This is a genomic window from Kitasatospora sp. NPDC051984, from assembly GCF_044593455.1.
In the GTDB taxonomy this organism is placed as follows: Bacteria; Actinomycetota; Actinomycetes; order Streptomycetales; family Streptomycetaceae; genus Kitasatospora.
On record NZ_JBIUCB010000004.1, the window covers coordinates 313,424 to 369,553 of the forward strand.

A 56,130-nucleotide genomic window follows, 5' to 3' on the forward strand; every position below is an offset into this window, starting at 1 on the left:
AAGCCGCGGCCGCGCAGGAAACGCACCAGGTGCTCCCAGCCGACCGGGGCGTAACCCACCCCGAAGTGCTTGGCAGCGGCCTCGTCGAAGCCGCGCTCGGCGAGGAAACGACGGCCGATCTCCGCCTCGGGAGTGGCCAGCTGCTCCTGGAACCAGGCGGCGGCGACCTTGTGCGCCTCGATCAGCCTGGTCCGCTCGCCCTGCTGGTGCCGGGGGCTGTAGCCGCCCTCCTCGTAGCGCAGGGTGACGCCCGCCTGGGCGGCCATACGCTCGACCGCCTCCGCGAACGAGCAGTGCTCGATCTTCATCAGGAAGGTGATCGTGTCGCCGGACTCACCGCAGCCGAAGCAGTGGAAGACGCCCTTGCCCGGGTGCACGTAGAACGACGCGGACTTCTCGTCGTGGAACGGGCACACGCCCTTCAGCTGGGCGCCGCCACCATTGGCCAACTGCACGTAGTCGCCGACCACGGCGTCGATCGGCAGGGCGGCACGCACCGCCTGCACATCCTCGTCCCTGATCCTCCCGGCCACTGGGAAAGTCTACGGGAGCGGCGTTCGTTCCAGCGGTCGCACGAAGCGGTCGCACCGGCTCCGGGCTCAGCCGGTCAGCTTGGCGTGCAGGGCCAGGGCGGAGGCGTCGGTCAGGGTGGCGATCTGGTCGATCACGGTGCGCAGCGCGGCGCGGTCGTCCTCGGCCTCCGCGTACTGGGCGGCGAAGACCGGGTCCAGCCCGTCCGGGGCGGTGCGCAGCAGGGCGTCGGCGAGTTCGGCGATCACCACGCGCTGGCGGGAGCGCAGCTGGGCCTGCTCGTCGCGCTGCATCACGTACCGGACGGCGACGGCCTTGAGCACCGCGCACTCCAGCCGGACGTCGCGCGGGACGACCAGCTCGGCGGCGTACCGGGTGAGCCGGCCCGGGCCGTAGCGGGCCCGGGTGGCCTGCTCGGCGGCCAGGCAGAACCGGCCGATCAGCTGGCTGGTGAGGTCCTTGAGGCCGGCCCGGGCACGGGCGGTGCCGTCGTAGGAAGTGGGCCACCATTCCTCGGACTGCAGGCGGTCGAGGGCTGCGGCGAACTCCTCCGGCCCGGCCTGGGCGGCGAACCGCTCGGCGATCTTGAACAGCTCGGCCCGCTCCTGCGGGGCACGCAGCGCCTCCGGGTCGATGTGGCCGGCCTGGAAGCCGTCCTCCACATCGTGGGTGGAGTACGCGACGTCGTCGGACCAGTCCATCACGGTGGCCTCGAAGCACCGGCGGCCGTCCGGCGCGCCGGTGCGCATCCAGCGGAAGACCGGAAGGTCGTCGCCGTACACGCCGTACTTGGTGGAGGCGGGGTCGGTGGGGTGGCCGCCGCGTGCCCACGGGTACTTGGTGGCGGCGTCCAGCGCGGCCCGGGTCAGGTTGAGGCCGACACTGCGGCCGGGCCACGGGGAGAGCCGGACCTCGGGCTCGTCGAGCGGGGCGAAGCGTTTGGGTTCCAGCCTGGTCAGGATGCGCAGCGACTGGGCATTGCCCTCGAAGCCTCCGCAGGCCGCGGCGGCCTGGTCGAGTGCCTCCTCGCCGGTGTGGCCGAACGGCGGGTGGCCGATGTCGTGGGCCAGGCAGGCGGTCTCCACCAGATCCGGATCGCAGCCGAGCGCCGCGCCCAGCTCCCGGCCGACCTGCGCGCACTCCAGCGAATGGGTGAGCCGGGTGCGCGGGAAATCACTGCGCATCGGCGCGACCACCTGGGTCGTCCCCGCCAGGCGGCGCAGCGCGGCCGAGTGCAGCACCCGGGCGCGGTCGCGCTGGAAGGCGGTGCGGCCGGGCCGCTTGTCCGGCTCGGGCACCCAGCGGGCTTCGGACTGCGGGTCGTACGGAGTGGTGGTCTTCATATGTCAGTCACGGTACGCCGGATGACGGACATTCGGACCTGCGCCGCGCGAACACCCGGCGCCGCCGCGGCAAATTGCAGAGACTTCTCTGCAAAGAGGTCTATGCAGAGAAGTCTCTGCACTCTATCGTTGCCGTCATGAACGAGCACCGCCCCGAAGAACACCCCGTCACCCCCGCACCAGAGAGCGAGCCCCCGCGACGCCGACTCGACGCCAACAGCCTGCGCGGGCTGGCCCATCCGCTGCGGATGCAACTGCTGGACGAGCTCCGCCTGCACGGACCCTCGACCTCCGCGCGGCTCGCCGAGCGCACCGGCGAGTCCACCGGCACCATCAGCTGGCACCTGCGGCACCTCGCCGAGCACGGATTCATCGAGGAGGAGACCGGCCGCGGCACCAAGCGGGAACGCTGGTGGCGCGCCGTTCGCGGTGCGATCACACTGGCCGCCGCCGACTTCGAGCAGGACCCCGGCGCCAAGGCGGCTGTCGCCGTCTACCAGGCGGAGAACCTGCGCCGTCAGTACCAGCGGGTCGCGGACTCGCTGGCCGCCGAGTGGGGGGACGACTGGCGCAACACGGGCCTCGTGAGCGACTGGAGCAACTTGGTCCTGACGCCCGCTCAGCTCCGCGCCCTCGGCGACGAACTGGCCGCCGTCGTCGCCCGCCACACCCCCGACCCGGACGCCGCCCCCGACCCCGACGCGCGACCGGCCATCGTCCAGATCCAGGTACTGCCCCGAAAGGAACCCGACCGGCCATGACCTCGACCGCCTCCACCGAGTCCCACCCCGCCGAACCGGTCACCGGGCCGGCCGCCGGGCCAGTCGTCGGGCCAGCTGCGAAGGCGGTGACGGAACACGCCGCGAAGCCCGTCGCGGAGCCCGTCACCGCCGGGTCCCGTCGGCCGGGCTACGTGGTCGCCTACCCGACCGCCCGCCGCCGCGCCGGGCTGCTGCGGCGCCACCGGGACTTCCGGATGCTGTGGATCGGCGAGACCGCCAACAAGTACGGCTCCGCCGTCACCGGCCTGGCCCTGCCGCTGATCGCGGTCAGCACCCTGCACGCGAGCACCTTCCAGGTCGGCCTGCTCGGCGCGGCGGGCTGGCTGCCCTGGCTGCTGATCGGCCTGCCCGCCGGGGTGTGGGTGGACCGGCTGCGCGCCCGACCGATCATGCTCACCGCGACCGCGATCTCGCTGGTCCTGTACGCCACCGTCCCACTGGCCGCCCTCGCCGGGACCCTCACCCTGTGGCACCTGCTGGCCGTGGCCCTGCTCGCCGGGGCCGCCGGGGTGTTCTTCCAGACCGCGTACACCGCGTACCTGCCGCAGCTGCTCGACCCCGCGGACCAGCCCGAAGGCAACGCCAAACTGCACGGCAGCGCCTCCGCCGCAGGCATCGTCGGACTCGGCAGCGGCGGCCTGATCGCCCAGCTCGCCGGACCGGTCAACGGCCTGCTCGCCAACACCGCGACGTTCCTGCTCTCGCTCTGGTGCACCGCCCGGATCGGCCACCACGAGACCGGCCGCGCCGACCGGCCCCGACGGGCGCTGCGCAAGGAGATCGGCGAAGGCCTGCGGCTGCTCGGCTCCGACGTCTGGTTCCGCACCTTCACCCTGTTCGGCGCCGCCTCCAACCTGGTGCTGACCGGCTACCAGTCCCTGCTGGTCGTCTTCCTGATCCGCGAGGTCGGGATCGCGGAGGGCACCGTCGGTCTACTGGTCGGCCTGGCCTCCACCGGCGGCATCGTCGGCGCGGCCTTCGCCCGCCGGATCGCCGCCCGGCTCGGCACCTCCCGCGCCATGCTGATGCTCGAACTCTTCCTGCCTGCCCTGACCGTCCTCATCCCACTCACCGGCCGCGGCCTCGGGCTGGCCTGGTACCTGATCGGCGGCTTCGGCGCCTCCGCCGGCGTGGTCGCCGGTAACGTCATCAAGTCGACCTTCCAGCAGCGCTACTGCCCGCCGGAACTGCTCGGTCGGCTCTCCGCGAGCGGCGCGGTGCTCAACTTCGGCTCCATCCCGCTCGGCGCCGTTCTGGCCGGCTTCCTCGGCACCGAACTGGGCGTGCGCCCCGCGATGTGGCTGATGACCATCGGAGTACCGCTGGCTGCGCTGATCCTCTGGTGCTCCCCGATGCGCCGCGTCCGCGAGCTGCCCACCGAGCGCCGGCCGCTGGACACCGCCGGCCAGCCCGCAACTCTCGTCTGCGCAGGCTGACTTCCCTCGCCGCCCCACAACGACCTGACTGACCGGCCGCCTCCGGCCGGTCAGTTCCTGGCCCGACCGGAGGCCGCCGACTGGCGGGGGATACGTGCCCGGCGGGTGGCCGGCGCGGGTGCAGGAGGTCCGACCGGCACGGCTTCGGGACGGGGGCTGCCGGTCTCCGCCGGAACCTGCACCCGCTGGACGGGCACCACCGTCGCTCCAGGCGTGCCAGGCAGGGCCTGCAGTTTTCGGCCGGTGCGGCGCCGGGCGGCTTCCGCTTCGGCCCCGTCTGCCTGCTGACGCAGCAGCACCGCCTCGTCGTGCGCCAACGGCACACCCGCCTCCGCGGCCCGCCGGTACCAGTCCAGGGCGCGCTCGGTCTGTCGTCGATCGACCAGCATGCGGGCGGCCGCCAGCAGGGCGCCCCGCTCGCCGACCTCGGCGGCCTTCGCGTACCAGTCGAGCGCCTCGTCGATCCGGCCCCGGTCCTCCAGCATCTCGGCCGCTTCCGACACCGCCTGCCGGTCCCCGGAGTCGGCGAACCGCTGCACCCATCCGATGGCCGCGTCCGTACTCACCGAGCCGGACAGCATCCGGGACGCCTCGCGCAGACTGGCCTGACCGGGCCGGTCCGCCGAGCTCAGCAGCAGGTTCGCTTCGAAGTACCGGCCGCCGGCCTTCAGCAGTTCCACCGCATCGAGCAAGAACGCGGCGGTGGCCTCGGCGTCTTCGGCGGGTGCGGCCGGTGCGGCTGCTACGGCCGGTCCGGGGAGCGGATGGGGACGGGAGCGGGGCCGGTCGGAGGCCGTGGCCGACCGCCGGTCGAGCTGCTCCACCACGCGGACCGCCTCCGGCAGTACGCGACACCCGCCGGCCCTGGCGGCGGCGCGGTGCCAGGTGGCGGACTCCCGCGACCGACCGAGTTCGCCCAGCAGTCGGCCGAGTTCACGCATCGCGTAGGTGTCGCCCCGGTTGGCGGCGAGCGTGTACCAGTGCACCGCCCGGTCGCGGTCGCCGTTCCGTTCCAGCATGTCGGCCGCCTGGAACAGCGCCGCCTCGCCACCGGCCTCGGCCGACCTGCGGTACCAGCTCAGCGCCCCGGCCAGGTCACCGTCCCGTTCGCACTGCTCGCCGCGCTCGCGCAGGGCGTGGTGGTCGCCGATGTGCGCGTACCAGGGCAGATTGCCGTACTGGCCGTCTCTGGCGAACAGCGCCGCGGCCTCGTACCAGGCCGTCTCGTCGCCGGTGGCCGCGGCCCGTTCGTACCAGGCCGCGGCCTCGTTGATCCGGCCCACCGTCTCCCACACGTCTGCTGCCTCATGCACCGTGGTGACCCCCTGTTCCCACGCGCGTTCCCACCAGACGATTGCCTGGTCCGTTCTCCCGGCCGCCGCGCAGATCCTGGCGCAGGCGGCGGGTGCCTCGGGATGTCCGTCGGCCGCTGCCCGCTCGAACCGGCCCAGGGCCTCGTCCGTGCGGTCGAGCCCGAGGAGTAGCCGCCCGGCCCGGTAGTGGGCGGCCGAATGGCCGGCTCCGGCGGCGGTGTCGAACCGCTCCAGTGCCGCGTCGATCTCGCCGGTGCGGCCGAGGAGTTCGGCACTCCGGCAGAGTGCTTCGGTGTCCCCGGCCCGGGCGGCCCGTTCGTACCAGCCGACGGCCCGTTCGTGCTGCCCGTCGCGTTCCAGCAGTTCGGCTGCTGTCACCAGTGCCCCCGGCACGCCGACTTCGGCTGCCGCGCCGCACCGGTCGACGGCCTCCGCCGTCCGGCCGGAATCGGCGAGCAGGGCGGCGGCCTCCAGCAACGCGGTGTGGTGACCCGCTGCGGCGGCCGAGGCGAAGAGGCCGAGTGCTTCCTGTGCGTGCCCGCGCAGCGCTGCGGCGCGGGCGAGGACGGGCTGGTCGGCGGGGTGGGCGTGCCGCGTCAGGCACTCCCAGAGGCCGGGCGGCACGGCGCGGCTCTCCCGTTCCGGCCGCAACTCCCGCACCAGCGCCTCGGCCAGGCGTACCTCGGCGTCTTCGTCGCCGCCTCCGGTCAACGCCGGACCGCCCGATATCCGGCCGGCCGTCACCAGCGCGCCGCCCGTCAACAGGCCATCGACGCGCAGGTACGCCCATGCTTCCGCGGCCCAACCTGCTCCGAGGGCGCCCCGCTCGCACTCCGTCAGGTAGTGCGGGACGGCGGCCGTCAGCAGGGCGGCAGGCAGGGTGGAACGGTGGCCGAGGCGCAGTGTGTCCAGTGCGGCATCGACCAGCGCCCTGGCGGCGGGCGGCCCCGATCGGTAACGGTGCACCAGCCGAGGGCCGGCCGGTTCGGCTCCGTCGCGGGTGCGACGACGTCCGGTGGGCTGGGCGTCGCCGTCGGTCGGGGTCTCGGCAGCCGACCGGGTGTCCGGTGCCGACTTCCGCCCGGATCGGCCCGGCCTCGTCGCGCCAGTGCCGTGGTGGGCCCGGTCGGCGTCCCTCAGGGCGGCCCAGTAGCGGGCCCGTCGCACCGGGCGGCCGGCGGCACGGGCCAGCTCCCCTGCCACGATGGCCAGCCGGTCGATCTCGCGGGGCACGGAGCGCCCGGACAGCCACCCGTTGAGAGTGGACGGGCCGATCCCGCCCAGTCGGGCCAGGCTTTTCTGAGTGATCGTCCGGCCTCCGGACCGGCGGGCCGCCTCCCAGAGCAGGAGCAGTTCGCGCAGCACCGCGGAGTGGGCGGCACGTCCCCTCATCCGCACGTCAACTGCCATGCCAGCTCCCCGGCCGGACTCGGGGCGGATCTTCGAATCCGTCCCTCTGCGTGCAGGGTACGCATTCCGGCACCCCGTCGTACCGAGTTCTCCGGGAATCACCTGCGGAATCGGCGATCCTGCCCTCATCCAGGCCCGTGACCTGCTATGGGACCCGCGGACCGCCCCATGACTCGGTGAGTGTGGGCGCGCGCAAGAAACGCGCGCCCGGTCGGACCGCCGGGCGACCGGGTCAGTGCCGCTGCCGCAGAGCCGTCAGGACGGCGTCGGCCATGCCCTGCTGGCCCTGGGCGTTCGGATGGATCGGGGCCAGGCCACCCGCCGCACCGAGGGGTTCGATCCAGCGAGTGCCTTCCGCCTCGCACATGTCATGGCCGGTGGACGAAGCGTAGGTGTCGACGAAGGTCACCCCGGCCGCTTCGGCCCGTTGGCGGAGCATGGCATTCAGCTGCTGCTCCTGCTCGGTGACGAATCCGATGTCGGCTGCCGCGATGCCGTCCCCCAGGGTCTTGGAGCACCGGGCCGGGTCCTGCGGCAGCAGCGCCGGGTAGCCGATCAGCAGGACCTTGGCCTGCGGCGCCCGCCGCTTGACCTCGCCGAGGGCGGTCGTGAGCCGCTCGCCGGTGTCCTGCACCTTCCGCTGGACCTCACCGCGCCCACCACCGGTGGTGTAGTAACTGCGGCAGGGCGCGTCGCTGCCACCGCCGATCAGGCTGTGCCGGACGTTCTCCAGCGCGCAGCGGCCCAGGACGTCGAGGAATCCGGCGTCGTTCCCGCCGACGCCGAGTGTGACCAGGCGGGTCGCCTGGCCAATGGCGTCCAGCTGGGGCGGGTTGACCCCGTTGTCGGTCTTCTGCGCGGCCGTCAGGTCTCCGGTCCGTGCGCCGCTGCAGCTGACGTCGGTGAAGTCCTGCAGGCCGAGCTGCCGGGCCACCAGGGAGGGGTAGTTGACGCCGGACCTGCCACAGCCCAGCGGTGAGCCGCTCTGCGGCGGGATCCGCAGGCCGGAGGTATAGCTGTCCCCGAGTGCCACGTACGGCCCGGTGATGGGCGTCGCGGAGGGGCTGGGGGACGCTGCCCGGTCGGGGCCGGGCTTCGGGGAAGTCTCGGCGGCACTGCACGCTGCGGTGCTGATCAGCACCGCCGTGGTGGCGGCCAGCAGGCGGCGGCGCACCTACTCCGCGCCGCGCTCGTGCTCGGCGAGGAACTCCTCGAAGCGTCGGCCGAGCTCGTCGGCCGAGGGCAGGTCGGTGGTCTCGGCCAGCAGGCTCTCGCGATCGGCGGCGCCGGAGACCGCGTCGTACTGGCTCTCCATGCCCTGGATCGCGGAGCGCAGCTCGCCGTCGCCCTGGGAGAGTTGGTCCTCGATCTCGGCGTAGACCTCGTTGACCCGCGCGCGCAGTTCACTGCCGGGCATGACCAGGCCGGTCGCGGACTGCACGGCCTCCAGGATCACCACTGCGGCAGCCGGGTACGCGGAGCGGGCGATGTAGTGGGGGACGTGCGCGGCGAAGCCCAGCACGTCGTGGCCGGACTCGGCGAGCCGGTACTCGACCAGCGCCTGAGCGCTGCCGGGGACCTGCGCCTGGTCGAACCACTTGGGGTGCCCCGCCGCCAGGTCGACGCGGTTGCCGTGCGGGGTGAGGCTGACCGGCCGGGTGTGCGGCACACCCATCGGGATGCCGTGGAAGGAGACGGCCAGACGGATCTCGAACCGCTCCACCAAATCCCGTACGGCGGCGGCGAACAGCTCCCACTCGGTGTCCGGCTCGGGGCCGGTGAGCACCAGGAACGGCGCGCCGACGGAGTCACGCACCAATTGGAGGAGGATTTCCGGCGGGTCGTAGGCCGTCCAGCTCTCCTGGTCGAAGGTCATCGCGGGACGGCGGGCCCGGTAATCGACCAGCCGGTCGTGGTCGAACCTGGCGACCACCTGCGGGGAACCGTGCTCCAGCAGGTGCGCCACCACCTGGCCTCCGGCCTCGCCGGCGTCCATGAAGCCCTCGAAGTGGTACAGCAGCACCAGGCCGGCACCGGCCTCCGCGGCGGCGCGGGCCGCCGCCAGGGCGGTCACGCCCTGCGGTTCCAGCTCGTACAGCTCCTTGGGATCACGCACAGCCCACCCAACCCCGTTCCGTCTCGTCGTCTCGGAATGTTTTCGGATCTGATCTGTCCAGCGTGCGACGGCTCGCCGGAATTCCCGTCCGCGCGCGAGTCTTCACTCCGTCTCGGGAATCCTCTCACCTCCCGGCAAAGCCGCTGGTGGTGGACGTGGCGAGCGGGCCGAGCGCTAATATGACGGAGCGTCTCGGCGTGCCGAAAGGACCCGCGCGTCCTCGTTGGCGCGCCGCGAAGTGACGCACCGCCTTCTGGCGGGTATCGTCCTCTCGCTGCCTCGCATCGTCGCGTCGTCGCGCCACGCCGTCTGTCACGTCGTGGGCCACGCCCCGGTCCGTTGTGATGCCAGCCATCCATTGCGCACCTTGCCTTCACCTGGCCGCCTGCTTCGCTTCGTGATCTCGTTTCTCCCTCGGCCATCTCGCGGACGCACACTGTCCCGTCGCTCATCCCGCCGGATCGGTCCGTCGACCCGTGTCCGTACCGGCACCGCGCTGCCCGCCTCCGGGCTGCCGACCCGCCGCACGCCCGAGCCTCTGGCGTAGCGCACCCGGGCGGCCGCTTGTCCGGGGCCGGGGCGAACGACCACTGCCCACGCGCCGCGAACCCGGCACGCGGGACCCCGACGAGCCGAAGGACCGAAGGATCCGTGCCCGTACCCGTCACCCTCTACGGCCGCACCGTGCGGCTGGAGCCCCTCGCCGAGCACCACGCCGCGGCCCTTGCCGAGGCCGGCGCCGAGGACCGTACGACCTACGCCTTCACCCCTGTCCCGCACGGCCTTGAAGCCGCCCGGGAGTACATCGCGCGTGCCCTCGCCGACCAGGCGGCGGGCCGGTCAATGCCGTACGCCACCGTGAGTACGGCCGACAATCGCGTCGTGGGCTCGACCCGATTCCTGGAACTGGACTACTGGCAGGGGCCGCTGGTCTGGCCGCCCGTGCCCGGGATCCCGTACGGCGATCCGCTGGAAGCCGTGCCGGACGCCGCGGAGATCGGGAACACCTGGCTGTCCCCGCGGGCGCAGGGCACCGGCATCAACACGGAGGCGAAGCTGCTGATGTTGCGGCACGCCTTCGAGGTCTGGGGCGTGCAGCGGATCTCGCTGCGGGCCGACGCCCGCAACGCCCGTTCCCGAGTTGCCATCGAGCGGCTGGGTGCCACCTCCGAGGGAGTCCGCCGGGCGCACTCGCGCGGCCTGGACGGCGTAGTCAGGTCGACCGCGTTCTACTCGATCCTGGACGAGGAGTGGCCGGCCGTCCGCGACATCATCGAGCTGCGGATCGCCGCCGCGACCTCGCCCAGCGCACCGGATCCGGCGCCGCTCAACCAGGAGTGCCTTAGACACGGCGGCTCCCTGGTCGGCGAGCCTGTGATCGGCAGTTCGCTGCTCCCGGCCGCCTGAGACGGCCTTCCGGCTCCCGTTCCGGCGGGAGCCGGCCCGTCCGGGGCGGGGCGTACGGCGGGGTCTGCCCCCGAACGCCCGCCCCGGACGGCTTTCTGCCGTAGTGGGGCTGCGACACTCTGTCGAGTTGTCAAGGAGCGTGGGCCTCACGTGCGTTGGCTCCACCTCTGCTCCAGGGTGTGATCCTTCTGATACTGCGCCAGGTCCGACCCGCCCCTCCGACTCAGCCCTCGCTCGAACCGCCCCCGGTGTCGGACTCCGAGCCGGCCGCCTCGGCGGCGGCGGCCAACTGCTGGAGTGCGGCAAGGTGGGCGGCCAGCGCGGCCCGGCCCTGCCGGGTCGCGGAGAGCCAGGTGCGCGGCCGCTTGCCCACGTAGCCCTTGCGGGCCCGCAGGTAGCCGGTCGATTCCAGGCTCGCCGCGGTTTTGCTGAGCACCGAGTCCGAGACCTGGCAGTAGTCGCGGACCACGGAGAACTCCGCCTCCTGGCATCCACTGAGGAAGGCCAGGACGGTGAGCCTGGTCGGTTGATGGAGGGCTGGGTCAAGCCCGTTCACTGCGCGCTGCTCATGCTCTGCTCCTTGACGTGACGGTTGATCAGGGCGATGCCGGCCCACATCGCCAGTCCGCCGCCGACACCGGCGGCCGCACTGGCCCAGCCCGGATCTCCGATGGCCAGCCAGGCGACGAGGCCGGACAGCACCGCCGCCAAGACGACGGCGCCGAACGCCCGCAGGGCTTGCGGCGGGAGCCCGCGTTCGACGAGCCCGGCAACGCCGCGGGCGCGGACGGCTGCCCGCACTATCGCGGCCTGCACCAGCACCAGCCCGAGCGGGCACAGCAGTATCAGCCACTGCGACTGTTGCCCGAAGGACTTCCCGATCGCCGCCCCGTAGGCAGCGAACGAGAGGCCCACACCTGGCCCGTACCACCAGGGAAGCGGCTGTGGCCGCCGTGCGGCGGCCTCGGCCCGCCCGGCGAGGGCGAGCGCCTCGGCAGGGGTCAGAGTGTCTCCGGGCGGCAACCCTTCGACCTCTCCGTACGTGAACTGCTTCTCCTCGGCCATCGAACCCCCGGGCAGCGCGACATCGATCCAGCCTTCTGCCGAATCAAGTGCTGCTACTCTGGCACACACTTTCCACGATGGAAAGTAATTTACCGGCGTGTCGCCGGCAGTGTTGTCAGCAGCGCGAGTCGATCTCCTGGAAGGAGGCGTAGTGGTCGGCGGTCCAGTACTGCTCACCGGCGTTTCCGGTCACCACCCGCCGGGTTCCGCGGTCGTCCGAGCCCGGGGTGACCACGGTGAACTCGTGGTAGTAGCCGTTGTTCTGGCGCGGCAGGCGGCTCTCCCGGTTCTCGAAGACGATGCCGTCCGAGCGGTACGGGTAGGGGCCGCCCTTGGCGATCAGCCCGAGGGTGTCGAGGGCCTGCGAGGGCAGTTTGCTGCGGCAGACGTCGGCCAGCGCGGTGTTGGTGGGCACCCAGGTGGGCTGGTCGGCGGGCGACTTTGCCGGGGCGGACGGCTTGGGGGCGCTCGTGGTGCCGTTCCGGGCAGCCGTGGCGGCGGGCGCGGAAGGGGACTTGTCTGCGCTCGGGCTGCCGGTGTCGCCCCCGCCGTTCAGCAGGGCGGTCACTGCGGCGATAAGGCCCGCGACGATCAGGACGGCGAGGCTGATCAGGCGATTGCGGCTGGTCATGACGTCTAGCTTGCCGTACCGACTCACCCGGATGGCGCAACCAGCGCGTACCGGGCGAGGGTCGCGCCGACAGCGGTGGGCCGAGGGCGCCGGAGCACGCACCGCGAGGTCGGACCGGGCAAACGTCGCCGGGGCGGGAGCGGACGCCATTGTCCGTTCCCGCCCCGGCTGCTCCGTACGGCGGCTCTCCTGCGCCGAGCTCCGCCGTACGCCCCTCTTCTTACGGAGGGGTGCGGTCAGTGATCCGCGCTGCTTCGTGTCAGCGCGAGTCGCTTCCCGCCGTCTCGATGGCGGCGCGGCCTGCCTCCAGGCGCGCCACCGGAATCCGGAAGGGGGAGCAGGATACGTAGTCCAGCCCCACCTCGTGGAAGAAGTGGACCGAGTCGGGGTCGCCGCCGTGCTCGCCGCAGACGCCGAGCTTGAGGTCGGGGCGGGTGGCCCGGCCGGCCTGCGCGGCGCTCCGAACCAGCGAGCCGACGCCGTCGCGGTCGATGGTCTCGAACGGGCTGACGCCGAAGATGCCCTTCTCCAGGTAGGCAGTGAAGAACGAGGCCTCGACGTCGTCGCGGGAGAAGCCCCACACGGTCTGGGTCAGGTCGTTGGTGCCGAAGGAGAAGAAGTCGGCGGCCTCGGCGATCTGCCCGGCCGTCACGGCGGCGCGCGGCAACTCGATCATGGTGCCGAGCTTGATGTCGAGGTTGACGCCGGTGGAGGCGGCGACCTCGGCGAGCACTCGCTCACACTCGTCGCGGACCAGCTCCAGCTCCTGGACGGTGCCGACCAGCGGGATCATCACCTCGGGGCGCGGGTCGCCGCCGGCCAGCTTGCGCTCGGCCGCGGCCTCGGCGATCGCCCGGACCTGCATCCCGAACAGGCCGGGAATGACCAGACCGAGGCGGACGCCGCGCAGGCCCAGCATCGGGTTGGCCTCGTGCAGGCGGTGGACGGCCTGGAGCAGGCGCAGGTCGTTCTCGTTCGGGTCCTTGCGGGCCTCGGCGAGGGCGACGCGCACCGACAGTTCGGTGAAGTCGGGCAGGAACTCGTGCAGCGGCGGGTCGAGCAGGCGGACCGTGACCGGAAGCCCGTCCATCGACTGGAAGAGCTCCAGGAAGTCGCCCTTCTGCAGCGGCAGCAGGCTGGACAGCGCGGCCTCGCGGTCCTTGTCGTTGTCCGCCAGGATCAGGTGCTCGACCTCCTTGCGGCGCTCCTCACCGAGGAACATGTGCTCGGTGCGGCACAGGCCGATGCCCTGGGCGCCGTACCGGCGGGCGCGGTTCGCGTCCTCGGCGTTGTCGGCGTTGGCGCGGACCGCGAGGCGGCGGCGGCCGTCGGCGTGCGACATCAGCCGGTGCACGGCCTGGACCAGCCCGCCCTGGACGTCGGCGCCGGCGTGCAGGGTGCCCTCGAAGTACTCGACCACCGGGGACGGCAGCACCGGGACCTCGCCCAGGTACACCTTGCCGTTGGCGCCGTCGATGGACACCAGGTCACCCTCCTGGACGACCTGGCCGTCGGCGGTGGTGAACTTGCGGTTCTTGGTGTCGACCTCCAGCTCCTCAGCGCCGCAGACACAGGTCTTGCCCATGCCGCGGGCGACCACGGCCGCGTGCGAGGTCTTGCCACCGCGCGAGGTGAGGATGCCCTCGGCGGCGATCATGCCTTCGAGGTCGTCCGGGTTGGTCTCACGGCGGACCAGGATGACCTTCTCGCCGGAGCGCGACCACTTCACAGCGGTGTAGGAATCGAAGACCACCTTGCCGACCGCGGCGCCGGGCGAGGCCGCGATGCCGTAGGCGACCGGCCGGGTCTCGGCGGTGGGGGCGAAGCGCGGGAACATCAGCTGGGCGAGCTGGCCGCCGGTGACCCGGTGAAGCGCCTCGTCCAGGTCGATCAGGCCCTGGTCGACCAGCTGGACGGCGATTCGGAATGCGGCGGCGGCGGTGCGCTTGCCGACGCGGGTCTGCAGCATCCAGAGCTTGCCGCGCTCGATGGTGAACTCGATGTCGCACAGGTCCCGGTAGTGGTTCTCCAGGGTCTGCATGATGGACATCAGCTCGTCGTACGACTTCTTGTCGAGCTGTTCGAGGTCGGCCAGCTGGAGGGTGTTGCGGATGCCCGCCACCACGTCCTCGCCCTGGGCGTTCTGCAGGTAGTCGCCGTAGACGCCCTGGGTACCGGTGGAGGGGTCGCGGGTGAAGGCGACACCGGTGCCCGAGTCCTCGCCGAGGTTGCCGAAGACCATGGTGCAGACGTTGACGGCGGTGCCCAGGTCGTTCGGGATGCGCTCCTGGCGACGGTACAGGCGGGCCCGGTCGCCGTTCCAGGAGTGGAATACCGCGTGGATCGCCAGGTCCAGCTGCTCGCGCGGCTCCTGCGGGAACTCGCGGCCGGTCTCCCGGAGCACGATCGCCTTGAAGGTCTCGACCAGGATCTTGAGGTCCTCGGCGGTGAGGTCAAGGTCGTTGACGGTGCCCTTGGCGTGCTTGGCCTCGTCCAGCGCCTCTTCGAACAGCTCGCCGTCGACGCCCAGCACGGTCTTGCCGAACATCTGGACCAGGCGACGGTAGGAGTCCCAGGCGAAGCGCTCGTTGCCGGACTGGGCGACGAGCCCGGTCACCGAGGCGTCGGAGAGGCCGATGTTCAGGACGGTGTCCATCATGCCGGGCATGGAGAACTTGGCACCGGACCGCACCGAGACCAGCAGCGGGTTGTCCGCCTGGCCGAGCTGCTTGCCCATCCGGGCCTCGAGGGCGACCAGGTGGCCGGTGATCTCCTCGTTCAGCGAGGCCGGCTCGGAGCCGGTCTCGAGGAACACCTTGCAGGCGTCGGTGGTGATGGTGAACCCCGGAGGGACGGGGAGGCCCAGGTTGGTCATCTCGGCGAGGTTCGCACCCTTCCCGCCGAGAAGATCCTTGAGGTCCTTGTTTCCTTCGGTGAAGGAGTAAACAAACTTCTGCTGCGCCGCCACGGGTCGTTCTCCTCGCACACGGTTGCCCTGACGCCGGAGAACATACCCATTTCGAAGGCTGTTTAGGGGAGCGAATAGGTCGTACGAGCTGCGAGGCGGGTCATTGACCAGCAGATCGAATGCCTGAATGGGCGTTTGCCTGCGTTGCTGAAATCGTCCGGGTGACGCTAGCGAGCCTTCAAGAAGTGAAGACATCGCCACGCGAAGCTCATGCGAACCGGACACACAGTGACGGCATCGACCCCGCCGCGTTTCCCCGGCTTGATTTCCTGCAACCAGCCGCAGCCATCCACCCCGGAGCCCGTTCGGGAAGCGATCCGGACTTGTACACCTTGGCGAAGTCCACTGACTGGCCGTCATCCGCCACGATATGTGGCCAGCGTCACGAGCGCATCTCAACTGTCGAGCCCGGGAACTCTACGTCGCGCGTCGCTTTCTGCTGAGCGGCCGGTTACTCCGAGTGGCGGAATTTCGCCTTTGAGGAGCCCTGCTGTCCACTTTGGATAACTAGCCTGGTCCAGTTCGGCCAGCTGCCGGTGGAGGTCATTGCTGCCGAACCGTACAGATCACCCGCCAGAGGTGTCCGATTCGGCATCTTCGCCGAGTCGGGCGCACTCATACGGATCGTCCAACCAGCCTTCGGGCAGGACCACCCGGTTGTTGCCGCTGGTTCGGCCGCGCGGACCGTCGGCGCCGATCGGCCAGCTCTGTTCCTGGTCGACCAGCGCGAGGGTTTCGGCGAGTTCGGTGAGCGAGCTGGAATTGGCGAGCTTCACCCGCAGCTCGGAGCCGACCGAGAAACCCTTGGTGTACCAGGCGACGTGCTTGCGGAAGTCAATGACGCCGCGGGCCTCGTCCCCGAGCCACTCCCCCAGCAGTTGGGCGTGCCGGACCATGGCCCGGGCCACGTAGGCGAAGGTGGGGCGGGCGTAGTCGACGTCGCCCTCGAAGATCGACACCAGGTCCTTGAACAGCCACGGCCGGCCGAGGCAGCCACGGCCGACCACCACGCCGTCACAGCCGGTCTCGCGCATCATCCGGACCGCGTCGTCCGCGGACCAGATGTCGCCGTTGCCGAGCACCGGGATCTCGGTCGGGACGGACTCACGCAGCCGGGCGATGGCCGACCAGTCGGCGGTGCCGCCGTAGTGCTGGGCGGCGGTACGACCGTGCAGGGCGATCGCGGCCACGCCCTCCTCGGCGCCGATCCGGCCGGCGTCGAGATAGGTGAGGTGGTCGTCGTTGATGCCCTTGCGCATCTTCATGGTGACCGGGAGGTCGCCCGCGTTCCCGACCGCCTGCCGCAGGATGTCTCGCAGCAAGTTGCGCTTGTACGGCAGCGCGGAGCCGCCGCCCTTGCGGGTCACCTTGGGGACGGGGCAGCCGAAGTTGAGGTCGATGTGATCGGCAAGGCCCTCCTCGGAGATCATCCGCGCCGCCTTGCCGACGGTCTCCGGGTCCACGCCGTACAGCTGGATCGAGCGAGGCTTCTCACTTGCGTCGAACTTGATCAACTGCATGGTCTTGGCATTGCGCTCGACCAAGGCCCGGGTCGTGATCATCTCGGAGACGTACAGGCCGCGGCCGCCGCTCTGCTCCCGGCACAGGGTGCGGAACGGGGCATTGGTGATACCGGCCATCGGGGCCAGCACCACCGGCGGCCACACCTGCATCGGCCCGATGTTCAGCGGGGCGAACTCGGGCGCTTCGGGCGCTGCCGGGGTTGCCTGGGCGAAGTCGGGCGTGATGGTCATGCGCGGCAGATCCTCAAACGGGTAGGGCCCCAACGGCGGGAGTTCCGGATTCTCTATTCTCCCCCACCGACCGGGCAGGCCGCCCCGCGCTGCGGGACAGCCCCGGTCGGACGCTGGTCGGATGCTGGTCGGGCGCCGGGCGGTCGCGCGCTGGCGGTCGGGAGCGACTGCGGCGCGGGCCGGCCGGATGCGCGGCGGCGCGGCGCTCGGTCAGTGGTGGCTGCCGGTCCGATTGATGTTGACGTCGCCGGAGGCAGTGAGGATGTCCAGCACCCGCGAGGAGGCTGAGTTCTGCAGGGACGGATCCATCACCAGGCCGGCAGCTGCGGCGCTGAGGTCGATCCGGTACTGACTGCCGTCGTCGGGGACCTTCAGCACGAAATTGCCGGAGGCCAATCGGGCCGTCACCAAGGTCGGCGGCCGGTCGTACTGAAGGGTGATCTGGCCCGAGGAGGAGACCACTCTCGCCTCCGCGGACGTCAGCCCGGTGCCGACGATCTGACCGGAGCCGGCCTTGGCCCAGATGGCGCCGCTGACCCGGCTCAGCTCGATCTGCCCGGAACCGGTCTCCGCCGAGGTGGCCCCGGACATGTCGAGGATCTCCGTCCAGCCGGAACCGCTGCGGGACTTGATCGCGGTCGCTGCCGGGACCTGTATCTCCAGGGCGACGGCGCAGCCGAACAGCATGCTCGCTTCCGGGCAGTCGACGGATATCGACAGTGTGTCCGCTTCGACCTGCTTGCTCACAACGGGCATGCGCACGGCCCAGCCAACGCGTTCGGTGACGATCACCCGATCGGTGCCACCGGCCCGCACGGTGACCATGGCCGGACCGGAGTTGATGTCGAGCCGGTCGATCGCCTCGAAGAACGTCTTCTCACGGACACTGTCGCGCTGGACCAGGGAAGCGCCGGTGGTTGCCGCTCCGCCCACCATGGCGCAGGCGAGTGCCAGCACTCCGATGACCCGCCAGATGCGGCGCTCTCCCGTGCGCAGCTCGCCGGCCGGGACGTCCGGGCCGGGTTTCGGCAGCCATCGGGCGAACCGGCCCTTGCCGGCTGGCCGCAGCTCCGGCTCCGCCCCTTCGGTCGATCGTCGTGTCATTGGCTGACCTCCAGGAAGCGAAGTACCGCGAGTACGCGCCGGTGGGTGTCCTCGGCGGGTGGAAGGTCGAGCTTGGTGAGGATCGAGTTGATGTGCTTGGAGACCGCGCTGTCGCTGACCACCAGGGATTCGGCGATCGCGGTGTTGGAGCGTCCTTCGGCCATCAGCGCCAGCACGTCCCGCTCGCGGGGCGTCAACCGGTGCAGCGGATCCTTGTCACGGCGCAGCAGCAGTTGCGCGACCACTTCGGGGTCCAGGGCGGTACCGCCCTCGGCGACTCGCTGGAGTGCCTCCACGAATTCGTCGACGTTGGCGACCCGCTGCTTGAGCAGGTAGCCGACACCGCTGGTGTTCTTGGCCAACAGATCGGCTGCGTAGCGCTCCTCGACGAACTGGGAGAGCAGCACGACCGCGGTGCCCGGCCACTGCTGGCGGATCATCAGGGCGGCGCGGACTCCCTCGTCGGTGAAGCCGGGTGGCATCCGGACGTCCGCGACGACGATCTGGGGACGGTGCTCCTCCACGGCGGCGAGCAGCGCCTCGGCGTCCTCCACGGCGGCGGCCACCTCGTAGCCTTCGCTCTCCAGGACCTTGACAATGCCGATCCGCAGCAGGACGGAGTCCTCGGCGATCACAGCTCGCATGGCAGCTCCATGGTGATAGTGGTGGGGCCCCCGCGGGGGCTGGTGATGGCAAGTGATCCGTCCACGGACGCGGCCCGTTTGCGCAGGCCGGTGAGCCCGCTGCCGCGGGTGGCGTCCGCTCCGCCGATGCCGTCGTCGGTGATGGTGATGAGTAGCCGGTCGGAGACCCGACGCAGGGCGAGATCGACCCGGGATGCCTTGGCGTGCTTGGCAGCGTTGGCCAGTGCCTCGGAGACCGTGAAGTACGCGACCGCCTCCACGGTGGGGGCTATCCGGCCCGGCAGGTCGACCGCGAGGTGCACGGGGACGGGACTGCGCGCGGCGATGCCGGAGAGCGCCGCGTCGAGCCCGCGGTCCTCCAGTACGGCGGGGTGCAGGCCTCGGACCAGGTCGTGGAGTTCCTTGATGGCGGCCTGGGCCTCCTCGTGCGCGGTGACGATGACCTCCATCGCCTCGGGCGGAATGTTCTTCAGGGTGCGCCGGGCGAGGCCGAGGTTCATCGCGAGCGAGACCAGGCGCTGCTGTGCGCCGTCGTGCAAGTCCCGTTCGATCCGGCGACGTTCGGCGTCGGCGGCGTCCACCACATCCACCCGGCTCTGGGTGAGGTGCTCGACGCGGCGCTCCAGCACCTCCGCGCGGTTGGGGCCGAGCAGGGCGCGGACCGTCCAGAGGTCGAGCGCGGCGAGCAGGGCGACCAGCCATGGGGTGAGGAACAGCAGGAGCAGGCCGCCGAGGGTGGCCACCGTTCCGTCTACCGTCCAACCGAAGCCGGAACGCAGGGGGTTGTCCATCGGAAGCAGCCAGACCCAGCCGAAGAAGGTGAACAACACCAGGGCGGTGCCCCAGAGACTGAGGACCAGGGCAGCGCAGAAGGTCTGGATCGGGGCGATGACGAGGTGGTACACAGCCTGACGCCACGTCAACCCCGCGCGGAGACGGGGCAGCCAGGCTGCGTCCGACGCCAGTCGGCTCGGGATCTCCAGACCGCGCAGGCTGCGGACCCGGCTGCGCTGGACAGTGGTCAGCAGGTCGAACAGGACCACCAGCAAGAGCAGCCAGACCATCAGCGACTTGCCCGGAATGCTGAGCACGATGATGCAGGGCAAGCCGAGCGGGAGGCCGGCTGCCAGGAACAGCGAATCCCGTCGAGTACCAGCGGACCACGGCGCATGCGCCAGCGCAGCACGGAGCGCTGCGCGGCGGGCCGCTGCGGGGCCGGCCGCCCGGACGGGGCGCGACTGGATCTTCGACTGGAACATGCGGCACAGCGTAGGGCCGCACCGATCTCGGCTTCCATGGCCTGGGCCTCCGTCTTTGGGGTGTAGCTGGCTACACCCCAAAGACGGAGCCGCGCGCTACCGACAAGATCCTTTCCAATGACGATTCTTGACGGCATGACGAATACGAACCTGATGCGTTGTGGCCGCAGCCCGCTCGTTGCCACCCCTGGCGCCGCGCTGGAGTTCCCGATGGCCGGGTCCGAACTCCTCGACGGCGTGGGCGTGGTGGGCCTGCTCGCCTCGGTCGGCCCTTGGTCGGTGCGCCTGCGCGCCGGCCGCCGCCCGGCCATGGAGGTGTACGAGTACGGCGAGTTGCTCGATGTGGTGGTCGAGTCCTCGCTGGCTGATACCCGGTTGCGCGGTGCGCGGCGCGGCCGGGCCGGTGGGCCGGGAGAAGGGCCGGTCTCCTGCGCGTGGGGCCGGTGGCCACCAGGCACCGCACCCCGGCCGGTGCTGTTCCGCCCGGGCGGACTGCGCCGCCGCACAGTGCCGGCCGATGCGGTGCGGACGGCGGGCAGCTTCTGGTTCGCCTCGGTGGCCGGGGAGTTCCGCTGGGCGCAGGTGTGCTGGTCGTCGGGCTGCACGGAGCACCCGGAGTCGGGGAGGGCGGCATGAGTGTGCTCGCTTCGCCCCTCGTCCGGGTGGGCGGCGGGGTGCGTCCGGTCCGGGCCGGGCGGGTGGGCCTGCGGGTCGGGCCGATGCCGGTGGAGTTGCTGTTCCTGGGCTGCGGGCTGGTCCTGCTGCCCTGGGCGGCGCTGCTAGCCACGCTGCCCGGCGGGACGACCTGGGCCGTGCTCGATGTGGTCGAGTCCGCTGCGCTGTCGGCAAGTGCCGTGCTGCTGCGGCAGGGCAGGAGTCCGCGCTGGACGGCCGGGCTGGCTGCCGTGCTGCTGGTCGTCGATGCCGGGTGCGACGTGGCGACGGCGGCGCGCGGGCCCGAGCTGGTGGTGGCCCTGCTGATGGCCCTCTGCGCGGAGCTTCCGCTCGCCGCCCTGTGCTGGTCGATAGTGCTCGGACGATCCGGCCCTGGTCCGGCCGGATCGCCGTCTGCGCGTCGGCGCCCGGTCAGGGGTCAGGCGGCGCTGGCCAGTTGGTGGAGCCGGTCCAGGGTCTCCCGGTCGTGGGGCACGTATCCGACCAGTCGGGTGCCGCTCCTGGGGCCCAGCCACATGTTCGTGTACTCGAAGCGCAGCAGGCCGACTTCGGGCAGCACGAACTGTTTGAACCCGTTGACCATCCCCGACACCTCGTGCCTTTCCCAAGCCTCCTCGAAGTCCGGAGAGGCCTTGCGCAGCCGGGCGACCAACGCCTTCCACGCGGGTTCCGCCGCATGGTCGGCCATCACGGTCCGGAAGCGTGCCACCACCCCTGCTCTGGCGGCCGCCAGGTCCGCCAGGTTCCTCGCGATTGGAGTGTCAGTGAAGATCATCCACATGACGTTGCGGTCCTCTTCGGGGATCGTGTCCAAGTCCCCGGCCAGCCAGGTGTATGCCCGGTTGTACGCAAGGATGTCGAACCGGCTGCTGATCACCACGGCCGGAAACGGGTCGAGTTGGTCCACCATGGCCGCGATCGCCGGGGAGACGGTGGGGCACTCCTTCACCGGCGCCGGGTCCTCGGAACCGGCCAGCGTGAACAGGTGCGACCGCTCGTTGCGATCGAGCAGCAGGGCCCGGGCCACCGCGTCCAGGACTTGGGCCGAGACCTGGATGTCCCGTCCCTGTTCCAACCACGTGTACCAGGTGATTCCGACCGCGGCGAGGCCGGCGACCTCCTCGCGGCGCAGCCCCGGGGTACGGCGGCGTCCGACGGCAGGCAGGCCGACCTGTTCGGGCGAGATGCGCTCCCGGCGGCTGCGCAAGAACGTGGCCAGTTCGCGCCGCCGATCGTCGGCGGGGGTGTGAAGGTCCGTGGAGGTAGCCATAGCACCAGGGTGTACCACCGCAGATCCTGTTGCCAGGTACTCCTTATACCTGGATAAAGACCGCCTGGTACCAGGCTGAGGGGAGCCTCATCGTAGTACCCGTGACTCAGCAGACAGTGCTACCGCAGATCTCGTCGCCGGTCCGGCCCGCGGCTCCCGAACTGGGTGCCGCCGGCCTGATCACCGTCCTTCTGGGCGCCTTCCTTCCGATGCTTGACTTCTTCATAGTGAATGTCGCGCTGCCGACCATCGACCACGATCTGGTCGCCGGGCCCGCCGTCCTGGAACTCGTGGCGGCGGGCTACGGCATCGCCTTCGCCGTCCTGCTCGTCCTGGGCGGGCGGCTGGGCGACGCCTTCGGCCGACGGCGGCTGTTCATCGCCGGAGCCGTCGCCTTCACCCTCACCTCACTCGCCTGCGGTGCCGCCCCCACCGCCTGGACCCTGGTCGCCGCCCGGGTCGCCCAGGGAGCCTCCGCCGCTCTGCTGCTCCCCCAGGTCCTCGCCACCATCACCGCCACCACCAGCGGTCAGCAGCGCGCCCGGGCCCTCGGCATCTACGGAGCCGTCGGCGGCATCTCGGTGGTGATCGGCCAGGTACTCGGTGGACTCCTGGTCTCGGCGGACCTCTTCGGCACCGGCTGGCGCGCCGTCTTCCTGCTGAACGTCCCCTTCGCGCTGCTCACCGCAGTCCTGGCAGCACGTCATGTCCCGGAGAGCCGGGCGGAGCGGGCCGCGGGCGTGGACCTGCCCGGCACCCTGCTGCTCACGGCGACACTGCTGGCCCTGTTCGTTCCCCTGATGGAGGGCCGGGCGGTCGACTGGCCGCTCTGGACCTGGGTGTCCCTGGCAGCATTTCCCGCCCTCGCGGCGGCGTTCGTGGCGGTGGAACGACGGGCCGAGCGGGAAGGGCGAGTCCCCCTCGTCCCGCTCTCGCTCCTGCGGATTCCCGAGATGCGGCGCGGCCTCGGCGTGGCGGTGCCCTACTTCACCGGATTCGGCGGATTCATGTTCGTGATCGCCCTGCTGCTGCAGAACGGGCTGCACCAGGGTCCGGTCGCCGCAGGTTGGGCCCTGGTGCCGATGGCAGTCGGTTACTTCGGCGCCTCACTGGCCGGGCCGCGGCTGGTCGGCCTCTTCGGCAGCCGGGTCATCACGGCCGGCGCAGTGGTCCAGGGAGCCGGCCTGATCACTTTGATCGCCACCGCACTGGGCGACTGGTCGCACTTCTCCCTGCTCCGGATGCTTCCCGGCGTCGCGCTCGCCGGCATCGGACAGGGGCTGGTGGGCATGCCCCTGTTCCGGGTGGTGCTCTCCCGGGTTCCCGCCGAACGCGCGGGGGTCGGCAGCGGCGTGCTGGCCACCACCCAACAGTCCAGCCTGGCCCTTGGAGTGGCCACGCTCGGCACCCTCTTCATCGGGCTCGTCCCCACCCTGGGAATGGCGAACGCGCTGGCTCTGGTGCTCGGCATCCAGGCGCTCGGTTCCCTGATCATCTGCTGGTTGAGCATCCGGCTGCCGCGCTCGGTCGGATGACGGCCACACCCCGCCGAGCAGGGCCGGAGCAAACACAGCTCCGCGACGGAGGAGGCCGCGGCCTGCGAAAATGACGGGCCCGGCCTCCAGGGACACTGACAGGATGGCGTCATGACGAATCCGACCATCCTTCCGAGCGACACCCGCTCCCGCGAGCAGCTGGTGGCCGCAATCGCGTCCGGGAGCAGCCCCAAGTACCTGCACTTCTGGGGTCACCGGCCCGAACGGGACGGGCGGATCGGGTCCGGCTCGCTCAGCCAGTGGTGGCCGTCGCCGTTCACCGTCGACGGGGTCGAGTACGCCACCGCCGAGCACTGGATGATGGCCGGCAAGGCGCGACTGTTCGGCGACGAGGAGATCGTCCCGCGCATCCTCCGGGCCCGAACGCCCGCCGAGGCAAAGAAGTTGGGCCGCCTGGTCAAAGACTTCGACCAGGACACCTGGGCGGCGCACCGCTTCGAACTGGTAGTGGCGGGCAACGTCGCCAAGTTCGGGCAGGACGAACGGCTTCGCGACTATTTGCTCCGCACCGGGAAGCGCGTCCTGGTGGAGGCCAGCCCGCTCGACCGGGTCTGGGGCATCGGCCTGGCAGCCGACAACGAATTGGCGAACTCGCCGACGCGGTGGCGCGGGCTGAACCTGCTCGGCTTCGCGCTGATGGAAGCGCGGGCCCAACTGGCAGATTGACGCTCCATCAGCCCGCATCCACCGGGAACGAACACCCCGTACCCTCACAAGTAGGGCGAGTCGGACGGGAATTGGCCCGCGCTCGAAAAACCCGTCAATCTCCCGCCGCGTCGCCACTCGCATTTCCGTCTCGAAAACGTTATGACTTACTCCCGTAACGTGGCCGCCGTATGGCAGCACCAGGATGGCCACCAGTCGTAGTGTCGGGGGCCAATCGGGGGACCCCGTGGAGAAACCAGGGCGGGGCGCGATGACCGTACGCGATCGGGGGCCGGAGTCGGCCGATGTCCAAACACTCAGAGCGGAGTTGGACGAACTGCTCCGGGCCCGGCAGTTCGCCGCACAACGCGAGCGCCGACTCAGCGAAGAACTTCGGGCCGACCACGCCCCAGGATCCGGCCGCCCGACCCGACAGCCCGACCCCGAACTGCTCCGGCAACTCGCCCAGGCCCAGAACCTGCGCGAAGGCCTCGGCGCACGCTGCCTCGAACTGAGCGACCGGCTGCTGGCCGCCGAAGACCGCCTGCTGCCCAGTCGCTCGGCCGCTGAGCCGCCCCGCCACCAGGACCACGCCCCGGCGGGCTTCGCAGGGACAGCCCGCACGGAGCCCCCGGTCGGCTGGGACGTCCCGATCCCCCCGCAGCGGCCGCGTTCGCCCACGTCCGGCTTCGACGCGAGCCAGCACGGAACGCCCATCGGACACGGCACTCCCCCGGGCCGCAGCACGCCCGCAGGACGACCGGGCCCTGCGCCCACCGATTCGACCGCCAGCCCCTTGCCGATCCGCACCCGCTCCGGCGCCGGCCGTCCCGAAACCGCACCGGGACAGGCCTCCTGGGCCAGGACAGGCATACCGGGCCAGGCCGCCGACGGCCCCCGGCCCACCAGTGCAGGGCGGCCCGGCCCAGGGCTCCCCCACGCGGAACGCCCCAGCACAGAACGCCCTGGTCCGCACCAGGGCACAACCAGCGCCTGGAACACCCGGCCCGGCACTGCCGCACCGGGCACCGCCCCAGCCGACAGGGCATCAGCCCCGACCGCACAGGCCCAGCAGGCCCGGCAAGCCCCGCAAACCCCGCAGGTCGGCGGCCCCAACGGCGAGCGCTTCCGCCCGGCCGCTTCGGGGCGCGGCCCCGCCACGCCGCACCGGGGCGAGGCCCACGGTGTCGAGGACGCCACGCAGGCGCCCGGCCAGATACGGGCACGGACGACGGTGGAGCTGGTGGCCCTGGTGCAGCGCATCAGCGGGCTGCACCAGCAGGGCGCGACACACGAGTCGGCGGCCATCGTGCGCCAGGTGGCCGTGATGATCACACCGGAGGACGTGGCCCGGCTGGCCGCGATGCTGCAGCAGAACGGTCCGGCGGGCTCCTCCACCTACCTGGCCCGCTCGGCCTCCACCGGGGCACCGGAGCACGCGGCGGCCACCCTCGCGGTGCTGCGCCGCGACGGGATGATCAACGAGGCGGCCGACCTCTTCCACACCCTGTGGTCGGCGAGTTCGGCGGCCCTGCCGGCGCTGCTGGCCGCCCTGGAGCAGTCCGGCCAGTCGGCCGACGGCCAGACCCTGCTGTGGGAACGCGCCTCCGCACCGGCCGAGGAACTCGCCGAGCTGGCGCAGCACTTGAAGGCCGCCGGACGGACCGCCGATGTACGCCACCTGCTGCGGCAGGCCGCCGGGCGGCCGATCAACGAAGTCGCCGCGATCGTGGGCGCGTTGAGCGAGGAGACCGCCGCGGAGCTGATCGGCGAACTGGCACGGATCCGGTCCGCGAGCGACATCAGCCGGTTCGGTGCCGCGATCCAGGGGTCGAGCGAGCTGTACGACACCCTGCTGTTCGCCGCCGACGACCTGGAGGAGAGCCGGGCCCGCAGCGTGTTCACGGCGCTGCGCACCGGCGGACTGCCGACCGAGCTGACACCACGCCCCCGGTCCCGGTCCCGCCAGCGCCGCTGACTCCCCTGCGGGCCGGCCGCGCGCAGGCGAACACCGAACCCGAACGCCGCCAGCAGAACCACCACCCGCCGCAAAACCGCGGCTCCCGGCCTGCGAACTCGAATTCGCGGGCCGGGAGCCGGGGTTGATGCTCAGCCGGTGAGACTCAGCCAGGGGGCTTCACCGGGTGTTGCGGCGTCAGCAGCCGATCAGGCGGGCGCCCAGGTAGGACTTCACCTGGTCGAGCGACACTCGCTCCTGCGCCATGGTGTCACGCTCGCGGACGGTCACCGCGTTGTCCTCGAGGGTGTCGAAGTCGACGGTGACGCAGAACGGCGTGCCGATCTCGTCCTGGCGGCGGTAGCGCTTGCCGATCGCACCGGCGTCGTCGAACTCGACGTTCCAGGCGGAGCGCAGGTCGGCGGCCAGGCCGCGGGCCTTCGGGGAGAGGTCGGCGTTGCGGGACAGCGGGAGCACCGCGACCTTGACCGGGGCCAGGCGCGGGTCGAGCCGCATGCCGACGCGCTTCTCCATGACGCCCTTGGCGTTCGGCGCCTCGTCCTCGAAGTAGGCGTCGATCAGGAAGGCCAGCATGGCGCGGTTGAGGCCGGCGGCGGGCTCGATGACGTACGGGTAGTACCGCTCGTTCGCGTCCTGGTCGAAGTACTTCAGGTCCTGGCCGGAGGCCTCGCTGTGCACCGTCAGGTCGTAGTCGGTGCGGTTGGCGACGCCCTCGAGCTCGGAGAACTCGCTGCCACCGAAGTTGAAGCGGTACTCGATGTCCACCGTGCGCTTGGCGTAGTGGGACAGCTTCTCCTTGGGGTGCTCGAAGAAGCGCATGTTCTCGGTGCGCAGGCCGAGGTCCACGTACCAGTTCCAGCGCTGCTCGAGCCAGTACTCGTGCCAGGTCTCGTCCTCGCCGGGCTTGACGAAGAACTCCATCTCCATCTGCTCGAACTCGCGGGTGCGGAAGATGAAGTTGCCGGGCGTGATCTCGTTGCGGAAGCTCTTGCCGACCTGGGCGATGCCGAACGGCGGCTTCTTGCGCGAAGTGGTCTGCACGGCGCGGAAGTTGGTGAAGATGCCCTGCGCGGTCTCCGGGCGGAGGTAGGCCAGGCCGGACGCGTCCTCGGTGACACCGAGGTGCGTCTTCAGCATGCCCGAGAACTCCTTGGGCTCCGTGAAGGCGCCCTTGTTGCCGCAGTTCGGGCAGTTGATGTCGGCGAGGCCGTTGGCCGGGAGCTTCTTGTGCTTGGCCTCGTAGGCCTCTTCCAGGTGGTCGGCGCGGAAGCGCTTGTGGCAGGAGAGGCACTCGGTCAGCGGGTCGTTGAAGGTCGCGACGTGCCCGGAGGCCTCCCAGACCTCGCGGGCGAGGATCACCGAGGAGTCGATACCGACGACGTCCTCCCGAGCGGTGACCATCGCACGCCACCACTGGCGCTTGATGTTCTCCTTCAGCTCGACTCCCAGCGGACCGTAGTCCCAGGCGGCGCGAGTACCGCCGTAGATCTCGCTGCAGGGGTAGACGAAGCCACGGCGCTTGCTCAGGCTGACGATCGTGTCGATCTTGTCGGCGGCCACAGTGCTCTCTTCAGTACGACGGCGCGGTCAGGGCACGGCTGGTTGCGCGCGCCCGAAGAAACTCAGAGTACCGGGGATGCAGGGGCGGGATTCAACTCGATAGTGGCAAGGACGGGCGGCCGGGCGGCCCTGCCGGAGTGAACGGCCGTACACGTCCCGGCGTGTTGGCGCCCGGCCCGACGCCCGGCGCACGGCCGGCGGACAGCGGCGCGCGGGGCTGCCGACACCCGCTCGCGGGAGGTCGCCGGGGCCGCAGTGTGACCCCGATCCCCCCGAAAGCAAGTTGACAATCATTTCCACATAAGATGAGAATGGTTGTCATGAAGATTCGCCGCCTGTCGACCTCGATAGCCTTCGCCGCCACGGCCACGGTCGGCGCACTCCTACTCTCCGCCTGCGGTGGCACCAGCAGCGCGGCCGGCAAGGACGGCGGAAAGCTGAACGTGGTGGCGTCCTTCTACCCGATGGAATTCCTGGCCCGGCAGATCGGCGGCGAGCACGTCAAGGTCACCGACCTGACCGCCGCCGGCGTCGAGCCGCACGACCTGGAGCTCACGGCCAAGCAGGTCGCGGCGGTGCAGCGGGCCGACACGGTGATCTACCTCAAGGGCCTGCAGCCGACCGTGGACAAGGCGGTGGCGCAGACCCACCCCAAGCACGTGGTGGACGCCACCGCCGCCTCCCCCCTGGTGGACCACCACCTGGACGAGGGCACCACCGAGCCCGACGGCCACGGCGCCGAGCACGACCACGAGCACACCGATGCCGCCGGCGACCCGCACATCTGGCTGGACCCGACCCGGTACGCGGCGGTCGCGAAGAGCGTCGGCGCCGAACTCGCCGAGGTCGACCCGGCGAACGCGGCCGAGTACCAGCGCAACACCGACACTCTGGTCGCCCAACTGGCCACCCTGGACCAGGAGTTCCGGGACGGTCTGCAGAACGTCAAGACCAAGACCTTCATCACCAGCCACGCCGCGTTCGGCTACCTCGCCGACCACTACGGCCTGAACCAGGTGGCGATCAACGGCGTCGACCCGGAGGCCGAGCCCACCCCGTCCCGGCTGGCCGCGATCCAGCGTGCCGCAAAGGACAACGGCGCGACCACCGTGTTCTTCGAGGCCCTGGTCAGTCCCAAGCTGGCCAACACCGTGGCCTCCGACCTCGGGCTGAAGACCGCCGTCCTCGACCCCCTGGAGGGGGTCAAGGATCAGGCCGAGAACGACTACTTCTCCGTCATGCGGCAGAACCTCGACAACCTGAAGGCCGCCCTCGGGGCGAGCTGATCAGCCCGCCCCGACCACCGGGCCCGACCGCTCAGGCCGACCGGATCCACTCACCCGACCGGATCCACCCACCCGAACCACCCACCCGACCCGAACCAACCGGCACGAGCCGAGCGAGGAACACCATGAGTACTGTCATCTCCACGGCAGACTCCGACCGGCTGCGGCCGTCCTCCGGTGAGGACTCCGGGCCGGCGGTCGTCAGCCTCCGGGGCGCGGTCGCCACTGTCGGTGGACGGCCGGTGCTGCGCGGTGTCGATCTCACCGTCCGGCCGGGCGAGGTGGTGGCGCTGCTGGGCGCGAACGGGTCCGGCAAGTCCACCACCGTGAAGAGCGTCATCGGGTCGGTGCCGCTGGAGCAGGGCAGCCTGGAGCTGTTCGGGCGGCCGCTGCGCAAGTTCCGGGCCTGGCACCGGATCGGGTACGTGCCGCAGCGCACCACCGCGGCCGGCGGCGTGCCGGCCACGGTGCGCGAGGTGGTCTCCACCGGGCGGCTGCCGCAGCACGGGCTGCTGCCGTTCCGCCGCAAGGACCGCGCCGCGGTGGACCGGGCGCTGACCTCCGTCGGCATGCTGGACCGGGCCGGTGACGGTGTGACCAACCTGTCCGGCGGGCAGCACCAGCGGGTGCTGATCGCCCGCGCCCTGGTCGGCCTGCCCGACCTGCTGATCATGGACGAGCCGATGGCCGGCGTCGACGTGGACAGCCAGCAGGTGCTCGCCGACATCCTGCGCAGCGAGGTGGAGCGCGGCTGCGCGGTGCTCCTGGTGCTGCACGAACTCGGGCCGCTGGAGCCGCTGATCGACCGGGCCGTGGTGCTGCGCGACGGCTGCGTCGCGCACGACGGGCCGCCGCCCCGCGGCGTCGGCCAGCACGCCCTGCCCGGCCACGACCACGTCCACCCGCACGCCGACGACCACCACCACCGCACCACCCAGGGGCTGCTGGCATGATCGAGATGTTCCAACCCGACTTCATGCAGCGGGCGTTCCTGGCCGCCGTGCTGGTCGGCATCACCGCCCCCTCGGTCGGCATCTACCTGGTGCAGCGGCGCCAGGCGCTGATGGGCGACGGCATCGGACACGTCGCGCTGACCGGTGTCGGCCTCGGCTTCCTGTTCCAGGCCAACCCGATCTGGATGGCCGTGCTGGTCTGCGTCCTCGGCGCGATCGTGATGGAACTGGTCCGCGCGCGCGGCAACCAGCGCGGTGACATCGCGCTGGCGATGCTGTTCTACGGCGGCATGGCCGGCGGCAAGCTGCTGGTCTCGATGAGCAGCCAGGCCGGTTCCGGCAGCCTGGAGAGCTACCTGTGGGGCTCGATCCTCACCGTCTCCCCCGGCGACCTGGCGGTGATCGGCGGGCTGGCGGCGGTCGTCGTCGCGGTCACCGCCGGTCTGCGCCGTCAGCTGTTCGCGGTCTGCCAGGACGAGGAGTTCGCCCGGGTCACCGGCCTGCCGGTGCGGGTGCTCAACCTGCTGCTGGCAGTGATGGCCGCGGTCACCGTGACGGTCGCCATGCGGGTGGTCGGCCTGCTGCTGGTCAGCGCGCTGATGGTGGTCCCGGTCGCGGCGGCCCAGCAGCTGACCCGATCCTTCGCGGCCACCCAGGCCGCCGCGGTGAGCGTCGGCGTGGTGACGGCCCTGCTCGGCGTCGGTACCTCGTACCAGGCCGACCTGCCGTCCGGCCCCACCATCGTGATCCTGGCGATCCTGGCCTTCGCCCTGTTCAGCGCGATCGCCGCGCCGTTGGCCAAGCGCCGCCACCGGGCCGCCACCGAACACGGCCCGGCGGTCTGCGACGTCGTCCTGCCCGGCCAAAACCCGAACGGCCAGGACCCGAACGCCCAGGGCCCGAACGGGGACGACGCGGCGGAAGCCCCGCTGCCGAAGGCCCCGCTGTCGGGGGAGACGCTGTCAAGTCGGGGGCTGGCACAATGATGTGCGAAACCCAGCCGATCAGCAGGAGGACCCCGGTGACCACCGCAGGCCCGTCGCCGCGCGCGCGATCGACTCGGCAGCGCACCGCCGTCTCAGCGGTCCTGGACGAGGTCGAGGATTTCCGCAGCGCGCAGGAACTGCACGACATGCTCAAGCACCGGGGCGACTCGGTGGGTCTGACCACCGTCTACCGGACGCTCCAGTCCCTCGCCGAGGCCGGTGAGGTGGACGTGCTGCGCACCGCCGAGGGCGAGGCCGTCTACCGCCGGTGCAGCAGCGGGCACCACCACCACCTGGTGTGCCGGCACTGCGGGGCGACCGTCGAGGTCGAGGGTCCGGCGGTCGAGCGCTGGGCCAACTCGGTCGCCGCCGAGCACGGGTTCAGCGACATCGCGCACACCCTGGAGATCTTCGGCACCTGCGGCGAATGCGCCGCGAAGCAGCAACTCTCGTAACAGCAGCTCCCCCAGCAGCACTTCGGGCCACCCGGCCCGCCGCACGCACGAGGCCCGGATCGGAACCGTCCGATCCGGGCCTCGGCGTCAGCGTCAACCTCGCGTCACCGCTGCGGCGGCACCTCGGCCCCGCCGGCGGGGTCGTTGGGGATGGCCCCGCCGAAGCGGCGGTCGCGGCGGGCGTACTGCTCGCAGGCGCGCCACAGGTCGCGGCGGTCGAAGTCGGGCCAGAGCACGTCCTGGAACACCAGCTCGGCGTACGCGGACTGCCAGGCCAGGAAGTTGGAGGTGCGCTGCTCGCCGCTGGGGCGCAGGAACAGGTCCACGTCCGGCATGTCGGGGTAGTACAGGTACTTCGCGAACAGCTTCTCGTTGACCTTCTCCGGGTTGAGCTTCCCGGCGGCCACGTCGCGGGCGATGGCGAGGGCGGCGTCGGCGATCTCGGCCCGGCCGCCGTAGTTGACGCAGAAGTACAGCGTCATGGCGTCGTTGTTCTTGGTCTGCTCCTGGGCGACCTGGAGTTCCTGGACGACGCTCTTCCACATCTTCGGCATCCGGCCGACCCAGCGGATCCGGATGCCCATGGCGTCCATCTCGTCGCGGCGGCGGCGGATCACGTCCCGGTTGAAGTTCATCAGGAACTTCACCTCGTCCGGGGAGCGCTTCCAGTTCTCGGTGGAGAAGGCGTACAGCGAGAGGTTCTTGACGCCGATCTCCAGGCAGCCGCGCAGCACGTCGAGGACGACGCCCTCGCCGACCTTGTGGCCCTCGGTGCGGGGCAGGCCGCGCTCCTTGGCCCAGCGTCCGTTGCCGTCCATGACGCAGGCAACGTGGTTGGGGACCAGCTCGGCCGGGATCTTCGGCGGCTTGGCGCCGCTGGGGTGCGGGGCCGGGACTTCGTACGTCCGCTGCTTGCTGCCGAACAGGCGTCGCGCGACCATGTTCACTTCTCCACGTATCTCATCGAGCGGATGCCCCGCTCCAGGTGCCACTGCAGGTAGGCGGCCACCAGCCCGCTGCCCTCGCGCCAGTACCGCGGCTCGCAGGCGTCGGCGGTCTGCCAGTCCCCGGACAGCAGCGCGCCGAGCAGTACCAGTGTCTCAGGGGAGGGTACGGCACTTCCGGGTACCCGGCAGTCGCCGCACAGCACTCCGCCGGCCTGGAGGGAGAAGAACCGGTTGGGGCCGGGGAGTCCGCAGCGGGCGCAGTCGGTGAAGCTCGCCCCGTAGCCGTTGACGGCGAGCGAGCGCAGCAGGAAGGCGTCCAGCACCAGGTGCGACTGGTGGGTGCCGCCGGCCAGTGTGCGCAGGCCGCCGACCAGCAGCAGGTACTGCTGGACGGCGGGTTGGCCCTCGTTCTCGGCGAAGCGTTCGGCGGTCTCCAGCATCGCGGTGCCGGCGGTGTAGCGGGTGTAGTCGTCGACGATCCGGGCGCCGTAGGGGGCGAGCGTCTCCACCTGGGTGCACAGCGGCAGGGTGCGGCCGACCAGGTCGCTGCCGCGGCTGAAGAACTGGATGTCGACGTGCGAGAACGGCTCGAGGCGCGCGCCGAACTTCGACTTGGTCCGGCGTACGCCGCGCGCCACCGCCCGGACCTTGCCGTGCTGGCGGGTCAGGAAGGTGATGATCCGATCGGCCTCGCCGAGCTTCTGGGTGCGCAGCACGATGCCGTCGTCGCGGAAGAGACTCATGGTGGTTCCCATTGTCCCGTACCCCACCGACAGCCCGGCGGCGGCGAACAGCGGCGAACAGCGGTGAACAGCGGTGAATGCGGCGGACGACGGCAGCGGGCGGCGGCGCGCAGCCGTGAACCCGCACCGGGGCGGTGGGGCTTTCACCCGTGCGGTGCGGGACACGGCGGGCCCGGGAGGGGGAGTTCGGGCCCGGCTCGGGAAGAACGGCGAAAAACGTCAGTGCGGGGCGCGGGTGGCGGCCTCCAGCAGCCGGTCGACCTGCGCGGTGGTGAGGTCGAGGCAGTGGCCCACCACACCGAGCGCGGCGCGCTCCTGCGGGAGGTAGCGGCCGTCGGCGAGGGCGACCATCGCGCCGAGGGTGACCAGGCGTTCGCGGCCCTGGACGAGCAGGTGCGGGGCGAGCGGTTCGAGTGCGGCGTGCAGTTCGACGGCCAGTCCGCCGCCTTCGACGTCCACGTCGAGGGGTTCGCCACCGCTGTGTCCGGAGAGCGCGGCAAGCGCGGCCAGTACCTGGGCCTCGCCGCAGTCCTCGAAGCCGGCTTCCTTGATGACGGTGCAGGCGGCTTCGCGTCCGCTGCGGCTGCCGGTGCCGCCGGCGGCGAGCGCGGCCAGGGCGATGGTGTACTGGGCGTCGCGGAGCATCGCGCCGAGCCGGACCGAGGTCAACTCCTCCAGCGTGTCGGTGCTGTGGCGGCCGCGGCAGGAGGTGCACTGGACGCTGCGGACCACGCCGCCGAGCGGCAGGACCGGGGTGCCGAACAACCGCAGCCACCGCCGGCCGTGCTGCCGACGGTAGTTGCGGTCCCCACCGCAGCCCGGGCAGAAGAATTCACCGAGAACGTCCGTCCGCCAACGAGGGCGGACACCCCACAACCCTGTCACGGCGCCACTCCCCAGACATGGCAGGCGGCCTGCACATCAATGGGCAGGTCACGCGACCGGACGCCACGGCCGTCCCACCGACCCCGGTTCCGGTCCGTCGATGTTGCCACGGTTACCGGCTCGTGTCAGCACCCTGAACGGGTGCCGAGGGGAAAATTTGTGACCGGGGACACACGCCAAAGGCATGGCCCCGCACGTTACTTGACGGTACGTCGGGAACCGGCCGCGCGGTACGTCGGACACCGCTCGATCGGCACGTCGGACACCGGCCGAACGCCACATCGAGCACCGGCCGAGCGGTACGTCGGACACCGCTCGATCGGCACGTCGGACACCGGCCGAACGCCACGTCGGGCACCGGCCGGGCGGGCCGCCGGAGAGCGGCCCGCCGTCCCGCGTCAGCCGCGCTGCGCGGCCCGGTTGACGGCGCTGACCAGAGCCTTCAGCGAGGCCAGCACGGTGTTGCCGTCGATGCCCACGCCCCACAGCACCTTGTCGCCCACGGCGCACTCGACGTACGCGGCGGCCTGCGCGTCGCCGCCCTCGCTCAGCGCGTGCTCGGCGTAGTCCAGCACGCGTACGTCGATGCCGATCGAGCCCAGCGCGTTGACGAAGGCGGAGACCGGGCCGTTGCCTGTGCCGGTCAGCGTGGCGGGGGTGCCGTCGACGACCGCCTCGGTGGTCAGCGCGTCGCGGCCGTCCTCGGTGGTCAGGCTGCGCGAGCCGCTCAGCGAGATCCGGCCCCACGGGTTGGCGGGGGTGGGCAGGTACTCGTCCTGGAAGACCGCCCAGATGTCGCCGGGGGTGACCTCGCCGCCCTCGGCGTCGGTCTTGGCCTGGATGATCTTCGAGAACTCGATCTGCATCCGGCGCGGCAGGTCCAGCTTGTGGTCGTTCTTCAGCACGTAGGCGATGCCGCCCTTGCCGGACTGCGAGTTGACCCGGATGACCGCCTCGTAGCTGCGGCCGACGTCCTTGGGGTCGATCGGCAGGTAGGGCACACCCCAGGTGTAGTCACCGACCGGGACGCCGGCCGCGGCGGCGTCGGCCTCCAGGGCGTCGAAGCCCTTCTTGATGGCGTCCTGGTGCGAGCCGGAGAAGGAGGTGAAGACCAGGTCACCGGCGTAGGGGTGGCGCTCGGGCACCGGCATCTGGTTGCAGTACTCGGCGGTGCGGCGGATCTCGTCGATGTCGGAGAAGTCGATCATCGGGTCGACGCCCTGGGAGAACAGGTTCATCCCGACGTTGACCAGGTCCAGGTTGCCGGTGCGCTCGCCCTGGCCGAACAGGCATCCCTCGACCCGGTCGGCGCCGGCCATGATGGCCAGTTCGGCGGAGGCGACGCCGGTGCCGCGGTCGTTGTGCGGGTGCGCGGACACGCAGACGAACTCGCGGCGCGACAGGTGGCGCGACATCCACTCGATCTTGTCGGCGTAGACGTTCGGGGTGGACCGCTCGACGGTGGTCGGCAGGTTCAGGATGATCTCGCGGCCCTCGCCGGGCTGCCAGACGTCCATCACCGCCTCGCAGACCTCCAGCGCGTAGTCCAGCTCGGTGTCGATGAAGATCTCCGGCGAGTACTCGTAACCGAAGACGGTCTCGTCGCCCAGGATCTTCTCGGCGTACTCCATCACCAGCCGGGTGCCGTCCGTCGCGATGGCCTTGATCTCGTCCTTGCCCGCCTTGAACACCACCCGGCGGAACATCGGCGAGGTGGCGTTGTACAGGTGGACGGTGGCCCGGGGCGCGCCCTTCAGCGACTCGACGGTCCGCTCGATCAGGTCCTCGCGGGCCTGGGTCAGCACCGAGATGGTGACGTCCTCGGGGATCGCGTTCTCTTCGATCAGCGAGCGGACGAAGTTGAAGTCGGTGGCGCCGGAGGACGGGAAGCCGACCTCGATCTCCTTGTAGCCCAGCTGCACCAGCAGGTCGAACATCTTGCGCTTGCGGGCCGGCGACATCGGGTCGATCAGCGCCTGGTTGCCGTCGCGCAGGTCGGTGGACAGCCAGCGCGGGGCCTGGGTGATCACCTTGCTCGGCCAGGTGCGGTCCGGCAGGTCCACGGTGCCGAAGGGTACGTATCGCTGGAACGGCATCCCCGAGGTCTTCTGCTGCACGGTCGCGGCGGTGATCGGGGTCGGACGGTCGACGAACGCGCGGGCGACGGAGGACTGTTCGGTCATGGCTGGGGCTCTCGGCTTCCCTTGTCGAAGGCGGTCTGCGGTCGGGGGACACACACCCGACTCGGCCGACTGGATGCACCGCCGCGGATCACGCTGGGCGCAACACGACTCCCCGCGGCGAGGGGGCCGGCCTTCACTGGACTACAGGCCCTCGCCGCGGCAGCTAAGAAGAAGCAGCCGGATACGCATGATGCCGTCACTGTAACCCGGGCGGCGACCCGGCCGCAGTGAGCCCCGCCACGATCCCAACCAGTGAGACGGCCTCCCGCCGCTGGGCGGGTGCGGCAAGTTGGCGAAAGCCTCGGCAAACCCGTTCGCCGCCCTGCACACTGGCATCCATGCGTATCCAGGTCACCCGCACCGGCGGGTTCGCCGGCCTGCTCCGGTATGCCGAGATGGACACCGAGGAGCGCCCGGACGCCCCGCACGTGCACGCGCTGGCCCGCGAGGCGATGGCCGGCGGGCTGCGCGCGCCCGCGTACGGCGTGCCCGACGGCTTCCACTACGAGATCACCGTCGACGGCCGCACCGTGCACTGCGCCGACCCCAAACTGTCCGACTCCCAGCGCGAGTTGGTCAGTCTGGTGCTCCGCGAAGGCGCCTGACGGCCACCGCCCGGGCCGCTCAGATCCAGCCGTCCAGCGAGGCCAGGAACCCGGCCGGGTCGTCCCGGTGGATGCAGTGCCCGGCGCCCGGGACGGTGCGCACCTCGAAGCCGCGGCGGCGCAGCTCGGCAGCCTCCTCGGGCGACACCAGGACGCTCGGGTCGGCGAGTTGGACCAGCGAGGGGACGGCCGGGGGCCCCGGCAGCACGGAGAGTTCGGGGTGCGCCCACAGGCCGATCGCGGTGTCGCTGTCCCAGGCGGCGAGGCCGGCCAGCTCGGCGTCCACGTCCTCGTCGGCCCAGTCGGGGTGCATGGTGGTGATGAACTTCCGGGTGCCGAAGCGCTTGAAGTCGACGAACGGCTCCGGGCCGATCCCGGGCCGGTCGTAGACGAACGCGGGGTCGCTGTAGACGGCCCGGTCGGGCTTGAGCCGGTCCAGGGCGCGCCACAGCGCGAGCGCGCCCATCGAGTGGCCGATGGCCAGCGCGGCCCCGGAGGGCAGCGTGTCGACGAGGTCCTCGGCGAACTGCTCGGGGCCGTACCGGTCGGCGGGGGTGGCGCCCTCACCGGCCGGTGAGGCGCCGTGGCCGCGCAGGTCCACGCCGATCACCCGGTAGCCGCGCTCGGCGAGGGCGGGGCCGATCACCCGCCAGGTGTGGTGGTTGGACTGGAGGCCGTGGATCAGCAGGGCGGTCCGGTCGCCCCCGCCCCACTCGTGGGTGTGCAGTTTCACGACCGGGCCGCCCCTGTCCGCCTGTTCGATGCTCCGTCAGAAGCCGAGCTTACGCAGCTGCTTGGGGTCGCGCTGCCAGTCCTTGGCGACCTTGACGTGCAGGTCGAGGTAGACCGGGGTGCCGAGCAGCGCCTCGATCTGCTTGCGGGCGGTGGTGCCGACGTGCTTGAGCCGGGAGCCCTTGGCACCGATCACGATGGCCTTCTGGCTCTGCCGCTCGATGTACACGTTGGCGTGGATGTCCAGCAGCGGACGGTCGGCGGGCCGGTCCTCGCGCGGGATCATCTCCTCGACCACCACGGCCAGCGAGTGCGGCAGTTCGTCGCGCACGCCTTCCAGCGCCGCCTCGCGGATCAGCTCGGCGACCATGATCTGCTCGGGCTCGTCGGTGAGGTCGCCGTCCGGGTAGAGCGGCATGCCCTCGGGCAGCAGCTTGGTCAGCAGGTCCGCGACCAGCTCCACCTGCTTGTCACCGACCGCCGAGACGGGAATGATCTCGGCCCACTCGATGCCGAGTTCGGCGCCCAGCTGGTGGACGGCGATCAGCTGCTCGGCGAGCCGCTTGGAGTCCACCAGGTCGGTCTTGGTGACCAGTGCCACCTTCGGGGTGGACTTCTTGATCTCGGCGAGTTCCTTGGCGATGAACTTGTCGCCGGGGCCGAGCTTCTGGTCGGCGGGCACGCAGAAGCCGATCACGTCGACCTCCGCCCAGGTGGTGCGGACCAGGTCGTTGAGGCGCTCGCCGAGCAACGTGCGGGGCTTGTGCAGCCCGGGGGTGTCCACCAGCACGAGCTGGGCGTCGGGGCGGTGCACGATGCCGCGCACGGTGTGCCGGGTGGTCTGGGGACGGTCGGAGGTGATCGCGACCTTCGTCCCGACCAGGGCGTTGGTCAGGGTCGACTTGCCCGCGTTGGGACGGCCGACGAAGCACGCGAACCCGGAGCGGTACGGGGAGGAAGGGGCATTCATGGCACCCATTGTCCCCGATCGGCCGGGCCGACCCGGCCAGTGGGGGTTTCAGCCCGCCTTCTTCTTCCCGCCGCCCATGATGCCGCCGACCAGAACCAGTGCCAGCAGCACCAGGGTGCCGGCCAGCCACCACACGGAGCCGGTCTCGTGCCAGCGGCCGAAGCCCATGACGCACAGCAGCAGTCCGCAGAAGAACGCGGCGATCCCCATGACCCCTCCCCCGCCGGGAAATCCCTCGGCCGGGGCGATTATCGCACCGGCCGAGGGATTGTCGAGGGGCGTACTCAGCGCCTCACCGCGCCTCGGCGGCCACCTTCAGCGTCCCGTCCGGCCCGGCCAGCAGCACCGGCGTGCCGGCCCCGCCCAGGTCCCGCACCGCCGCCAGGTCGTCCGCCGCCGGCTCGTCCGCCGCGGAGACCACGGCCGCCGCCTCCAGGCTCTTCGCCCCGCTGGCCACCGCCATCGCCACCGCCGTCTGCAGGGCGCTCAGCTTCAGCGACTCCAGCGCGACCGTCCCGGCCACGTAGGTGCGGCCGGTCTCGTCGCGGACCGCGGCGCCCTCGGCCACGCCGTTGCGGGCGCGGGCCGAGCGGGCCAGCGTGATGATCTTCTTGTCCTCGGGGTCCAGCTCGGAAATCTCGGTCATGGCCCGAGCATAGGTCGCCCACCGGCGCACCGGCCCGGGCGTCCGACCCTCGGCCATTCACCGGCTCAACCCTTGAACAGGACCCCTCCGAACAGCCGCCCCTCGCCGGAGGCTCAGTCCTTGAGCAGCGCACCCTCCCCCGCCGGCACGAACTCCGCCAGCGCGGCGTCGATCCGGGCCAGCACGGCCTCGTCCAGCACCAGTTCGGCGGCGGCCTGGTTCTCCGCGATGTGCGCGGGGGTGCGGCTGCCCGGGATCGGCACCACGTGCTCGTCCTGCCGCAGCAGCCAGGCCAGCGCCAACTGGCCGGGGGTGACGCCCAGTTCGGCGGCGATCGCGCGCACCGGGGCGTACCGGTCGTTGTTCGCGGCCAGGTTCTCGGCGGAGAACCGGGCGATGTTCTGCCGGAAGTCACCCTCGGAGACCTGCTGCACGGTGCCGGTCAGGAAGCCGCCACCGAGCGGGCTCCAGGCCACCACGCCGACGCCCAGTTCACGGGTGACGGCCAGCAGCTCCGGGTCGATCGGCTGCCACATCGACCACTGCACCTGCACCGCCGCCACCGGGTGCACCGCGTGCGCGGCGCGCAGCTGCGCGGCCGTCACGTTGGAGAGCCCGAGGTGCCGCACCTTGCCGTCGGCGATCAGTTCGGCGACCGCGCCGACGGTGTCCTCGAACGGCACCTGCGGGTCCGGGAAGTGCGGGTAGTACAGGTCGATCACATCGGTGCCGAGGTTGCGCAGCGACTGCTCCGCGTAGCCGCGCACGTACTTGGGCTCGCAGTTCACCGCGATCTCCTCGAAGGCGAAGTGCACCGGGAAGCGGTGCGCCTCGGCGCCCTCCGGGATCCGGAGGCCGAACTTGGTGGCCAGCACCACCTCGTCGCGCCGGCCGCGCAGGGCCCGGCCGATCAGTTCCTCGTTGTGTCCGCGGCCGTAGCCGTCCGCGGTGTCGATGAGCCGGGCGCCGGCGTCGATCGCGGCGTGCAGCGCGCCCTGGCCGCGCGCCTCGTCGATCTCGCCGTACACGCCGGGTGAGAGCACCATCGCCCCGAACCCGATCGGCGAACTGGCCAGCGCCCCGAGCATGCGCTCCGTCATGTGCCTCTTCCCCTCCAAGCCGACCGCGGCCCAACGGATCTGACGATCCGTCGGGCCAAGTGCGGTTCACTCTATGACGGAACGATCAGTGCCCGGTCGGGTTCGGCGGCCCCGGACGCAGAACCTTCACCAGCACCGGCGGGCCGTCGGGCCGCTCGGCGTCGTGCTCGTGCCGCCGCTTCCAGTACGGGTTGTCCTGCGGCAGGTGGCTGCTGACCCGGCCGTACATGCCGAAGGTCAGGATCACGAAGCCGAAGACGAAGCTGAAGACGACGTTGCCGATGTGGAAGGCGAGCCGGTTGGCGCTGGAGTCCAGCACCATCAGGCCGACGAAGCCGGCCAGCACGAACAGCACGCCCATGATCATGTTGAGGTCGGAGGCGAAGTTTCCGCCGATGATCGCACCCAGGATCAGGATTCCGCCGGCCACCAGCGACAGCACGCTCAGCGCGCCGTTGCTGGACATGCCCAGCACCTGCTTGCCCGTGGTGTCGATGAAGCCGGGGGTGCCGCCGGTGAGCCCGAGGATGCCGAACACCACCAGGAACACTCCGCCCAGCCCGGCGCCGTAGCGGTACACCTGGCCCAGCCGGTGGTCGACCGGGAGTTCGTCGTGGAGTCTCATCGGGTCCTCCCCGCATGGTCGGACCGGAGGAACGGCACTTCGTGCAGGTACAGCGACCCGCACTGCTGGCAGCAGTGCAGCCCGGTGCCCCAGGCCTCCTCCGGCTTGCTCTCGGCGTCCGAGGCGATCTCGGCGCCGCACATGCCGTACGAGAGGTCGGTGTCACGGACCACATGCCACCTGGCCACCCCGCCGGCCGGCCCGGTGGGGCCGTATTCCGCGCGCAGTAGATGTGCCATGTCTCCCATGGTCGGCACGCCGAGGGCGGTCAGGCAAACGGGCCCTGGGCCGAACCGTCCGACCCGGCAAGCCGGTTGGGACGGCCCGTCCAGGGCCCCCTGCGGGTACGACGGACTACGGAGCGTGCTCCTCGGCCGGTTCCTCGGCGTGCTTCGCGTACTCCTCGGCGCGCACCGGCGCGGCCACCACGGTGCCGATCCGGTTGCGGCGGCCCGCGGAGCTCTCCGCGGTCAGGCTGATCGCGGCCAGCCCGCTGCCCTCCGGCACCGGCACCTCGCAGGACGATCCGGGGATCGGCACCCGGCCCAGGCACTTGGCCAGCAGGCCGCCGACGGTCTCCACGTCCTCGTCGTCCAGCTCGATGCCGAACAGTTCGCCGAGGTCCTCGACGGTGAGCCGGGCGGTGATCCGGAACGAGCCGTCGCCGAGGTCCTCGACCGGGGCGATCTCCCGGTCGTACTCGTCGGTGATCTCGCCGACGATCTCCTCCAGGATGTCCTCGATGGTGACCAGTCCGGCGGTGCCGCCGTACTCGTCGATCACGATCGCCACGTGCGAGCGCATCTGCTGCATCTCGCGCAGCAGGTCCGCGGCCGGCTTGGAGTCCGGCACGAACACCGCCGGGCGCATCACCGAGTCCACCTGCTCCGACTCGGCGTCCCGGTTGATGTGGGTGCGCCGCACCAGGTCCTTCAGGTAGACGATGCCGACCACGTCGTCCTCGTTGTCGCCGACCACCGGGATCCGCGAGAAGCCCGAGCGCAGCGCCAGCGTCAGCGTCTGCCGGACGGTCTTGTGCCGCTCGATCATCACCAGGTCGGTGCGCGGCACCATCACCTCGCGGACGATGGTGTCGCCCAGCTCGAAGACCGAGTGCACCATCCGGCGCTCCTCGTCCTCGATCAGGTCGTCCTTCTCCGCGAGGTCCACCAGCGCCCGCAGCTCCGCCTCGGAGGCGAACGGGCCCTCCCGGTAGCCCTTGCCGGGCGTCAGCGCGTTGCCGAGCAGGATCAGCAGCCGCGGGATCGGACCGAGGATCCGGGCCAGCGGCAGCAGCACGTAGGACGCCGCGGTGACGGTGCTCAGCGGGTGCTGGCGGCCGATCGTGCGCGGGGAGACCCCGACCGCCACGAACGACACCAGCACCATCACGCCGACCGCCACCAGCACGGCCAGCCAGGTCTGCTGGAAGCTGCGCACGCACACCACGGTGACCAGCACCGCGGCGGCCATCTCGGCGGCCACCCGGATCAGCATCGCCAGGTTCAGGTAGCGGATGTTGTCCGAGGCCAGCGTCAGCAGCCGGTCCGAACCGCGGCGGCCCGAGCGGACCGCCTCCTCGGCGCGGAACCGGGACATCCGGGAGATCCCCGCCTCGGCGCACGCGGCCAGCCAGCCGAACACCACCAGCAGCAGCGCCCCGACCAGGAAGCTCGTACTCTCACCACTCACAGACGGCCGGCCCTCAGTGGACGGTCGGCGCGGGAGACAGCCCGGTCAGCCCGCGACCGGCCCGCCAGTCGTCCAGGATCCGCTTCTGCAGCGCGAACATCTCGCGCTCCTCGTCGGGCTCCTCGTGGTCGTAGCCGAGCACGTGCAGCACCCCGTGGACGGTGAGCAGCTGCAGCTCCTCGTCCATCGAGTGCTTGGTCGGGGCGGCGAGGCCCTGCTGCTTCGCCACCTCGGGGCAGAGCACGATGTCGCCGAGCAGGCCCTCCGGCAGGTCCTCGCCCTCCTTGCCGGGCCGCAGTTCGTCCATGGGGAACGACATCACGTCGGTCGGACCGGGCAGGTCCATCCACTGGACGTGCAGCTCCGCCATCGACTCGCTGTCGTAGATGATCACGGAGAGCTCGGACTGCGGGTGAATCCGCATCTTTTCGAGGGCGTAGCGGGCGACGTCGAGGATGGAATCCTCGTCGACGTCCCACCCTGACTCGTTGGCGATGTCGATCGACATGGAGGGCTCAGTACTCAGCTTTCGGTGCGATGGGACTGCCGGGGCGCCCGGGCGCCCCGACGTTGAACGGGTTTGCGGTCGCCGGACTCCTCGGCCTCCTGCCGGGCGTCCCAGCGTTCGTACGCGTCAACGATGCGGCCGACCAGCTTGTGCCGCACCACGTCGGTGCTGGTCAGCACCGAGAAGTGGATGTCGGGCACGTCGACCAGGATCTCCTGGACCACCTTCAGACCGCTGCGGGTACCGCCCGGCAGGTCGATCTGGCTGGTGTCGCCGGTGACCACCACCCGGGAGTTGAAACCGAGGCGGGTCAGGAACATCTTCATCTGCTCGGGCGAGGTGTTCTGCGCCTCGTCGAGGATGATGAACGCGTCGTTCAGGGTGCGGCCTCGCATGTACGCCAGCGGAGCCACCTCGATCGTGCCGGCGGCCATCAGCCGCGGGATCGAGTCCGGGTCCATCATGTCGTGCAGCGCGTCGTACAGCGGCCGCAGGTAGGGGTCGATCTTCTCGTAGAGGGTGCCGGGCAGGAAGCCCAGCCGCTCCCCCGCCTCGACGGCCGGCCGGGTCAGGATGATCCGGTTGACCTCCTTGGCCTGCAGCGCCTGCACGGCCTTGGCCATCGCCAGGTAGGTCTTGCCGGTGCCGGCCGGGCCGAGGCCGAAGACGATGGTGTGCTTGTCGATCGCGTCGACGTAGCGCTGCTGGTTGAGCGTCTTGGGGCGGATGGTGCGGCCCCGGTTGGACAGGATGTTCGCCGTGAACACCTCGGACGGGGCCGGATGGGCCGGGTCCTCCGCGGCGCTCCTGAGCATGGTGATGGAGCGCTCCACGGCGTCCTCCGTCAGTGGCTGGCCGGTGCGCAGCACCAGCATCATCTCGGTGAAGAGCTGCTTGACGAGCGCGACCTCGGCCGGAGAGCCGGTGGCCGTCACCTCGTTTCCTCGGACATGGATGTCGGCGTCCGGGAAGCCGCCCTCGATCACTCGCAGGAGCGAGTCGGCCGCACCCAGCAGGGTGACCATCGGGTGCTTCTCCGGAATGACTATCCGGGTGCTGGCGGCTGCCGCGTCGGCGGGCCGCTGTCCGTCGGTTCGGGTCTGCGGTGAGTCAGTCATGGGTCGGCGCTACGGCCTGCCTCATCCCAATCCGTCGTGTCGTGTGGCCAGGGCTCTCCAGGCCACCAGGGTACGCCGCGCAGATGTTCGCCGGAGCGGCACGGCGGCTTCGATGGTGGGGTCTGTCGCCCCGATGTGCGAGCGGTTTTTCGTCAACGCGCGCCCCGGGGGGCGCTCAACGGCGCGGTGGGACGGGGATCCTGGCCAGATCCTCGGCGATCACGACCTCGCCGTCGAAGTGCTTCTCGGCCTCCGCGCGGTGCGCCTGCAGGTCCGGGTAGCGCTGCGAGAAGTGGGTCAGCACCAGTCGGCGCACCCCCGCCTCGGCGGCCACCCGGGCGGCCTGCGCGGCGGTCAGGTGGCCGTGCTCCTCGGCGAGTGCGGCGTCCGCCTCCAGGAAGGTCGCCTCGATCACCAACAGGTCTGCGCCCTCGGCGAGTTCGGCGACCCCGTCGCACAGCCGGGTGTCCATCACGAAGGCGAACCGCTGCCCGGGCCGCTTCTCCGCGACCTCCGCCAGCAGCACCGTCCGCCCGTCCACCTCGACCCGGCCGTCGCGCTGCAGCTGCCCCACCGCCGGTCCGCGCAGACCGAGTTCGCGCAGCCGCTCGGGGCGCAGCCGGACGCCGTCCGGCTCGGTCAGCCGGTAGCCGAACGACTCCACCGGGTGCGACAGCCGCACCGCCGCCAGCTCGAACGGCGCGCCCGGCGCCTCCAGCGGGCCGGGCCCGGCGACCGGGCGCTCCCGCAGGTCGGCGGTGGCGTGGTAGACGCTGGCGTGCCGCAGCCGGTCGAAGAACACCTGGCCGGACGCCGGGTAGTAGGCGTCCACCGGGTGCGGCACCCGGTCCAGGTTGATCCGCTGCAGCACGCCCGGCAGGCCCAGGCAGTGGTCGCCGTGGAAGTGCGACACCGCGATCCGGGTGATCCCGGTGGCGGTCACGCCCGCCTGCAGCATCTGCCGCTGGGTGCCCTCCCCCGGGTCGAACAGCAGCCCCTCGCCGTCCCAGCGCAGCAGGTATCCGTTGTGGTTCCGGTGCCGGGTCGGCACCTGGCTGGCCGTGCCGAGGACGACGAGTTCACGCTGCGACAACGCTCAGACCAGCCCCTCGGCGAGCGTGCGCCCGCCCAGCACGTGCACGTGCGCGTGGAACACCGTCTGGCCGGAGTCCGCACCGGTGTTGAAGATCATCCGGTACGACTCCAGGCCCTCGCCCTTGGCGGCCTCGCCGGCCTCGGCGAGCAGCTCGGCGGCGATCTCCGGCTCCGCGACGGCCAGTTCGGCCGCGTTGGCGTAGTGCACGTGCGGGATCACCAGCAGGTGGGTGGGAGCCTGCGGGTTTATGTCGCGGAACGCCAGCGTCCGGGCGCTCCTGCGCACCACCGTCGCCGGGATGTCCCCCGACACGATCTTGCAGAACACACAGTCCGCCTGCGGCTCGCCGGCCATCTCCCGCACTCCTTCTGAACATCCGTCACTGGTGACGACGACCCTACAGGGAGGGGGCGCGGACGCCCCCTCCCCGCTGTCAGTCGATCGGCGGCGCGGTCTTGGCCGGGGTGACGGCCAGCGCCTCCAGCGCGACCCGCACCGCGGTCTCCAGCTGCGGGTCCCGGCCGGCCGCCCAGTCGTGCGGGGCGACCGCGACCTCGATGTCGGGCGTGACGCCGCCGTTCTCCAGGCCCCAGCCGTAGCCCTCCAGCCAGCTGGAGTACTTGGGCTGGGTGACCGTCGTGCCGTCCACCAGGTCGTACTTGTTGTCGATGCCGATCACGCCGCCCCAGGTGCGGGTGCCCACCACCGGGCCGATGCCGAGCGCCTGGATCGCGGCGTTGACGATGTCGCCGTCCGAGCCGGAGAACTCGTTGGCCAGCGCCACCACCGGGCCGCGCGGGGCGTCCGCCGGGTAGGGCTCGGGGCGGTCCAGGTCGCGGCCGCGGTTCCAGCCGACGATCCGGCGGGCCAGCTTCTCCACGATCAGCTGCGAGGTGTGGCCGCCGCGGTTCTCCCGCAGGTCGACCACCACGCCCTCGCGGGCCATCTCGATCCGCAGGTCGCGGTGGAGCTGCGCCCAGCCCGCGCTCTGCATGTCGGGCACGTGCAGGTAGCCGAGCCGCCCGCCGGACAGCTCGTGGACGGCGGCCCGCCGCCCGGCCACCCAGTCGTGGTAGCGCAGCGCCTCCTCGTCGTCCAGCGGCACCACCACGGGGTGGCGCTCGCCACCGTCCTTGCCGCTGACGGTCAGCTCGACCGGCTGGTCGGCGGTGCCGGCCAGCAGCGGGCCGGGGCCGGTCACCGGATCGACCGGGCGGCCGTTGACGGCCAGGATCGCGTCACCGGGGCGGATCGCCGCGCCCGGCGCGGCCAGCGGGGAACGGGCCCGCGGGTCGGAGGACTCGCCGGGCACCACCCGGGCCACCCGCCACACCTCGCCGTCACGGACCAGGTCCGCGCCGAGCAGGCCCTGCCGGCGGGCCGCCTCGGTGCCCCGGCCGGGCGGGATCACGTAGGCGTGCGAGGTGCCGAGCTCGGCGACCGTCTCCCACAGCAGGTCGACCAGGTCGGAGTGGCAGCCGGCCCGGTCGACCAGCGGCCGGTAGCGCGCCAGCGCGCCCGCCCAGTCGACGCCGCCGAGGTCGGCGCGCCAGAAGTTGTCGCGCATCAGCCGGCCGTTCTCGTCGAACATCTGCCGCCACTCGGCGGCCGGGTCGACAGTGATCCGGATCCGGTCGAGATCGACGTCGCTGTCCTCGCCGTCGTCGGCCTTCTGGTCGGCGGGGACGATCCGCACGCTGCCGTCCTCCAGCACCGCCACCCGCGCGCCGTCCGCGGAGATCGCGAACGTGTCGACGCCGGTGAGCAGTTCCTCCACCTTGCGCTTCTTCAGGTCGTAGCGCTCCAGCGCGGTGCCGGCCGGGGTGTCGTCCAACGAGGCGGCGCTGTCGCCGAGTTCACCGCTGAACGGGATCCGGCCCCACAGCACGCCGTCCTTCGCCGCGCGCAGCGCCCCGAACCGCCCGGCCGCCACCGGGAACGGCACGATCCGGTCGGCCAGGCCCTCCAGATCGACCTTCGTGGTGGGCGTCGCCGACTCGCTCTTGTCGCCGTCCTTGCTCTCCTCGTCCTCGCCGCCGACCGGCCGCCCGGCCCGCTGCGGCCCGAACGGCGACGGGGTGTCGGCGGCCAGCGTCAGCAGGTACGGGCGGGTGCCGCCGGGGAACGACAGGTCGAAGACGTGCTCGTCGTACACCGGGTCGAAGGTGCGCACCGACAGGAACGCCAGGTGCTTGCCGTCCGAGGTGAAGGCCGGCGAATAGTCGTGGAAGCGCTGCGGGGTGGCCTCGCTGACGGTCCGCGAGGTCAGGTCGGCCAGCATGATCTGGCGCAGCGACCACGGCCCGAGCACCGGCTGCGACCAGGCCAGCCAGCCCGAGTCCGGGCTGAACACCGGCCCGCTGACCTCGCCCTCGCCGCTGCGCGCCAGCTCGTGCACGGCGCCGTCGCTGAGCGCCACCAGCAGCAGCCGGCCGTCGTGCGAAGCCACCGCGAGCTGCCGGCCGTCCGGCGAGACCGTCAGCGACAGCACCCGGCCCAGCTGCCCGGCCGCCAGCCTCCGGCGCTCCGCGCCGAGCACCGCGGGCGCGTACTCGATCGCGTCCTCGCCCTCGGCGTCCGTCACCCACACCACGCCCTGCGCGCCGTCCTCACCGGGGACGACCCGCACCAGGCGGTTGCGCACCCCCGGCGTCTCGTCCAGCACCCGCGACGGACCCTCCCGGTGGGTCACCCAGTGCACGGTGCCCCGCACCACCACGGCCGCGGCCCGGCCGGTACGGTCGACAGCGACGGTCTCCACCTGCCCGTCGGCCCGGGTCGGATGCGGCCGGCGGCTGCTGCGCGGACCCGCCAGGTCGATCTCCAGCCGGCGCGGCTCGGCACCCTCCAGGTTGTCCAGCAGCCACAGGTCACCCGCGCTCTGCCAGATCACCCGGGTGCCGTCGGTGGACGCCTGCCGGGCGTAGAACCCGGTGTCCGCCGGGCCGTGCGCCCGCAGGTCGGTACCGTCCGGAAGGCTCGAGTACAGCCGCCCGACACCCTCGTGGTCGGACAGGAACGCCACCCGGTCACCCACCCACAGCGGGCACTCCAACTGGCCGTCCAACTCGGCGTGCAACCGCTCGAACTCGGCCGCCCCGATCCACAACTTCCCGGCCCGGCCACCCCGGTAGCGCTTCCAGTGCGCGGCTTCCCGGTTGTGCGTCCCCAGCAGCACCCGCCCACCCGTCGCCCCCGCCGGCACCGGCTCGAACGCCAGCGCCCCGATCGGCCCGTACGGCAGCCGCTGCGGCTCGCCCCCGTCCAGCGGCACCGCGAACGCCCACGTCCGACGGATCGTCTCCTGCCCCGCCGTGGTGATCGCGATCGGCCGGCCGTCGCCGGTCCACCCCACCAACGCCGTGAACGGGCTCCCCCAGTACGTCAGCCGCCGCGCCTGCCCACCGGCCGCCGGCGCGACATGCACCTCCGGCGCCCCGTCCCGGTGCGACGTCCACGCCACCGTCCGCCCGTCCGGCGAGAACCGCACGGCCCCCACCGGCACCTGATCCGCGGTCAAGCGCCAAGCGCGCCCGCCCTCCACAGGGGCCAGCCAGACATCGTCCTCGGCGACGAAAGCGACTACGTCGCCGTGCAAGTGGGGGTGGCGCAGGTATCCGCGCGTCAAATCGGTCACCCGGCCACAGTAGAGGGAGCGCGACCAGGGGCGCGGGGAAGTGCGCGAAGCGGAAGGCGCCCAACCGCGAGATCGCGGCGCAGGACGATGACTTGCACGTGATCGCGACCTCGCCGACGTGGTGTGCGCTTGTCGCGCAGTTCTCCCCCAGCCCTTGGGGGCTGGGAGGTACCCCCACGCGCCCCTGTTCGCTTACCCCCAGCGCCCCGTACGCCCGAGCAGCAGCGCCCCCGCCGCGACCCCCGCGGTGGAGGTGCGCAGGACGGACGGCCCGAGTCGATAGGGCTTCGCCCCGGCCTCGGCGAAAGCCGCGATCTCCTCCGGCGACACCCCGCCCTCCGGCCCGACGATCAGCACGATCTCGCCGGAGGCGGGAAGCTCCGCCGTGGCCAGCGGCAGCGAACCTTCCTCGTGCAGGACAGCGGCGAAGGAGGCCTTCGACAGCAGCGGAAGCAACTGCCGCGTGGTCATCAGGTCGTGCACCTCGGGAAAGCGCAGCCGTCGCGCCTGCTTGCCCGCCTCGCGCGCGGTCGCCCGCCACTTGGCGAGCGCCTTCGCGCCGCGCTCGCCCTTCCACTGGGTGATGCACCGGGAGGCCGCCCACGGCACCACCGCGTCGATGCCGGCCTCGGTCATCGTCTCGACGGCGAGTTCGCCGCGGTCGCCCTTGGGCAGCGCCTGGACGACGGTGATCCGGGGCGCGGGCGCAGCCTCCTCGCGTACGGCGGCGACCAGCACGTCCAGCGCGTCCTTGCCGTGCACCGCGGCGACGGTGCCGTCCGCGCCGCGGCCGTGTCCGTCGGCGAGGGTGACGGCCTCGCCGGGCTCCAGGCGCTTGACGGCGACGGCGTGCCGCCCCTCGGGGCCGTCGAGGCGGACGGTGGCGCCGGGGGTGGCGCCCGCCAGGTCGTCGACGACGAACACCGGTGCGGTCATCGGAACAGGAACCCTCTCGCGGAAAGAACAACAAAAAAACCCGGGCCGGAAGCGGTGGCGTGCACCACTCCCGGCCCGGTAGGAACGGGTCTCACCGGCCGTTGAAGGCGTCCTTCAGCCGGGAGAACAGGCCCTGCTGGCCGGGTGCGAACTGGCCGGACGGCCGCTCCTCGCCGCGGAGCATGGCGAGCCGCCGCAGCAGCTCCTCCTGCTCCGGGTCGAGCTTGGTGGGCGTCTGCACCTCGACGTGCACTATCAGGTCGCCCCGGCCGCCACCGCGCAGGTGGGTGATGCCGCGGCCGTGCAGCGGGATCGACTGGCCGGACTGGGTGCCGGGCCGGATGTCGACCTCTTCCAGGCCGTCCAGGGTCTGCAGCGGCACCTGGGTGCCGAGCGCGGCGGCCGTCATCGGGATGGTGACGGTGCAGTGCAGGTCGTCACCGCGGCGCTGGAAGACGGCGTGGCTGGTCTCGGCGATCTCCACGTACAGGTCGCCGGCGGGGCCGCCGCCGGGGCCGACCTCGCCCTCGCCGGCCAGCTGGATCCGGGTGCCGTTGTCGACACCGGCGGGGATCTTCACCGTGAGGGTGCGGCGGGCCCGGACCCGGCCGTCGCCCGCGCACTCGGGGCACGGGGTTGGGACGACGGTGCCGAAGCCCTGGCACTGCGGGCAGGGCCGGGAGGTCATGACCTGGCCCAGGAAGGACCGGGTGACCTGGGAGACCTCGCCCTTGCCGCGACACATGTCACAGGTCTGCGCGGAGGTACCCGGCGCGGCGCCCTCGCCGTTACAGGTGGTGCAGGTGACGGCGGTGTCGACCTGGAGTTCCTTGGTGGTGCCGAACGCGGCCTCCTCCAGGGTGATCTCCAGTCGGATCATCGCGTCCTGCCCGCGGCGGGTGCGCGAACGCGGGCCGCGCTGGCCGGTCGCGGCGCCGAAGAAGGCGTCCATGATGTCGGAGAAGCCGAAGCCGGCCGCTCCGGCCCCGAAGCCGCCCGCACCGCCGCCGTTCGGCGACAGCGGGTCGCCGCCGAGGTCGTACACCTGACGCTTCTGCGGATCGGAGAGCACCTCGTAGGCGGCGTTGATCTCCTTGAACCGCTCCTGCGTCTTCGGGTCCGGGTTGACGTCCGGGTGCAGTTCACGGGCGAGGCGCCGAAACGCCTTCTTGATCTCGTCCTGCCCCGCGTCGCGTCGGACGCCGAGTACCGCGTAGTAGTCCGTGGCCACCAAATGCTCCGGTTTGTTCCGCCTCTAGAAGTGCTTGCGAGAACTGCGTGACGGTCTCACGCAGCCTTGTTATGACTCGTCCAGGATCTGGCCGACGTATCGCGCCACCGCTCGCACCGCCCCCATTGTGCCCGGGTAATCCATCCGGGTCGGACCGATCACACCCAGCTTTGCCACGCTCTGGTCGCCCGAACCGTAACCGACGGAGACCACCGACGTGGAATTCAGGCCTTCATAGGCGTTCTCGTGGCCGATCCGGACCGTCATCGCCGAGTCCCCGGTCTCACCCAGCAGGCGCAGCAGCACCACCTGCTCCTCCAGTGCCTCGAGCACCGGACGGATGGAGAGCGGGAAGTCGTGGTTGAACCGGGTCAGGTTGGCGGTGCCCGCCAGCATGATCCGTTCCTCGTTCTGTTCGGCGAGCGTTTCGAACAGCACGGTCAGCACGGTGCTGACCGAGGGCCGGTCGGCCGGTTCGAAACTGGCCGGCAGGTCCTCCAGGAGGGTCGGCACCTCGGGCAGCCGACAGCCGCCCGCCATGCCGTTCAGCCTGGCCCGCAGGTCTCCCAGCACGGTCTCGCCGACCGGGCCGGGGCAGTCCACCATCCGCTGCTCGACCCGGCCGGTGTTGGTGATCAGCACCAGCATCAGCTTGGTCGGGGTGAGCGAGACGAGTTCGATGTGCCGCACGGTGGAGCGGGTCAGCGACGGGTACTGGACCACCGCGACCTGCCGGGTCAGCTGCGCCAGCAGCCGCACCGTACGGGCCACCACGTCGTCCAGGTCGACCGCGCCCTCCAGGAAGTGCCGGATCGCCCGGCGCTCCGGGGGCGTCATCGGCTTCACCTCGGCGAGGCGGTCGACGAACAGCCGGTAGCCCTTGTCGGTGGGGATCCGGCCCGCGCTGGTGTGCGGCTGGTGGATGAACCCGTCGTCCTCCAGCGCGGCCATGTCGTTGCGCACCGTGGCCGGCGAGACGCCCAGGTTGTGGCGCTCCACCAGGGCCTTGGAGCCGACCGGCTCCTCGGTGCCCACGTAGTCCTGCACGATCGCGCGGAGCACGGCCAGCCGTCGCTCGTCCAACGGGCGCACGGACGGGCGCGTGTCGATCAGGCGGCCGTCGGGCTTGCCGTCGTCCGGCATGTGCACGCACCTCCGTCGTCGTCCGTTGAACCGGTGGTCGATCCTCTCTGGCACTCAACTGGGCAGAGTGCCAGAACCGTACCTGCCAGTGTACGGCCCGGGCCTGATGGCAGGAACGGTCCGCCGACGTGATCCTCGACCGAAAACCGCGCCGACCGGCTCCCGCGGGCCGACGCGACCGCATTCCCATCGGATTCCCATCGTTTCGGATGGTGCCTGCGGGCCCCGCCGGTGGCAGCATCGAAGGCGAAGACGGCGAAGGAGGAGCAGCGATGTCGGCCTCACGGCAGCACTCCCGGTTCACCCCCGACCGCGGCCTGACCGGCCGGATGGTCACCACCATGTTCTTGATCGGCCTGCTCTATGTCGGCTTCACCGGGTTGCTGATCGTGCTGCTGCGCGGCGCCTGGCCCCTGGTGGTGCTGATCTCCGGCGGCCTGTTCGTCGCCCAGTTCTGGTTCTCCGACAAGATCACCGAACGGGCGATGGGCGCCCACCCGGTCTCCCCCGAGGAGTTCCCGCAGCTGCACGGCGCGGTCGACCGGCTGTGCGCGCTCGCCGACATGCCCAAGCCGCGCGTCGCGGTCGCCCACAACGACATGCCCAACGCCTTCGCCACCGGCCGCAACCCGGAGAACGCGGTGATCTGCGTGACCACCGGCCTGCTGCGGCGGCTGGAACCGGAGGAACTGGAGGGCGTCCTCGCCCACGAGCTCTCGCACGTCGCGCACCGCGACGTCGCGGTGATGACGGTGGCCGGATTCCTCGGCGTCCTGGCCGGCGCGATGACCCGGATCGCGCTGTACGGCGGAATGATGGGCGGCGGCAACCGGAACAGCAACGACTCCAACGCCGCGATCGCGATGATCATCGTCCCGCTGGTCTCGATGGTGGTGTACGCGATCAGCTTCCTGCTCACCCGGCTGCTCTCCCGCTACCGCGAGCTCGCCGCCGACCGGGCCGCCGCCCAGCTGACCGGGCGCCCCAGCGCACTGGCCTCCGCGCTGACCAAGGTGACCGGGCAGATCGCCGCCATCCCGACCGAGGACCTGCGCAAGGCCCAGCCGTACAACGCCTTCTACTTCGCGCCCGCGCTGAGCGCCAAGGAGACCGCCGCGCAGCTGTTCTCCACCCACCCGTCGCTGGAGCAGCGGCTCGCACAGCTGTCGAAGATCTCCTCCCAGCTCGGGCAGTGACCGCCTTGCTCGGGCAGTGACCGCCTTCCACCCTTGATCAAGGAGCTCGCCCCGTGGGATTCCTGGACGCACTGTTCGGCCGCAGCAAGCCCGTGAAGCCGGACCTCGACCAGCTGTTCGGCATCCCGTCGGCCGCGCTCACCCTGCAGGCCGCCACCGGCTTCCTCCCCACCGGCCTCGGCTCGGTGTGCTTCGCCGCCGTCGAGGGCGGCGCCTTCGCCGAGGTCCAGTCCCAGGTCCGGGCCCTGCTCGACGCGGACACCGAACGCGGCGGCACCCCCGTCGAAGCCTCCCGCGACAACTACGGCTACTCCTGGCTGCTCGCCCGCCACACCCCCGACGAACTCCCCGACCTGGTCAACGACCTGCACGCGGTCAACAGCGAGCTGGAGGCCAACGGCTTCGGCCCGCAACTGCTCTGCTCGATCGTCGCCTTCCGCGACCGCGAGGGCCGCTCGCTGGGCCTGGTCTACCTGTACAAGCGCGGCACCTTCTACCCGATGTGCAGGCTCCCCGGCCAGGAGAAGCGCAACAACCCCCTGGAGATCGAGATCTCCAACCTGCTCCGCAACGACCTGCGCATCGAGTCCGACCTCTCCCGCTGGTTCCCGGTCTGGGGCGCCCCCGGCCTGGACGACTGAGGCTCCGCCCCAGGGTGGTCGTCCGTGACCGACTGGACCGCCCTGCCCGACCGTGATCCGTCCGAGGCCGAGCTGGCCGCCGTCCGCGAGGCGCTGCGCTCGCCCGACCCGGTGGAGCGCGACGAGCGCGCGTACTCCCGGCTGGCCGGCTGGATACCCGGGCTGGCCGAGGAACGCCGACTGGCGCTCGGCGACGCGATGGCGGACCGCTTCGGGGACCCCGAGATCCAGGCCCGGACGTTCGCGCCGCTGGTCCTGGGCCGCATCGTGCGAACCGGCAGCCTGCGCGCCGAGTGGCTCGCCGCGTTCGCCCGCTGGTACCCCGCCGAGACCGACCTGCGCGGGCACCACCCCGCGTTGGGCTGGCTGCACGCCGTCGCGCACGGCGCCGACCTGCTGGGCGCGTTCGGGCAGCACCCGGACGTCGACCCGGAGCCGCTGCTGGCGCTCGGCACGGCCCGGCTGCTCGCCCCGACCGGGCACGTCTTCGACGCGATGGAGGACGACCGGCTCGGCTGCGCGCTCGCGTTGACCCTGACCCGGCCCGAGCTGACGGAGCGCCAGGCCGTCGGCTGGCTGGACGCGGTGGCCGAGGTGTTCGCCGGCGGAGAGCCCGGGCCGGTGCCGGCCGAAGTGTCCAACACCCTGCGCGCGCTGCGGGTGGTGCACCTGCTGGCGGTCCGGGGCGTGCGCCCGCAGTGGGGCGGCGCGGAGGTGCGGGCGCTGCCGCACGGGGCGGCGGTCGGGGAGCGGATCGCCGAGGTGCTGTCGACGGCCGCGCCGTACCTCGGCTGACGGACCGTCGGGGGCGGTTTCGTAGACTGCGGGGCATGCGCAGCAGGGAGTACGGGCCGGATCTGACCCCGCCGTGGAAGCGGCAGCAGCCCGCGCCGGAGGTGGCGGCGGAGCGGGATCTGGTGGTGGAGGAGGCGGCGACCGGGTTCTGCGGGGCGGTGGTGCGGTGCGAACGGACCGCGGAGGGATTCACCGTCACGCTGGAGGACCGGTTCGGCAAGCACCGGGTGTTTCCGCTGGTGCCGCGCGGATTCCTGCTGGAGGGACGGGTGGTGACGCTGGTCCGGCCGACCGGACCGGCCCCGCAGCGCGGGCCGGGGCGGACGGCGTCCGGGTCGATAGCGGTGCCCGGGGCGCGCGCCCGGGTGGCCCGCGAGTCGCGGATCTACGTCGAGGGCCGGCACGACGCCGAACTGGTCGAGCGGGTCTGGGGCGACGACCTGCGGATCGAGGGCGTGGTGGTCGAGTACCTCGAGGGCGTCGACGACCTGCCCGCGATCGTCGCCGAGTTCGCCCCCGGCCCGGGCCGCCGGCTGGGCGTCCTGGTCGACCACCTGCTGCCCGGCACCAAGGAGCACCGGATCGCCGCACAGGTGACCGGCGACCACGTGCTGGTCGTCGGCCACCCGTACGTCGACATCTGGCAGGCCGTCAAACCGGCCGGCCTCGGCTTCGCGGCCTGGCCCGAGGTGCCGCGCGGCGAGGTGTGGAAGGAGGGCATCTGCCGCCGTCTCGGCTGGCCGGTGGACACCCCCGCCGCCTGGAAGCGGATCCTCGCCTCGGTGGACGGCTGGAAGGACCTGGAGCCGGAACTGCTCGGCCGGGTCGAGGAGTTGATCGACTTCGTCACTCAGTCCGGCACCGCCTGACAGCCACTCAGCTCGGCACCGCCGACGGCAGGACGGTCTGCGTCGGGCTCGGCAGGGCGGACGGGTCGACTGCCTGCCCCACCACGATCCGCGTCGCGGGCACGCAGGCGGGCACGGACTCCACCACCACGGCCCGGAAGGTGTTGAACGCCCCGCCGGGGAATTCGGCCCGGCCCGCCGTCAGCAGCACCGTCGAGCCGGGCGGGACGAGCTTGGGGTCGATCCGCACCATGCCGGGGCCGTCGCCGGGCTGCACCAGGTCGGGCTGGGCGCGGGTCCCGGCCGGCTCCGGCAGCGTGCACTCCTCGGGCGTCCTGGCCTCCTCGATCCCGGCCGCCGGCACGCCGAACCGCTGCAGGGTGGCGACCATGTCCGGCAGGCCCGCCGGGTCGCGCAGTTGCAGCGCGATGGTGCCGTCCGGCTCCCTGGTCACCGCGTACGCGGCGGTGCCGCCGTGCTCGCCGCCGAGCGCCACGGGCAGCACCAGCGCGGTGGCCACGGCGGCCGCGCCGACCGCGAGTGCGGCCAGTACCGGGCGGCGGCGGAGCAGTCCCGGGCGGCGGGCGGGCTCGCGTTCGGCGGCGAGGGCGGCCAGTTCCTCGCCGAGCCTGCGCTCGAAGTTGCTGGTGGACGGGGTTCGGTCGGAGCTTGTCACGAGGCCACCTCGATCATCGGGTCGGCGGGGGCGGCGGGGCGGGGCAGCAG

General features: G+C 71.6%; 53 protein-coding genes (2 of these 53 only partly in view). 16 read left to right on the forward strand and 37 right to left on the reverse strand.

What is annotated here, in order from left to right; translation table 11 throughout:
- Together dnaG and ACIHEI_RS10695 are read right to left on the reverse strand one after the other, a co-directional pair.
- A protein-coding gene (gene dnaG, locus ACIHEI_RS10690) for a DNA primase (protein ID WP_396606365.1) crosses the window boundary here: on the reverse strand, positions 1 to 533 show its start. 1,378 nt of this gene lie to the left of the window's left edge; only the first 533 of its 1,911 coding nucleotides appear in the window; it begins with the start codon at positions 531 to 533; its stop codon lies beyond the left edge, outside the window.
- Between the two features lie 66 nt (positions 534 to 599).
- Positions 600 to 1,874, reverse strand: coding sequence for a deoxyguanosinetriphosphate triphosphohydrolase (locus tag ACIHEI_RS10695; RefSeq protein WP_392947413.1), 1,275 nt, complete (start codon positions 1,872 to 1,874; stop codon positions 600 to 602).
- A 137-nt stretch (positions 1,875 to 2,011) separates the two neighbouring features.
- Between ACIHEI_RS10695 and ACIHEI_RS10700 the strand changes: the two genes are divergently transcribed.
- A complete protein-coding gene (locus ACIHEI_RS10700; protein ID WP_396606366.1) occupies positions 2,012 to 2,635 on the forward strand; it encodes a helix-turn-helix domain-containing protein in 624 nt (207 codons plus the stop codon).
- Positions 2,632 to 4,092, forward strand: coding sequence for an MFS transporter (locus ACIHEI_RS10705; RefSeq protein ID WP_396606367.1), 1,461 nt, complete (start codon positions 2,632 to 2,634; stop codon positions 4,090 to 4,092). Before ACIHEI_RS10700 ends, ACIHEI_RS10705 begins: the two co-directional genes overlap by 4 nt.
- Before the next feature lie 50 nt (positions 4,093 to 4,142).
- On the opposite strand, the gene ACIHEI_RS10710 is transcribed toward ACIHEI_RS10705, so the two are convergent.
- The 3 genes from ACIHEI_RS10710 to ACIHEI_RS10720 all read right to left on the reverse strand — a co-directional run bounded on the left by ACIHEI_RS10710 (position 4,143) and on the right by ACIHEI_RS10720 (position 8,931).
- Positions 4,143 to 6,815 (reverse strand): hypothetical protein, encoded by a 2,673-nt coding sequence (locus ACIHEI_RS10710; RefSeq protein ID WP_396606368.1) that lies wholly within the window; start codon positions 6,813 to 6,815, stop codon positions 4,143 to 4,145.
- 232 nt (positions 6,816 to 7,047) lie between these two features.
- Complete coding sequence (locus tag ACIHEI_RS10715) at positions 7,048 to 7,989, reverse strand: SGNH/GDSL hydrolase family protein (protein WP_396606369.1); 942 nt, start codon at positions 7,987 to 7,989, stop codon at positions 7,048 to 7,050.
- Positions 7,990 to 8,931 (reverse strand): PAC2 family protein, encoded by a 942-nt coding sequence (locus ACIHEI_RS10720; RefSeq protein ID WP_387861469.1) that lies wholly within the window; start codon positions 8,929 to 8,931, stop codon positions 7,990 to 7,992. It abuts the gene before it with no gap.
- Positions 8,932 to 9,582: 651 nt separating this feature from the next.
- Here ACIHEI_RS10720 and ACIHEI_RS10725 point away from each other — a divergent pair.
- On the forward strand, positions 9,583 to 10,338 hold the full coding sequence (locus ACIHEI_RS10725; protein WP_396606370.1) for a GNAT family N-acetyltransferase: 756 nt from the start codon (positions 9,583 to 9,585) through the stop codon (positions 10,336 to 10,338).
- A gap of 223 nt (positions 10,339 to 10,561) precedes the next feature.
- On the opposite strand, the gene ACIHEI_RS10730 is transcribed toward ACIHEI_RS10725, so the two are convergent.
- From ACIHEI_RS10730 to ACIHEI_RS10765, 8 genes are all read right to left on the reverse strand, one after another.
- Positions 10,562 to 10,894: a transcriptional regulator gene (locus ACIHEI_RS10730; protein ID WP_387643173.1), complete on the reverse strand. Its 333-nt coding sequence runs from the start codon at positions 10,892 to 10,894 to the stop codon at positions 10,562 to 10,564.
- Positions 10,891 to 11,403 (reverse strand): hypothetical protein, encoded by a 513-nt coding sequence (locus tag ACIHEI_RS10735; protein ID WP_396606371.1) that lies wholly within the window; start codon positions 11,401 to 11,403, stop codon positions 10,891 to 10,893. Before ACIHEI_RS10735 ends, ACIHEI_RS10730 begins: the two co-directional genes overlap by 4 nt.
- A gap of 115 nt (positions 11,404 to 11,518) precedes the next feature.
- The gene (locus tag ACIHEI_RS10740) at positions 11,519 to 12,034 is read right to left on the reverse strand and encodes a ribonuclease (RefSeq protein WP_396606372.1); all 516 of its coding nucleotides are present in this window, start codon (positions 12,032 to 12,034) and stop codon (positions 11,519 to 11,521) included.
- Positions 12,035 to 12,293: 259 nt separating this feature from the next.
- Complete coding sequence (gene ppdK, locus ACIHEI_RS10745; RefSeq protein ID WP_392947385.1) at positions 12,294 to 15,197, reverse strand: pyruvate, phosphate dikinase; 2,904 nt, start codon at positions 15,195 to 15,197, stop codon at positions 12,294 to 12,296.
- Positions 15,198 to 15,568: 371 nt separating this feature from the next.
- On the reverse strand, positions 15,569 to 16,675 hold the full coding sequence (gene dusB, locus ACIHEI_RS10750; RefSeq protein ID WP_387643841.1) for a tRNA dihydrouridine synthase DusB: 1,107 nt from the start codon (positions 16,673 to 16,675) through the stop codon (positions 15,569 to 15,571).
- Positions 16,676 to 16,966: 291 nt separating this feature from the next.
- Positions 16,967 to 17,860, reverse strand: a complete 894-nt coding sequence (locus ACIHEI_RS10755) for a DUF4097 family beta strand repeat-containing protein (protein ID WP_396606373.1) — start codon at positions 17,858 to 17,860, stop codon at positions 16,967 to 16,969.
- Positions 17,857 to 18,504 carry a response regulator gene (locus tag ACIHEI_RS10760; protein WP_387643169.1) on the reverse strand — a complete coding sequence of 216 codons (648 nt, stop codon included), beginning with the start codon at positions 18,502 to 18,504 and terminating at the stop codon, positions 17,857 to 17,859. Before ACIHEI_RS10760 ends, ACIHEI_RS10755 begins: the two co-directional genes overlap by 4 nt.
- Positions 18,492 to 19,763, reverse strand: a complete 1,272-nt coding sequence (locus tag ACIHEI_RS10765) for a histidine kinase (protein ID WP_387861476.1) — start codon at positions 19,761 to 19,763, stop codon at positions 18,492 to 18,494. Before ACIHEI_RS10765 ends, ACIHEI_RS10760 begins: the two co-directional genes overlap by 13 nt.
- Positions 19,764 to 19,898: 135 nt before the next feature.
- Between ACIHEI_RS10765 and ACIHEI_RS10770 the strand changes: the two genes are divergently transcribed.
- Positions 19,899 to 20,399, forward strand: coding sequence for a hypothetical protein (locus ACIHEI_RS10770; protein WP_396606374.1), 501 nt, complete (start codon positions 19,899 to 19,901; stop codon positions 20,397 to 20,399).
- Positions 20,400 to 20,856: 457 nt separating this feature from the next.
- Here the strand turns inward: ACIHEI_RS10770 and ACIHEI_RS10775 are convergent, their stop codons facing one another.
- Positions 20,857 to 21,708 (reverse strand): helix-turn-helix transcriptional regulator, encoded by an 852-nt coding sequence (locus tag ACIHEI_RS10775; protein WP_396606375.1) that lies wholly within the window; start codon positions 21,706 to 21,708, stop codon positions 20,857 to 20,859.
- Between the two features lie 101 nt (positions 21,709 to 21,809).
- Here ACIHEI_RS10775 and ACIHEI_RS10780 point away from each other — a divergent pair, with 101 nt between their 5' ends.
- From ACIHEI_RS10780 to ACIHEI_RS10790, 3 genes are all read left to right on the forward strand, one after another.
- On the forward strand, positions 21,810 to 23,243 hold the full coding sequence (locus ACIHEI_RS10780; RefSeq protein WP_392947374.1) for an MFS transporter: 1,434 nt from the start codon (positions 21,810 to 21,812) through the stop codon (positions 23,241 to 23,243).
- A gap of 111 nt (positions 23,244 to 23,354) precedes the next feature.
- Positions 23,355 to 23,930: an NADAR family protein gene (locus tag ACIHEI_RS10785; protein WP_396606376.1), complete on the forward strand. Its 576-nt coding sequence runs from the start codon at positions 23,355 to 23,357 to the stop codon at positions 23,928 to 23,930.
- A 1,222-nt stretch (positions 23,931 to 25,152) separates the two neighbouring features.
- Positions 25,153 to 25,887 carry a hypothetical protein gene (locus tag ACIHEI_RS10790; RefSeq protein ID WP_387643163.1) on the forward strand — a complete coding sequence of 245 codons (735 nt, stop codon included), beginning with the start codon at positions 25,153 to 25,155 and terminating at the stop codon, positions 25,885 to 25,887.
- A 177-nt stretch (positions 25,888 to 26,064) separates the two neighbouring features.
- On the opposite strand, the gene ACIHEI_RS10795 is transcribed toward ACIHEI_RS10790, so the two are convergent.
- Complete coding sequence (locus tag ACIHEI_RS10795; protein ID WP_380483249.1) at positions 26,065 to 27,447, reverse strand: glycine--tRNA ligase; 1,383 nt, start codon at positions 27,445 to 27,447, stop codon at positions 26,065 to 26,067.
- Between the two features lie 320 nt (positions 27,448 to 27,767).
- Here ACIHEI_RS10795 and ACIHEI_RS10800 point away from each other — a divergent pair, with 320 nt between their 5' ends.
- The 4 genes from ACIHEI_RS10800 (at position 27,768) to ACIHEI_RS10815 (ending at position 31,127) form a co-directional block, all read left to right on the forward strand.
- Positions 27,768 to 28,733, forward strand: coding sequence for a metal ABC transporter substrate-binding protein (locus ACIHEI_RS10800; RefSeq protein WP_392947366.1), 966 nt, complete (start codon positions 27,768 to 27,770; stop codon positions 28,731 to 28,733).
- Positions 28,734 to 28,858: 125 nt separating this feature from the next.
- Positions 28,859 to 29,686, forward strand: coding sequence for a metal ABC transporter ATP-binding protein (locus ACIHEI_RS10805; RefSeq protein ID WP_387643161.1), 828 nt, complete (start codon positions 28,859 to 28,861; stop codon positions 29,684 to 29,686).
- A complete protein-coding gene (locus ACIHEI_RS10810) occupies positions 29,686 to 30,672 on the forward strand; it encodes a metal ABC transporter permease (protein WP_396606428.1) in 987 nt (328 codons plus the stop codon). Before ACIHEI_RS10805 ends, ACIHEI_RS10810 begins: the two co-directional genes overlap by 1 nt.
- Positions 30,673 to 30,707: 35 nt before the next feature.
- Positions 30,708 to 31,127, forward strand: a complete 420-nt coding sequence (locus tag ACIHEI_RS10815) for a Fur family transcriptional regulator (RefSeq protein WP_396606377.1) — start codon at positions 30,708 to 30,710, stop codon at positions 31,125 to 31,127.
- 104 nt (positions 31,128 to 31,231) lie between these two features.
- Here the strand turns inward: ACIHEI_RS10815 and ACIHEI_RS10820 are convergent, their stop codons facing one another.
- The 4 genes from ACIHEI_RS10820 to leuA form a co-directional block, all read right to left on the reverse strand.
- Entirely contained in the window at positions 31,232 to 32,068 is an 837-nt protein-coding gene (locus ACIHEI_RS10820; RefSeq protein ID WP_387643159.1) for an isoprenyl transferase, read from the reverse strand.
- 2 nt (positions 32,069 to 32,070) lie between these two features.
- Positions 32,071 to 32,817 (reverse strand): DNA repair protein RecO, encoded by a 747-nt coding sequence (recO, locus tag ACIHEI_RS10825; protein WP_387643158.1) that lies wholly within the window; start codon positions 32,815 to 32,817, stop codon positions 32,071 to 32,073.
- A 219-nt stretch (positions 32,818 to 33,036) separates the two neighbouring features.
- Positions 33,037 to 33,582, reverse strand: coding sequence for a TerB family tellurite resistance protein (locus ACIHEI_RS10830; protein ID WP_387643157.1), 546 nt, complete (start codon positions 33,580 to 33,582; stop codon positions 33,037 to 33,039).
- A gap of 518 nt (positions 33,583 to 34,100) precedes the next feature.
- Positions 34,101 to 35,885 (reverse strand): 2-isopropylmalate synthase, encoded by a 1,785-nt coding sequence (gene leuA / locus ACIHEI_RS10835; RefSeq protein WP_396606378.1) that lies wholly within the window; start codon positions 35,883 to 35,885, stop codon positions 34,101 to 34,103.
- A 338-nt stretch (positions 35,886 to 36,223) separates the two neighbouring features.
- Between leuA and ACIHEI_RS10840 the strand changes: the two genes are divergently transcribed.
- Complete coding sequence (locus ACIHEI_RS10840) at positions 36,224 to 36,490, forward strand: protealysin inhibitor emfourin (RefSeq protein ID WP_387643155.1); 267 nt, start codon at positions 36,224 to 36,226, stop codon at positions 36,488 to 36,490.
- A gap of 19 nt (positions 36,491 to 36,509) precedes the next feature.
- Here ACIHEI_RS10840 and ACIHEI_RS10845 read toward each other — a convergent pair whose 3' ends face one another.
- From ACIHEI_RS10845 to hrcA, 16 genes are all read right to left on the reverse strand, one after another.
- Positions 36,510 to 37,223, reverse strand: coding sequence for an alpha/beta fold hydrolase (locus ACIHEI_RS10845; protein ID WP_387861490.1), 714 nt, complete (start codon positions 37,221 to 37,223; stop codon positions 36,510 to 36,512).
- A 36-nt stretch (positions 37,224 to 37,259) separates the two neighbouring features.
- The gene (gene era, locus ACIHEI_RS10850; RefSeq protein WP_396606379.1) at positions 37,260 to 38,192 is read right to left on the reverse strand and encodes a GTPase Era; all 933 of its coding nucleotides are present in this window, start codon (positions 38,190 to 38,192) and stop codon (positions 37,260 to 37,262) included.
- A gap of 48 nt (positions 38,193 to 38,240) precedes the next feature.
- Positions 38,241 to 38,402, reverse strand: a complete 162-nt coding sequence (locus ACIHEI_RS10855; RefSeq protein ID WP_387643152.1) for a hypothetical protein — start codon at positions 38,400 to 38,402, stop codon at positions 38,241 to 38,243.
- Positions 38,403 to 38,484: 82 nt separating this feature from the next.
- On the reverse strand, positions 38,485 to 38,838 hold the full coding sequence (locus tag ACIHEI_RS10860) for a cytidine deaminase (RefSeq protein WP_387643151.1): 354 nt from the start codon (positions 38,836 to 38,838) through the stop codon (positions 38,485 to 38,487).
- 113 nt (positions 38,839 to 38,951) lie between these two features.
- Positions 38,952 to 39,938 (reverse strand): aldo/keto reductase, encoded by a 987-nt coding sequence (locus ACIHEI_RS10865; RefSeq protein ID WP_396606380.1) that lies wholly within the window; start codon positions 39,936 to 39,938, stop codon positions 38,952 to 38,954.
- An 85-nt stretch (positions 39,939 to 40,023) separates the two neighbouring features.
- Entirely contained in the window at positions 40,024 to 40,563 is a 540-nt protein-coding gene (locus ACIHEI_RS10870; protein WP_387643149.1) for a DUF4383 domain-containing protein, read from the reverse strand.
- Entirely contained in the window at positions 40,560 to 40,802 is a 243-nt protein-coding gene (locus ACIHEI_RS10875; protein ID WP_392947351.1) for a hypothetical protein, read from the reverse strand. The genes ACIHEI_RS10870 and ACIHEI_RS10875 overlap by 4 nt, the downstream gene beginning before the upstream one ends.
- Positions 40,803 to 40,917: 115 nt before the next feature.
- A complete protein-coding gene (locus ACIHEI_RS10880) occupies positions 40,918 to 42,255 on the reverse strand; it encodes a hemolysin family protein (protein ID WP_387643147.1) in 1,338 nt (445 codons plus the stop codon).
- A gap of 13 nt (positions 42,256 to 42,268) precedes the next feature.
- Positions 42,269 to 42,763 (reverse strand): rRNA maturation RNase YbeY, encoded by a 495-nt coding sequence (ybeY, locus tag ACIHEI_RS10885; RefSeq protein WP_387643146.1) that lies wholly within the window; start codon positions 42,761 to 42,763, stop codon positions 42,269 to 42,271.
- A 14-nt stretch (positions 42,764 to 42,777) separates the two neighbouring features.
- A complete protein-coding gene (locus ACIHEI_RS10890) occupies positions 42,778 to 43,881 on the reverse strand; it encodes a PhoH family protein (RefSeq protein ID WP_387643145.1) in 1,104 nt (367 codons plus the stop codon).
- 175 nt (positions 43,882 to 44,056) lie between these two features.
- Positions 44,057 to 44,974 carry a ribonuclease Z gene (locus ACIHEI_RS10895; protein ID WP_387861491.1) on the reverse strand — a complete coding sequence of 306 codons (918 nt, stop codon included), beginning with the start codon at positions 44,972 to 44,974 and terminating at the stop codon, positions 44,057 to 44,059.
- Positions 44,975 to 44,977: 3 nt separating this feature from the next.
- Positions 44,978 to 45,331, reverse strand: a complete 354-nt coding sequence (locus ACIHEI_RS10900) for a histidine triad nucleotide-binding protein (RefSeq protein WP_392947344.1) — start codon at positions 45,329 to 45,331, stop codon at positions 44,978 to 44,980.
- A gap of 79 nt (positions 45,332 to 45,410) precedes the next feature.
- A complete protein-coding gene (locus tag ACIHEI_RS10905; protein ID WP_396606381.1) occupies positions 45,411 to 48,614 on the reverse strand; it encodes a PDZ domain-containing protein in 3,204 nt (1,067 codons plus the stop codon).
- Positions 48,615 to 48,806: 192 nt separating this feature from the next.
- Positions 48,807 to 49,550 carry a 16S rRNA (uracil(1498)-N(3))-methyltransferase gene (locus ACIHEI_RS10910; protein ID WP_387643141.1) on the reverse strand — a complete coding sequence of 248 codons (744 nt, stop codon included), beginning with the start codon at positions 49,548 to 49,550 and terminating at the stop codon, positions 48,807 to 48,809.
- Between the two features lie 91 nt (positions 49,551 to 49,641).
- Entirely contained in the window at positions 49,642 to 50,781 is a 1,140-nt protein-coding gene (gene dnaJ, locus ACIHEI_RS10915; protein ID WP_387643140.1) for a molecular chaperone DnaJ, read from the reverse strand.
- A 69-nt stretch (positions 50,782 to 50,850) separates the two neighbouring features.
- Complete coding sequence (gene hrcA / locus ACIHEI_RS10920) at positions 50,851 to 51,924, reverse strand: heat-inducible transcriptional repressor HrcA (protein ID WP_387861498.1); 1,074 nt, start codon at positions 51,922 to 51,924, stop codon at positions 50,851 to 50,853.
- Between the two features lie 272 nt (positions 51,925 to 52,196).
- Here hrcA and htpX point away from each other — a divergent pair, with 272 nt between their 5' ends.
- Genes htpX through ACIHEI_RS10940 form a run of 4 tightly spaced genes read left to right on the forward strand, consistent with a single transcriptional unit; the run spans position 52,197 to position 55,425 of the window.
- Positions 52,197 to 53,120: a zinc metalloprotease HtpX gene (htpX, locus tag ACIHEI_RS10925; protein WP_392947336.1), complete on the forward strand. Its 924-nt coding sequence runs from the start codon at positions 52,197 to 52,199 to the stop codon at positions 53,118 to 53,120.
- Between the two features lie 53 nt (positions 53,121 to 53,173).
- Positions 53,174 to 53,761 carry a hypothetical protein gene (locus tag ACIHEI_RS10930; protein WP_396606382.1) on the forward strand — a complete coding sequence of 196 codons (588 nt, stop codon included), beginning with the start codon at positions 53,174 to 53,176 and terminating at the stop codon, positions 53,759 to 53,761.
- A gap of 24 nt (positions 53,762 to 53,785) precedes the next feature.
- Complete coding sequence (locus ACIHEI_RS10935; protein ID WP_396606383.1) at positions 53,786 to 54,556, forward strand: DUF2785 domain-containing protein; 771 nt, start codon at positions 53,786 to 53,788, stop codon at positions 54,554 to 54,556.
- Between the two features lie 35 nt (positions 54,557 to 54,591).
- Positions 54,592 to 55,425, forward strand: a complete 834-nt coding sequence (locus tag ACIHEI_RS10940) for a DUF3097 domain-containing protein (protein WP_387643135.1) — start codon at positions 54,592 to 54,594, stop codon at positions 55,423 to 55,425.
- Between the two features lie 7 nt (positions 55,426 to 55,432).
- Here the strand turns inward: ACIHEI_RS10940 and ACIHEI_RS10945 are convergent, their stop codons facing one another.
- Both ACIHEI_RS10945 and ACIHEI_RS10950 read right to left on the reverse strand, forming a co-directional pair.
- The gene (locus tag ACIHEI_RS10945) at positions 55,433 to 56,080 is read right to left on the reverse strand and encodes a hypothetical protein (RefSeq protein WP_396606384.1); all 648 of its coding nucleotides are present in this window, start codon (positions 56,078 to 56,080) and stop codon (positions 55,433 to 55,435) included.
- Positions 56,077 to 56,130, reverse strand: the 3' portion of a protein-coding gene (locus tag ACIHEI_RS10950; RefSeq protein ID WP_392947325.1) for an RNA polymerase sigma factor. 594 nt of this gene lie beyond the right edge of the window; only the last 54 of its 648 coding nucleotides appear in the window; the start codon falls outside the window, past its right edge; its stop codon occupies positions 56,077 to 56,079. The genes ACIHEI_RS10945 and ACIHEI_RS10950 overlap by 4 nt, the downstream gene beginning before the upstream one ends.

What these genes read in the sequence shown, in the direction of transcription:
- ppdK (WP_392947385.1), bottom strand. Translation starts at nt 15,197, where the DNA reads ATGTCTTCACTTCTTGAAGGCTCGCTAGCGTCACCCGGACGATTTCAG.
- ACIHEI_RS10805 (WP_387643161.1), top strand. Translation starts at nt 28,859, where the DNA reads ATGAGTACTGTCATCTCCACGGCAGACTCCGACCGGCTGCGGCCGTCC.
- ACIHEI_RS10705 (WP_396606367.1), top strand. Translation starts at nt 2,632, where the DNA reads ATGACCTCGACCGCCTCCACCGAGTCCCACCCCGCCGAACCGGTCACC.
- ACIHEI_RS10890 (WP_387643145.1), bottom strand. Translation starts at nt 43,881, where the DNA reads ATGACTGACTCACCGCAGACCCGAACCGACGGACAGCGGCCCGCCGAC.
- ACIHEI_RS10775 (WP_396606375.1), bottom strand. Translation starts at nt 21,708, where the DNA reads ATGGCTACCTCCACGGACCTTCACACCCCCGCCGACGATCGGCGGCGC.
- ACIHEI_RS10840 (WP_387643155.1), top strand. Translation starts at nt 36,224, where the DNA reads ATGCGTATCCAGGTCACCCGCACCGGCGGGTTCGCCGGCCTGCTCCGG.
- ACIHEI_RS10870 (WP_387643149.1), bottom strand. Translation starts at nt 40,563, where the DNA reads ATGAGACTCCACGACGAACTCCCGGTCGACCACCGGCTGGGCCAGGTG.
- ACIHEI_RS10740 (WP_396606372.1), bottom strand. Translation starts at nt 12,034, where the DNA reads ATGACCAGCCGCAATCGCCTGATCAGCCTCGCCGTCCTGATCGTCGCG.
- ACIHEI_RS10755 (WP_396606373.1), bottom strand. Translation starts at nt 17,860, where the DNA reads ATGACACGACGATCGACCGAAGGGGCGGAGCCGGAGCTGCGGCCAGCC.
- ACIHEI_RS10700 (WP_396606366.1), top strand. Translation starts at nt 2,012, where the DNA reads ATGAACGAGCACCGCCCCGAAGAACACCCCGTCACCCCCGCACCAGAG.
- ACIHEI_RS10800 (WP_392947366.1), top strand. Translation starts at nt 27,768, where the DNA reads ATGAAGATTCGCCGCCTGTCGACCTCGATAGCCTTCGCCGCCACGGCC.
- ACIHEI_RS10855 (WP_387643152.1), bottom strand. Translation starts at nt 38,402, where the DNA reads ATGGGGATCGCCGCGTTCTTCTGCGGACTGCTGCTGTGCGTCATGGGC.
- ACIHEI_RS10735 (WP_396606371.1), bottom strand. Translation starts at nt 11,403, where the DNA reads ATGGCCGAGGAGAAGCAGTTCACGTACGGAGAGGTCGAAGGGTTGCCG.
- ACIHEI_RS10875 (WP_392947351.1), bottom strand. Translation starts at nt 40,802, where the DNA reads ATGGCACATCTACTGCGCGCGGAATACGGCCCCACCGGGCCGGCCGGC.
- ybeY (WP_387643146.1), bottom strand. Translation starts at nt 42,763, where the DNA reads ATGTCGATCGACATCGCCAACGAGTCAGGGTGGGACGTCGACGAGGAT.
- ACIHEI_RS10865 (WP_396606380.1), bottom strand. Translation starts at nt 39,938, where the DNA reads ATGACGGAGCGCATGCTCGGGGCGCTGGCCAGTTCGCCGATCGGGTTC.
- dusB (WP_387643841.1), bottom strand. Translation starts at nt 16,675, where the DNA reads ATGCAGGTGTGGCCGCCGGTGGTGCTGGCCCCGATGGCCGGTATCACC.
- ACIHEI_RS10910 (WP_387643141.1), bottom strand. Translation starts at nt 49,550, where the DNA reads ATGACCGCACCGGTGTTCGTCGTCGACGACCTGGCGGGCGCCACCCCC.
- ACIHEI_RS10860 (WP_387643151.1), bottom strand. Translation starts at nt 38,838, where the DNA reads ATGACCGAGATTTCCGAGCTGGACCCCGAGGACAAGAAGATCATCACG.
- leuA (WP_396606378.1), bottom strand. Translation starts at nt 35,885, where the DNA reads ATGACCGAACAGTCCTCCGTCGCCCGCGCGTTCGTCGACCGTCCGACC.
- htpX (WP_392947336.1), top strand. Translation starts at nt 52,197, where the DNA reads ATGTCGGCCTCACGGCAGCACTCCCGGTTCACCCCCGACCGCGGCCTG.
- recO (WP_387643158.1), bottom strand. Translation starts at nt 32,817, where the DNA reads ATGAGTCTCTTCCGCGACGACGGCATCGTGCTGCGCACCCAGAAGCTC.
- ACIHEI_RS10785 (WP_396606376.1), top strand. Translation starts at nt 23,355, where the DNA reads ATGACGAATCCGACCATCCTTCCGAGCGACACCCGCTCCCGCGAGCAG.
- hrcA (WP_387861498.1), bottom strand. Translation starts at nt 51,924, where the DNA reads ATGCCGGACGACGGCAAGCCCGACGGCCGCCTGATCGACACGCGCCCG.
- ACIHEI_RS10820 (WP_387643159.1), bottom strand. Translation starts at nt 32,068, where the DNA reads ATGGTCGCGCGACGCCTGTTCGGCAGCAAGCAGCGGACGTACGAAGTC.
- era (WP_396606379.1), bottom strand. Translation starts at nt 38,192, where the DNA reads ATGAATGCCCCTTCCTCCCCGTACCGCTCCGGGTTCGCGTGCTTCGTC.
- ACIHEI_RS10770 (WP_396606374.1), top strand. Translation starts at nt 19,899, where the DNA reads ATGACGAATACGAACCTGATGCGTTGTGGCCGCAGCCCGCTCGTTGCC.
- ACIHEI_RS10940 (WP_387643135.1), top strand. Translation starts at nt 54,592, where the DNA reads ATGCGCAGCAGGGAGTACGGGCCGGATCTGACCCCGCCGTGGAAGCGG.
- ACIHEI_RS10710 (WP_396606368.1), bottom strand. Translation starts at nt 6,815, where the DNA reads ATGGCAGTTGACGTGCGGATGAGGGGACGTGCCGCCCACTCCGCGGTG.
- ACIHEI_RS10695 (WP_392947413.1), bottom strand. Translation starts at nt 1,874, where the DNA reads ATGAAGACCACCACTCCGTACGACCCGCAGTCCGAAGCCCGCTGGGTG.
- ACIHEI_RS10760 (WP_387643169.1), bottom strand. Translation starts at nt 18,504, where the DNA reads ATGCGAGCTGTGATCGCCGAGGACTCCGTCCTGCTGCGGATCGGCATT.
- ACIHEI_RS10765 (WP_387861476.1), bottom strand. Translation starts at nt 19,763, where the DNA reads ATGTTCCAGTCGAAGATCCAGTCGCGCCCCGTCCGGGCGGCCGGCCCC.
- ACIHEI_RS10900 (WP_392947344.1), bottom strand. Translation starts at nt 45,331, where the DNA reads ATGGCCGGCGAGCCGCAGGCGGACTGTGTGTTCTGCAAGATCGTGTCG.